Origin of the sequence: Virgibacillus alimentarius (genome assembly GCF_017874635.1) — a bacterium.
GTDB classification, from domain to species: domain Bacteria; phylum Bacillota; class Bacilli; order Bacillales; family Amphibacillaceae; genus Virgibacillus_B; species Virgibacillus_B alimentarius.
In genome coordinates, this window is record NZ_JAGIKX010000012.1 from 1 (window position 1) to 57,671 (window position 57,671).

General features: G+C 37.9%; 48 protein-coding genes and 2 riboswitches (1 of these 50 running past the window's edge). Of the genes, 11 read left to right on the forward strand and 37 right to left on the reverse strand.

All coding sequences use genetic code 11. The features are described 5' to 3' along the window. On the forward strand, nucleotides 1-885 hold an 885-nt coding region (locus J2Z81_RS08055; RefSeq protein WP_226981290.1), incomplete at its 5' end, for a peptide MFS transporter. Nucleotides 886-1,129: 244 nt separating this feature from the next. On the opposite strand, the gene J2Z81_RS08060 is transcribed toward J2Z81_RS08055, so the two are convergent. Then, nucleotides 1,130-2,236, reverse strand: coding sequence for a M24 family metallopeptidase (locus J2Z81_RS08060; protein WP_226371098.1), 1,107 nt, complete (start codon nucleotides 2,234-2,236; stop codon nucleotides 1,130-1,132). A 302-nt stretch (nucleotides 2,237-2,538) separates the two neighbouring features. Here J2Z81_RS08060 and J2Z81_RS08065 point away from each other — a divergent pair, with 302 nt between their 5' ends. From J2Z81_RS08065 to J2Z81_RS08075, 3 genes are all read left to right on the forward strand, one after another. After that, nucleotides 2,539-3,594: a M24 family metallopeptidase gene (locus J2Z81_RS08065; RefSeq protein ID WP_029270577.1), complete on the forward strand. Its 1,056-nt coding sequence runs from the start codon at nucleotides 2,539-2,541 to the stop codon at nucleotides 3,592-3,594. Between the two features lie 278 nt (nucleotides 3,595-3,872). Then, nucleotides 3,873-4,637, forward strand: coding sequence for a class I SAM-dependent methyltransferase (locus J2Z81_RS08070; RefSeq protein ID WP_226371099.1), 765 nt, complete (start codon nucleotides 3,873-3,875; stop codon nucleotides 4,635-4,637). Nucleotides 4,638-4,652: 15 nt separating this feature from the next. After that, nucleotides 4,653-5,057 (forward strand): GNAT family N-acetyltransferase, encoded by a 405-nt coding sequence (locus J2Z81_RS08075; RefSeq protein WP_226371100.1) that lies wholly within the window; start codon nucleotides 4,653-4,655, stop codon nucleotides 5,055-5,057. 79 nt (nucleotides 5,058-5,136) lie between these two features. On the opposite strand, the gene rlmD is transcribed toward J2Z81_RS08075, so the two are convergent. The 7 genes from rlmD to J2Z81_RS08110 all read right to left on the reverse strand — a co-directional run bounded on the left by rlmD (nucleotide 5,137) and on the right by J2Z81_RS08110 (nucleotide 14,183). Continuing rightward, complete coding sequence (gene rlmD / locus J2Z81_RS08080; protein ID WP_226371101.1) at nucleotides 5,137-6,519, reverse strand: 23S rRNA (uracil(1939)-C(5))-methyltransferase RlmD; 1,383 nt, start codon at nucleotides 6,517-6,519, stop codon at nucleotides 5,137-5,139. Between the two features lie 92 nt (nucleotides 6,520-6,611). Further along, entirely contained in the window at nucleotides 6,612-7,520 is a 909-nt protein-coding gene (locus J2Z81_RS08085; RefSeq protein ID WP_029267734.1) for a diacylglycerol kinase, read from the reverse strand. A 188-nt stretch (nucleotides 7,521-7,708) separates the two neighbouring features. Next, entirely contained in the window at nucleotides 7,709-9,139 is a 1,431-nt protein-coding gene (gatB, locus tag J2Z81_RS08090) for an Asp-tRNA(Asn)/Glu-tRNA(Gln) amidotransferase subunit GatB (RefSeq protein WP_029267736.1), read from the reverse strand. Beyond that, nucleotides 9,136-10,605 carry an Asp-tRNA(Asn)/Glu-tRNA(Gln) amidotransferase subunit GatA gene (gene gatA, locus J2Z81_RS08095; protein WP_226371102.1) on the reverse strand — a complete coding sequence of 490 codons (1,470 nt, stop codon included), beginning with the start codon at nucleotides 10,603-10,605 and terminating at the stop codon, nucleotides 9,136-9,138. The genes gatB and gatA overlap by 4 nt, the downstream gene beginning before the upstream one ends. A gap of 12 nt (nucleotides 10,606-10,617) precedes the next feature. After that, complete coding sequence (gene gatC, locus J2Z81_RS08100; RefSeq protein WP_029267741.1) at nucleotides 10,618-10,908, reverse strand: Asp-tRNA(Asn)/Glu-tRNA(Gln) amidotransferase subunit GatC; 291 nt, start codon at nucleotides 10,906-10,908, stop codon at nucleotides 10,618-10,620. Nucleotides 10,909-11,160: 252 nt separating this feature from the next. Beyond that, nucleotides 11,161-12,711, reverse strand: coding sequence for an L-glutamate gamma-semialdehyde dehydrogenase (pruA, locus tag J2Z81_RS08105; RefSeq protein ID WP_226371103.1), 1,551 nt, complete (start codon nucleotides 12,709-12,711; stop codon nucleotides 11,161-11,163). 92 nt (nucleotides 12,712-12,803) lie between these two features. Next, complete coding sequence (locus J2Z81_RS08110; protein ID WP_226371104.1) at nucleotides 12,804-14,183, reverse strand: sigma-54 interaction domain-containing protein; 1,380 nt, start codon at nucleotides 14,181-14,183, stop codon at nucleotides 12,804-12,806. A gap of 263 nt (nucleotides 14,184-14,446) precedes the next feature. Between J2Z81_RS08110 and J2Z81_RS08115 the strand changes: the two genes are divergently transcribed. After that, nucleotides 14,447-15,352, forward strand: coding sequence for a proline dehydrogenase family protein (locus tag J2Z81_RS08115; protein ID WP_029267747.1), 906 nt, complete (start codon nucleotides 14,447-14,449; stop codon nucleotides 15,350-15,352). Between the two features lie 58 nt (nucleotides 15,353-15,410). Here J2Z81_RS08115 and J2Z81_RS08120 read toward each other — a convergent pair whose 3' ends face one another. The 16 genes from J2Z81_RS08120 to purE form a co-directional block, all read right to left on the reverse strand. Next, nucleotides 15,411-16,634, reverse strand: coding sequence for a CamS family sex pheromone protein (locus tag J2Z81_RS08120; protein WP_226371105.1), 1,224 nt, complete (start codon nucleotides 16,632-16,634; stop codon nucleotides 15,411-15,413). Between the two features lie 6 nt (nucleotides 16,635-16,640). Next, the gene (ligA, locus tag J2Z81_RS08125; RefSeq protein WP_226371106.1) at nucleotides 16,641-18,644 is read right to left on the reverse strand and encodes an NAD-dependent DNA ligase LigA; all 2,004 of its coding nucleotides are present in this window, start codon (nucleotides 18,642-18,644) and stop codon (nucleotides 16,641-16,643) included. Between the two features lie 14 nt (nucleotides 18,645-18,658). Next, nucleotides 18,659-20,881: a DNA helicase PcrA gene (gene pcrA, locus J2Z81_RS08130; RefSeq protein WP_226371107.1), complete on the reverse strand. Its 2,223-nt coding sequence runs from the start codon at nucleotides 20,879-20,881 to the stop codon at nucleotides 18,659-18,661. Between the two features lie 13 nt (nucleotides 20,882-20,894). Next, nucleotides 20,895-21,575: a heptaprenylglyceryl phosphate synthase gene (locus J2Z81_RS08135; protein ID WP_038220997.1), complete on the reverse strand. Its 681-nt coding sequence runs from the start codon at nucleotides 21,573-21,575 to the stop codon at nucleotides 20,895-20,897. A gap of 1,089 nt (nucleotides 21,576-22,664) precedes the next feature. Continuing rightward, the gene (locus J2Z81_RS08140; protein ID WP_226374287.1) at nucleotides 22,665-22,886 is read right to left on the reverse strand and encodes a group II intron maturase-specific domain-containing protein; all 222 of its coding nucleotides are present in this window, start codon (nucleotides 22,884-22,886) and stop codon (nucleotides 22,665-22,667) included. Nucleotides 22,887-23,026: 140 nt separating this feature from the next. Then, entirely contained in the window at nucleotides 23,027-23,341 is a 315-nt protein-coding gene (locus J2Z81_RS08145) for a YerC/YecD family TrpR-related protein (protein WP_029265995.1), read from the reverse strand. A gap of 19 nt (nucleotides 23,342-23,360) precedes the next feature. After that, on the reverse strand, nucleotides 23,361-24,365 hold the full coding sequence (locus J2Z81_RS08150) for a DUF3048 domain-containing protein (RefSeq protein WP_051681344.1): 1,005 nt from the start codon (nucleotides 24,363-24,365) through the stop codon (nucleotides 23,361-23,363). A 72-nt stretch (nucleotides 24,366-24,437) separates the two neighbouring features. Then, a complete protein-coding gene (locus J2Z81_RS08155; protein WP_029265999.1) occupies nucleotides 24,438-26,183 on the reverse strand; it encodes an adenine deaminase C-terminal domain-containing protein in 1,746 nt (581 codons plus the stop codon). A gap of 264 nt (nucleotides 26,184-26,447) precedes the next feature. After that, nucleotides 26,448-27,701, reverse strand: coding sequence for a phosphoribosylamine--glycine ligase (gene purD, locus J2Z81_RS08160; RefSeq protein WP_029266001.1), 1,254 nt, complete (start codon nucleotides 27,699-27,701; stop codon nucleotides 26,448-26,450). Between the two features lie 21 nt (nucleotides 27,702-27,722). After that, nucleotides 27,723-29,255, reverse strand: a complete 1,533-nt coding sequence (purH, locus tag J2Z81_RS08165) for a bifunctional phosphoribosylaminoimidazolecarboxamide formyltransferase/IMP cyclohydrolase (RefSeq protein ID WP_029266003.1) — start codon at nucleotides 29,253-29,255, stop codon at nucleotides 27,723-27,725. Nucleotides 29,256-29,277: 22 nt separating this feature from the next. Beyond that, a complete protein-coding gene (gene purN / locus J2Z81_RS08170; RefSeq protein WP_029266005.1) occupies nucleotides 29,278-29,841 on the reverse strand; it encodes a phosphoribosylglycinamide formyltransferase in 564 nt (187 codons plus the stop codon). Continuing rightward, nucleotides 29,834-30,856, reverse strand: coding sequence for a phosphoribosylformylglycinamidine cyclo-ligase (gene purM, locus J2Z81_RS08175; protein WP_029266007.1), 1,023 nt, complete (start codon nucleotides 30,854-30,856; stop codon nucleotides 29,834-29,836). The genes purN and purM overlap by 8 nt, the downstream gene beginning before the upstream one ends. A 24-nt stretch (nucleotides 30,857-30,880) precedes the next feature. Continuing rightward, nucleotides 30,881-32,251, reverse strand: coding sequence for an amidophosphoribosyltransferase (gene purF / locus J2Z81_RS08180; RefSeq protein WP_051681345.1), 1,371 nt, complete (start codon nucleotides 32,249-32,251; stop codon nucleotides 30,881-30,883). A 14-nt stretch (nucleotides 32,252-32,265) separates the two neighbouring features. Continuing rightward, nucleotides 32,266-34,488 carry a phosphoribosylformylglycinamidine synthase subunit PurL gene (purL, locus tag J2Z81_RS08185; RefSeq protein WP_029266011.1) on the reverse strand — a complete coding sequence of 741 codons (2,223 nt, stop codon included), beginning with the start codon at nucleotides 34,486-34,488 and terminating at the stop codon, nucleotides 32,266-32,268. A 54-nt stretch (nucleotides 34,489-34,542) separates the two neighbouring features. After that, the gene (gene purK / locus J2Z81_RS08190) at nucleotides 34,543-35,685 is read right to left on the reverse strand and encodes a 5-(carboxyamino)imidazole ribonucleotide synthase (protein ID WP_226371108.1); all 1,143 of its coding nucleotides are present in this window, start codon (nucleotides 35,683-35,685) and stop codon (nucleotides 34,543-34,545) included. Next, complete coding sequence (purE, locus tag J2Z81_RS08195; RefSeq protein WP_029266012.1) at nucleotides 35,672-36,163, reverse strand: 5-(carboxyamino)imidazole ribonucleotide mutase; 492 nt, start codon at nucleotides 36,161-36,163, stop codon at nucleotides 35,672-35,674. The genes purK and purE overlap by 14 nt, the downstream gene beginning before the upstream one ends. Before the next feature lie 120 nt (nucleotides 36,164-36,283). Then, a riboswitch (purine riboswitch) is annotated at nucleotides 36,284-36,383 on the reverse strand. 188 nt (nucleotides 36,384-36,571) lie between these two features. Between purE and J2Z81_RS08200 the strand changes: the two genes are divergently transcribed. Next, complete coding sequence (locus J2Z81_RS08200; protein ID WP_226371109.1) at nucleotides 36,572-38,047, forward strand: BCCT family transporter; 1,476 nt, start codon at nucleotides 36,572-36,574, stop codon at nucleotides 38,045-38,047. Between the two features lie 59 nt (nucleotides 38,048-38,106). On the opposite strand, the gene J2Z81_RS08205 is transcribed toward J2Z81_RS08200, so the two are convergent. Next, nucleotides 38,107-38,682: a DUF2179 domain-containing protein gene (locus tag J2Z81_RS08205; protein WP_029266014.1), complete on the reverse strand. Its 576-nt coding sequence runs from the start codon at nucleotides 38,680-38,682 to the stop codon at nucleotides 38,107-38,109. Nucleotides 38,683-38,814: 132 nt separating this feature from the next. After that, nucleotides 38,815-39,528, reverse strand: a complete 714-nt coding sequence (locus J2Z81_RS08210) for an MOSC domain-containing protein (RefSeq protein ID WP_029266016.1) — start codon at nucleotides 39,526-39,528, stop codon at nucleotides 38,815-38,817. Nucleotides 39,529-39,634: 106 nt separating this feature from the next. Between J2Z81_RS08210 and msrA the strand changes: the two genes are divergently transcribed. Further along, entirely contained in the window at nucleotides 39,635-40,159 is a 525-nt protein-coding gene (gene msrA, locus J2Z81_RS08215) for a peptide-methionine (S)-S-oxide reductase MsrA (RefSeq protein ID WP_029266018.1), read from the forward strand. Nucleotides 40,160-40,199: 40 nt separating this feature from the next. Next, entirely contained in the window at nucleotides 40,200-41,372 is a 1,173-nt protein-coding gene (locus J2Z81_RS08220) for an MFS transporter (RefSeq protein WP_226371110.1), read from the forward strand. A 64-nt stretch (nucleotides 41,373-41,436) separates the two neighbouring features. Here the strand turns inward: J2Z81_RS08220 and J2Z81_RS08225 are convergent, their stop codons facing one another. The 5 genes from J2Z81_RS08225 to J2Z81_RS08245 all read right to left on the reverse strand — a co-directional run bounded on the left by J2Z81_RS08225 (nucleotide 41,437) and on the right by J2Z81_RS08245 (nucleotide 49,346). Beyond that, nucleotides 41,437-42,771: an NCS2 family permease gene (locus J2Z81_RS08225; protein ID WP_029266022.1), complete on the reverse strand. Its 1,335-nt coding sequence runs from the start codon at nucleotides 42,769-42,771 to the stop codon at nucleotides 41,437-41,439. A gap of 115 nt (nucleotides 42,772-42,886) precedes the next feature. After that, nucleotides 42,887-42,987: riboswitch (purine riboswitch) on the reverse strand. Between the two features lie 26 nt (nucleotides 42,988-43,013). Continuing rightward, entirely contained in the window at nucleotides 43,014-44,549 is a 1,536-nt protein-coding gene (guaA, locus tag J2Z81_RS08230; RefSeq protein ID WP_029266025.1) for a glutamine-hydrolyzing GMP synthase, read from the reverse strand. Between the two features lie 107 nt (nucleotides 44,550-44,656). Next, nucleotides 44,657-47,134 carry a transglutaminase TgpA family protein gene (locus J2Z81_RS08235; RefSeq protein WP_226371111.1) on the reverse strand — a complete coding sequence of 826 codons (2,478 nt, stop codon included), beginning with the start codon at nucleotides 47,132-47,134 and terminating at the stop codon, nucleotides 44,657-44,659. Beyond that, nucleotides 47,131-48,384, reverse strand: coding sequence for a DUF58 domain-containing protein (locus J2Z81_RS08240; protein WP_226371112.1), 1,254 nt, complete (start codon nucleotides 48,382-48,384; stop codon nucleotides 47,131-47,133). The genes J2Z81_RS08235 and J2Z81_RS08240 overlap by 4 nt, the downstream gene beginning before the upstream one ends. After that, nucleotides 48,381-49,346, reverse strand: coding sequence for an AAA family ATPase (locus J2Z81_RS08245; protein ID WP_226371113.1), 966 nt, complete (start codon nucleotides 49,344-49,346; stop codon nucleotides 48,381-48,383). The genes J2Z81_RS08240 and J2Z81_RS08245 overlap by 4 nt, the downstream gene beginning before the upstream one ends. A gap of 183 nt (nucleotides 49,347-49,529) precedes the next feature. Between J2Z81_RS08245 and J2Z81_RS08250 the strand changes: the two genes are divergently transcribed. Next, nucleotides 49,530-49,949, forward strand: coding sequence for a DUF948 domain-containing protein (locus tag J2Z81_RS08250; protein WP_226371114.1), 420 nt, complete (start codon nucleotides 49,530-49,532; stop codon nucleotides 49,947-49,949). A gap of 37 nt (nucleotides 49,950-49,986) precedes the next feature. Here the strand turns inward: J2Z81_RS08250 and J2Z81_RS08255 are convergent, their stop codons facing one another. Then, a complete protein-coding gene (locus J2Z81_RS08255; protein WP_038220826.1) occupies nucleotides 49,987-50,379 on the reverse strand; it encodes a DUF948 domain-containing protein in 393 nt (130 codons plus the stop codon). A 142-nt stretch (nucleotides 50,380-50,521) separates the two neighbouring features. Between J2Z81_RS08255 and J2Z81_RS08260 the strand changes: the two genes are divergently transcribed. Further along, nucleotides 50,522-51,346, forward strand: a complete 825-nt coding sequence (locus J2Z81_RS08260) for a YihY/virulence factor BrkB family protein (protein WP_029266036.1) — start codon at nucleotides 50,522-50,524, stop codon at nucleotides 51,344-51,346. 50 nt (nucleotides 51,347-51,396) lie between these two features. Here the strand turns inward: J2Z81_RS08260 and J2Z81_RS08265 are convergent, their stop codons facing one another. The 5 genes from J2Z81_RS08265 to J2Z81_RS08285 form a co-directional block, all read right to left on the reverse strand. Continuing rightward, nucleotides 51,397-52,920 carry an AbgT family transporter gene (locus J2Z81_RS08265; protein ID WP_029266038.1) on the reverse strand — a complete coding sequence of 508 codons (1,524 nt, stop codon included), beginning with the start codon at nucleotides 52,918-52,920 and terminating at the stop codon, nucleotides 51,397-51,399. Nucleotides 52,921-53,098: 178 nt separating this feature from the next. Further along, the gene (locus J2Z81_RS08270; RefSeq protein ID WP_038220829.1) at nucleotides 53,099-53,317 is read right to left on the reverse strand and encodes a hypothetical protein; all 219 of its coding nucleotides are present in this window, start codon (nucleotides 53,315-53,317) and stop codon (nucleotides 53,099-53,101) included. 40 nt (nucleotides 53,318-53,357) lie between these two features. Next, complete coding sequence (locus tag J2Z81_RS08275) at nucleotides 53,358-54,542, reverse strand: Ger(x)C family spore germination protein (protein WP_226371115.1); 1,185 nt, start codon at nucleotides 54,540-54,542, stop codon at nucleotides 53,358-53,360. Continuing rightward, on the reverse strand, nucleotides 54,535-55,641 hold the full coding sequence (locus J2Z81_RS08280) for a GerAB/ArcD/ProY family transporter (protein WP_226371116.1): 1,107 nt from the start codon (nucleotides 55,639-55,641) through the stop codon (nucleotides 54,535-54,537). Before J2Z81_RS08280 ends, J2Z81_RS08275 begins: the two co-directional genes overlap by 8 nt. Beyond that, nucleotides 55,638-57,206 (reverse strand): spore germination protein, encoded by a 1,569-nt coding sequence (locus J2Z81_RS08285; protein WP_319023830.1) that lies wholly within the window; start codon nucleotides 57,204-57,206, stop codon nucleotides 55,638-55,640. Before J2Z81_RS08285 ends, J2Z81_RS08280 begins: the two co-directional genes overlap by 4 nt. Before the next feature lie 183 nt (nucleotides 57,207-57,389). Between J2Z81_RS08285 and J2Z81_RS08290 the strand changes: the two genes are divergently transcribed. Further along, a protein-coding gene (locus tag J2Z81_RS08290; protein ID WP_029266046.1) for a DUF3231 family protein crosses the window boundary here: on the forward strand, nucleotides 57,390-57,671 show its start. It continues 732 nt past the right edge of the window; only the first 282 of its 1,014 coding nucleotides appear in the window; the start codon lies at nucleotides 57,390-57,392; its stop codon lies off the right edge, out of view.

The following is a 57,671-nucleotide window of genomic DNA, read 5'->3' on the forward strand; positions in this document are numbered from 1 at the left end:
CACTTTGGTTTTAAATGGGCTTTCCTAGCTTCTTCCATCGGGATGATTATTGGACAAGTTCTATTTAATAGTTTAAGTAATAGATATTTAGGTAATGTAGGATTACAACCAACCCAATTGAATGTAAAAGAAGTTCCGGAGAAAAAGAACCAAAAACAGCCACTTACAAAAAAAGAGAAAAAAAGAACATTGGCAATTATGATCCTTGCATGCTTTGTTGTTTTTTTCTGGGCCGGATTTGAACAAGCAGGAAGTTCATTTACGTTATACACTAAAAACTTTGTGGATCGGGAAGTATTTGGATACCTCGTACCTGTTTCTTGGTTCCAATCACTAAATCCATTATTCATCGTTAGCTTCGCACCAATTATTTCAATTTTATGGCTTAAGCTTTCTAAATCTAAAACTGGTGATCTAAAACCAATAACGAAAATGGGTTTAGGCATGATATTGCTCGGAGTAGGATTTATGATTCTTATCCCTGCTGTTTTGTACACAGGGAGTGATGAGCAAAATATAGTCACAAAGGCCCATATAGCCTTTATTATATTAACGTATTTATTGCATACATTGGGTGAATTGTGTTTATCTCCTGTTGGTTTATCATTGGTCAGTAAGGTAGCACCACTTAAAATTGCCTCTTTGCTTATGGGAGTATGGCTATCTGCTATAGGGATTGCCAATCTTATAGCTGGGCAACTGGCTGCTTTAACAGCCTCTTTAGGTTATATGGGGATATTTCTTACAATTGGCGGAGTAGCGATTGCACTAGGAGTCATCCTTCTTTTTGCTTCAAGAAAACTTACTTCGATGATGAGTGAATATGATGAAGTTGGCATGACTAAAGATACTCAATACAATACTATTGGGAATGTAAATAATTAATTATCATCAAATATCCAGTTCCATTTTGTAAGAAGATGGTTCCTGTATAGAATAGGAGTCATCTTCTTACATCTCATTGCTACCCATATTTATTGGTGTAGGTCATATACGCTGTTAATAAAATAGCGAGTTAAAACCTAATTCATATCAGCTACTTCTTCTATCTATCGCCTTTAAGAGATTACGTAATAGGATACATTTTAGACCCATCTATTGTTCTTTTTTAAGTTCCCGCCAGTTTGATTTACAACATATGTAACCCTCTCGGAAAGGAAGTCAATATTTCAGCCTCTCCAGCTTCATTAATATACACATTGTCTTCAATCCGTACACCGCCAAAATTAGGTATATAAATTCCAGGTTCGATCGTAAACAATAATCCTTTTTCTGCCATTTGCTCATTATTTTCATGGATAGATGGTTCCTCATGCACTTCAATACCAAGGCCATGACCAACCCGATTATTAAAATATTCTCCATAGCCATTGTTTGTTATCAAGTTTCTTGATTCCATATCAAATGTTTTAAGCGGTACACCGAATTTTACAGCATCAATACCTGCTTGATTAGACCTTCGCACAATATCATATATTTCTTTTTGTTTTTCTGTTGGTTCACCGATAATAAATGTTCGGGTAATATCGGAACAATACCCTTCTGTAATAATTACCCCCATATCAATTAGCAAAAAGTCCCCATTTTTAAAAGTTCTGCTTCCTGGTATCCCATGTGGTAATGCTGATTTTTCACCAGATAACACAATGGTTGAAAATGAAGGTCCCTCTGCACCAAACATCTTCATCAAAAATTCTAGCTCAGCCACTAATTCTAGTTCACTCATACCAACTGTTGCTTTTTTCATTCCCTCTTCCATTACTTTCTCAATAATATCTATTGCCTTTTGTGTATGCGCAATTTCATCTCTTGATTTTTTCATCCGTTGTTTGTTAATGAATGGTTGAATGTCTTCATATTTAGCCTCAGGGAAAACCGCTGTTAAATACTGGTGTTGAAACATACTCACTTTTTTCATTTCGAGTCCAAAACGAGTGATTCCCTTACCCAGATTTTCTTGAAGTATAGTGTACGGATCTTCCCCATCAGAGATTGGAATTATTTCTCTAATAATCGAGTCATTAGAAGCCAAATCCTTGTCTAAAGCGGGGACGAATAAGATATTTTGTTGATTGCGATTATCAACAACCAAAGCCATGAAACGCTCATGTGGTTCAGAATTAAATCCAGTATAATAGAATACATTTGCTGGTGTCATAATCATTGCAACATCAATATTATTTTCTTCTAAGTAGGTTTTTAATGCAGTTAATCTCGTTTGATAATTAATGGACATAATATATCCTCCTTCGTCTTTTTAATAAAGTATGCAAGATTTATACCACGATAAGATGCAAAATCCGGAATCCTTTTTTAGAAAAGATGATTTAAAGCACAAAAGATATAGAGAATTGGCATATAAGTTGCATTACTTATATTAAGTAATTTACAGTAAACAATCAATCACCATTTAAAAAGATTATCTACTCGGTAGGACAGAAGGAGATATTTTTATCATTCAATTGCTGGGTATGAATTTACGCAAAAATTGAATGATAAAAATTTAAACAATATGAAGTGTATAAGGGGGAATTTGTAATGGATAAACTAACCGTTCTAAGAGAGCAATTTGAGCAAAATAATATTGATGGTTTTTTGATTACTAATAGCTTTAATCGTAGGTATATCACAGGTTTTACCGGAACAACAGGCGTAGCAATTATTTCCAAAGAATGTGCTAAGTTCATTACTGATTTTAGATATGTTGAACAAGCTGTAAACCAGGTTAAGGGATTCCAAATTATTGAAAATAGATCCACCCTTCAAGAAGTTGCTAAACAAGCTGAGAAAATGGGAATTGAAAGATTAGGGTTCGAACAAGAGGATTTGAATTACAAACAATATAAAGACTTAAATAATTTAGTCCAAAAATGTATACCTGTTTCAGGCATTATCGAGGGACTTCGAGCGGTAAAAACGGATAACGAAGTTAAAAAAATAAATACTGCCGCTAACATTTCTGATAAAGCATTTGAGCATATTCTTAACTTTATTAGACCAGGAATAACTGAAATGGAAATAAACCATGAACTGGAGCATCATATGCGTAAAAATGGGGCAACTTCTTCTTCATTTGACATCATTATTGCCTCAGGAATTCGTTCAGCTTTACCGCATGGGGTTGCGAGTAATAAAAAAGTAGAAAAAGGAGATATGCTAACACTTGATTTTGGGGCTTATTACGAAGGTTATTGTTCTGATATGACTAGGACAATTGCTGTTGGCGAACCAAATGATGATTTAAAGCAAATATATTCCATTGTTTATGATGCACTTGAAATAGGAATTAATTCGATTAAAGCAGGATCTTTCTGTCAAGCAATCGACAAAAAAGTTCGAGATTTTATCACGGAGAAAGGCTTCGGTAAGCAATTTCGACATGGTACTGGACATGCAATTGGGCTTGAGGTACATGAATCGCCATATTTTTCCGTAAAGTCTGAAGATGTTTTAAAGGAAAACATGGTAATGACAGTAGAACCTGGCATTTATTTGCCTGGAATTGGCGGTGTTAGAATCGAGGATGATATTCTGGTGAAAAAGAATGGAAGCAAAGTATTAACACATGCAAACAAAGAATTGATTATTCTATAAAGGGGAGGAGAGAGCCACAAATATAATAGTGTGGCTTTCTCTATCTTCATTCTTCTTATTTTTCTAAAGTAAGATATCATGGGGACCATCAAGAGTTGAACGAGAAATTCTAACCTTCCATCACCTTTACACTTTTACTACCTAAAAGGATTGTATTTCACAATTGGGTATCATATTCTTGAATAAATAATGTTAGAATACCTCTTGAATATAGTACATTTAAATGGTAATAAGAATGGAAAATCAAAGATAATATGAATAAGTTAGGTGGTTTTAAAATGAAGAAAAATATTAGCACAGAAGAAGCGATTAAAAGGTGGGATAGATATGCCGAAACATTTTCAGCAGCTCATAATGAAAAAGGTGACATTCATAAAGAAGTTTTTTTAAACCCTACTTTATTATCACTTATGGGAACTGTAAAGAATAAAAAAGTTTTAGATGCTGGATGTGGTGAAGGATATTTCAGTAGAATTTTAGCTAAATCTGAAGCGAATGTAACAGCAATAGATTATTCAGAAAAAATGTTAGAAATTGCTAAAGAAAGAACTCCAATTGATTTGAGAATTGATTATAAGCATGGGAGTTGTGAGGATTTAAATTTTTTAGAGGATAACAGTTTTGATCTAATAGTATCGAATATGGTAATACAAGACTTTGCAAATTATGAAAAAGCATTTCAAGAAATGTATCGTCTATTAGTAAATGGAGGATATTTTATTTTTTCAATTTTACATCCCTGTTTTGTTACTCCAGAGAGTGGATGGGAGAAAACAAAAGATGGTGAAAAGTTACATTGGAACGTAGATAAATATTTTTATGAAGGTGTTTATGAACAAAGATTAGGCGATAAAGAAAAAATGCTATTATTCCATAGAACTTTAACGAGCTATGTTAATAATGTCATTAAAGCAGGTTTTATTTTAGAAGGCTTAGTTGAACCAAAGCCATCGGAGGATAAATTGAGTAAATATCCGTCATTTGAAGAAGATTTCAGATGTGCTGATTTTATAGTTTTTAAATTAAGAAAGAAAGTGACATAATTGGGGGTACTATGTATGAATAACTTGAAAGTAGAATATTTAAACTTCGCTGAAAGACCAATTACAGCTATTGAGCTTATGAAGCTTTATAAAGATGCAGGCTGGTGGAAGGAAAGGAGAGAGCAAGATATTGAAAAGATGTTGAAGTCTGTAATTTCAATTGGAGCATGGAAGGACGGTACTCTTATTGGGTTTGCCAGAGCTATATCGGATGGTAAATTTAGAGCATACGTAGAAGATGTGGTTATAGATAACGCTTTTCAAAATTCAGGCATTGGGACGAATCTCGTATCAAAATTGCTAGAGGAGCTTTCTGATATCGATGTTATAAGCTTGTTTTGTGAAGAACATTTAATCCCTTTTTATACAAAAACTCAATTTAAATTGAGTAAGTCACAATTTGTAATGCATAGAAAATGAGCATTTCTTGTTGAGTTAACTAGTGGTAAGCAAAAAGTCCCCCTTGACAAAAGAGGGCTTATGCTCATTGTTACATTCTTTATTTATCTTTCCTTACGAGTAGTGAACAGCACTCCACATGCCCTGTCTGCGGGAACATATCCACCGGCTGCACTTCTTGTGTAGCATATCCGCCATCTTCCAGGATGCATAAGTCGCGTGCTAGTGTGGATGGATTACAGGATACATAAACGATTCGCTTCGGCATCATGTTTATCATTGCCTTTAATAATTCCTCATCACAACCTTTTCGTGGTGGGTCAACAACGATCACATCTGGTTTTAACCCTTGTGCTGTCCACCAGGGCATCACTTTTTCTGCTTCGCCAACATAAAACGCTGCGTTTGTGATGCCGTTTATTTTTGCATTTTTCTTTGCATCGCTAATAGCTTCAGGAACGACTTCTACACCGTATACTTTCTTCGCTTTTTGTGCCAGAAATAGAGAAATGGTTCCAATCCCACAATATGCATCAATAACGACATCATTGTGATCTATATTGGCATACTCCAATGCTTGCTTATAGAGTTTTTCTGTTTGCGGAGGATTTACCTGATAAAATGATTTTGCAGATATTGCAAATTTAATATCGCCTATCATGTCGTAAATATACTCTTCTCCCCATAGGAGTTTCACTTTCTTGCCCAAAATAACATTGGTGCGTTCGTCATTAATATTTTGGATAATGGATTTCACGTGCGGATATGTCTCTGTAAGTTCCTTGATCAATTCCTTCTTATGCGGAAGTTCTTGTGTACGTGTTACTAAGACTATCATCGTTTCATTGGTTTTTTGTCCTGTTCTGACCATGACGTGCCGTAATACACCACGATGCGTTTTTTCATCATATGCTTTAATTCCAAGACTGCTTGCAATACGGCGAACCGCTTCAATTGATCGGTCATTCACCTCGTCTTGGACAACACAGGTTTCCATATCCTCAATAATGCGATGGCTTCGCTTTTGATAAAATCCGGTAATCAGTTCTCCGTCTTTCTCGCCAACAGGTATGGATACTTTATTACGATATCTCCATGGATCTTCCATACCGATGACCGGGTGAACGGGGATATGATCAAGATGAGCGATTTTGCGCATAACGTTTTTGACTTGATCTCGTTTCATTTTTAGCTGCTTATCATAACTCATATGCTGTAGTTGGCAGCCCCCGCATTTATGATATACATTGCACGGCGCTTTTACGCGATCTGGGCTTGGCTTGTGGACTTTAAGCAATTTGCCAAAAGCAAAGTTTTTATTCACCTTTACCACTTTGACAGATGCAGCTTCACCTGGTAAAGCATAGGGGACAAAAAGTGGATAGCCATTTATCTTGCCAACACCGTTTCCTTCGTGTGTAAGATCCTCAAATGTGAGTGTGATTGTTTCATTCTTTTTTACAGGTGCTGTTTGCTTAGCCATTTTTATCTTCCTTTTCGACTTATGTATATGGTATTATCTTACCATAATTCTTGGGATATACGCATGTACACACAAAAAAGATAGCCTCACGTTCAGCTATCTTCCTTATTTATAAAAATATCCGGTACACAAAATTCAATGTGCTGTCTGAGATTTTTAAATTCTCCTGGTAGCATACCACCGAATTCACCATCAATGTTTAATTGCATTTTATCTTTAGGTGTTACTCTTACTCTCTTTGCCTGAGCATAAATAACACTTTTATCATCTAAATGGGCACCTCTAAGTGCTAATGTAGCAATACGAATAAATTCAGCCAGATTTGTTTTGCGCAAAATGATTAAATCAAAGTAGCCATCATCAAATTTTGCATCTGGAGCTAGTTTTTCGAAACCTCCGACAGAGTTTGTGTTTGACACTAAAAATAACATGATATCTTCATTAATAATGTTGTCATCATATTCAATTCTCACTTCAGTTGGTTTTAAAGATGGCAACATCTCGATTCCCTTTATATAGTAAGCAAGCTGTCCGAGCATTGTTTTTAATTTGCTCGGTACTTCATAAGTTAACTCTGTAAGTTTACCTCCGCCTGCTATGTTCATAAAATAGTGTTCGTTTACTTTACCTATATCAAGAGGCATAGACTGTCCTTCAACAATAATATCAACAGCTTTTTTTATATCCCGAGGTATGAGCAGCGCTCTCGCGAAGTCATTCGTTGTACCTACTGGAATAATACCAAGCTTTGGTCTAACATCTTGTCCTGCGATTCCATTGATGACTTCATTAATTGTTCCATCACCACCAGCAGCAACCACCAGATCATAGCGACATTCTGCAGCCCACTTAGCTGCTTCAATTGCATCACCTTCACTTGTTGTTGCGTGTGTGGACGTTACATAGCCGGCTACCTCGAATCGTTCTAATACATTCGCCAAATCTTTTTTAAATATTTCCCGTCCAGATGTTGGGTTGTAAATAATTCGTGCTTTTTTCATCTTATTCCCTCCCCACTTCTTCAAGAACTACTTCAGGGTCGTTTGTTGTAGATACTACTCATAGATGACTCCACACAAAGACTATCATAGCCCGTTTCATACTATTGAAAAGCGGAGTTCTATTATTCAATATGAAGGCTACTACCTGATGCAGTAGTAGCCTTATATCTTCAAACTTGTTATGAATATTACCTTTTTTCTATTTCTTCTTTAAGGATTTTATTAACCATTGGCGGGTTTGCTTGTCCTTTGGTTGCTTTCATAACTTGTCCTACTAAGAATCCTAATGCACGGCCTTTACCATTCTTATAATCAGAAACGGATTGTTCATTGGCATCTAAGACTTCTGTAATAATTTCCTTTAATTGTCCTTCATCAGAAATTTGAACGAGACCTTTATCCTTCACTATTTTCTCAGGATCGCCGCCTGTTTCTACTAATTCAGCAAATACCTTTTTTGCAATTTTAGATGAAATCGTCCCGTCTTCAATAAGTTGTATCATTTTTGCCAGCGATTCTGGAGTAATAGCTAAATCATGTAACTCTTTTGTGTGTTTATTCATGTAACCTGAAATATCGCCCATTAACCAGTTTGATGCTTGTTTTTTATCTGCTCCAGCTTCAACGGTTTCTTCAAAGAAGTCAGCCATTTGTTTGGAACCAGTTAATACATTTGCGTCATATTCGGATAATCCAAAATCTTCCATGTACCTTTTCTTACGTGCATCCGGAAGCTCTGGGATTTGACTGCGGATGCGTTCTTTCCATGCATCATCAATGTATAATGGCACAATATCCGGATCCGGAAAAACGCGGTAATCATTTGCAACATCTTTATAGCGCATTAAGAACGTCTCTTTCGTTTTTTCATCATAACGACGTGTTTGTAGAAAGTTTTCCTCACCAGCTAATAGCACTTTCTCTTGTCGTTTTTCTTCAAATTCCAGCCCTTTTTCTACAAAAGCAAAAGAGTTCAAGTTTTTTAATTCCGTTTTCGTGCCATATTCTTCTTGACCAATTGGCCGTAAAGAGATATTTGCATCACAACGAAGGGATCCTTCTTCCATTTTACAGTCTGAAACACCTGTATATTGGATAATGTTCTTCAGTTTATCCAGGTATGCATATGCCTCAGCAGGAGAACTGATATCTGGTTCTGAAACAATTTCAATCAATGGTGTACCTTGGCGATTAAAATCAACTAATGAATAACCATCATCACCATGTGTTAATTTCCCTGCATCTTCCTCCAGATGGATACGAGTAATGCCGATACGCTTTTGTTTTCCATTTACTTCTATGTCAATCCAGCCGTGCTGGCCAATTGGTTTATCATCTTGAGAGATTTGATAAGCTTTCGGCATATCTGGATAATAATAGTTTTTACGGTCAAAATTTGTATCTGTTGCAATCTCACAGTTCAGTGCCATTGCTGCTTTTATTGCGTAGTTAACAGCTTCCTCGTTTATTAAAGGAAGTGTTCCCGGATATGCTAAATCAATCGGGTTCATGTTAACGTTCGGTTCATCACCAAACGCATTTGGACTTGGACTGAATACTTTTGACTTCGTTTTAAGTTCAACGTGTACTTCAAGACCTATGACTGTTTCAAAATTCATTCCTTTTCACCTCCAAGTTCCGGACGTTTTGTATGGTGATCTGTAGCTTGCTCATAAGCATGTGCTGCGCGATAAACGGTGCTCTCATCAAAGTGCTTCCCGATAATTTGCAGACCAAGTGGAAGCCCTTCTTCTGAAAAACCACATGGCAGGGAAATACCAGGTACTCCTGCCAAGTTAACTGGAATGGTTAGCACATCATTCATATACATCGTTAGCGGGTTTTCTGTTTTTTCACCAAGTTTAAATGCTGGCGTTGGCGTTGTTGGTCCAATGATTACATCATAGTTTTCAAAAATATCCTCAAAGTCTCTTTTAATTAATGTTCGTACCTTTTGGGCTTTTTGAAAGTGGGTGTCATGATAACCAGCACTAAGTGTAATGGAACCAAGCATAATACGGCGTTTTACTTCTTCACCAAAACCTTCACTTCGGGATAGCTTGTACATATCGATCATATTATCTGCATTTTTTGAACGCTCTCCGTAGCGAACTCCGTCATAACGTGCTAGTGCTGTAGATCCTTCTGCAGAAGATAGCAAGTAATACGCAGCTACTGCATATTTTGAATGTGGTAGGGATACTTCTTCCCATGTTGCTCCAAGTGATTCGTATACCTTCAATGCGTCCATAACCGCATTTTTCACTTCCGGCGCGACACCTTCACCCAAGTATTCCTTTGGAACAGCAATTTTCAGACCTTTTATACCATCTGCTAATTTTTCTGTATACGCTGGCACCTCTTTATTCACCGTAGTCATGTCCATTTTATCGGACCCGGCAATCACTTCGAGTACACGTGCATTATCTTCGACTGTATTGGTAATTGGGCCGATTTGATCCATGGATGATGCGAACGCAACTAAACCGAAGCGTGACACAAGTCCATATGTAGGTTTCATCCCAACGACACCACAAAATGCTGCTGGCTGGCGTATCGATCCGCCTGTATCAGACCCTAAAGCAAATTTAATTTGACCAGATGCTACTGCTGCAGCTGGACCTCCGCTTGACCCACCAGGTACATAATCCGTATTCCATGGATTGCGCGTTGTTTGGAAGCTTGATTTTTCGTTTGAAGATCCCATGGCAAATTCATCCATGTTTAACTTTCCTATTATAACTGCTTTTTCTTCATTTAATTTTTCAACAACAGTCGCATTAAATAACGGCTCATCGAAGTTTTTTAACATTTGACTTCCTGCAGTAGTTCGTAAATTTTTGGTCATAATATTATCTTTCATACCGTTTGGAATTCCGAATAGACGCTTTGATTTATCTGCATCAGTGTCGAGTTCCTTTGCTTGCACTTGTGCATTCTCTTCATTTAGCGTTAAAAACGCTTGTATTTGATCATCAACCTCTTTAATACGATTATAGGAAGTATCAACCAAGTCCTGAACAGTAATTTCCTTATTATGTAACTTCTCTTCTAATTCTTTAATACTATGATCAAATAATGACATTGTTTTCCCTCCTTACTCTAAAATTGATGGTACTCGAACTTGTCCACTATCTTGATCAGGAGCATTTTTTAATGCTTCTTCTTGTGTTATCCATTTTGTCGGCTCATCTTTGCGCATGACATCTTTGACATCATTTCCATGTGTGGTTGGTTTAACATTTTCTGTATCTAATTCATTTAATTGATCTGCATATTTCATAAATTCATTTAATTGACTTGTTAAAAGCTCTGTTTCTTCCTCTGAAATCGTAAGTCTTATCAAATCGGCTGTACGTTCTACTTGCTCTTTCGTAATCTCTGCCATCACTTCCACACCTCCATCTATTTTGAAAAGCCTCATTTATAGTATCTTAAAAGATGTTTCTCAAATAGTTCATTTATTTCCTAATGACTTATCTATTATACCTTTTTTAGAAAGTAAAAAATACTTTCAGGCACTATTGATAATAGCAGAATTAGACTGTTCTAGGCAACTAATCAGAAAAATTTTTTGGGAAAATAAACAAGGACAGTCCCTCACCGCTTTAAAACGGTGAGGGACTGTCCTCCCAAAAATTTACAATATTTCTGAAACGGTTTTTGCTTCAAGGAAATTCAACAGGTAATCTGGTCCGCCTGCTTTAGCGTTTGTCCCGGACATTTTAAACCCGCCGAATGGATGATAGCCGACGATTGCTGCTGTACATCCACGGTTGAAATACAAATTCCCAACATGAAACGCATACCTTGCCTTATTTAGATGTGCTCGATTATTGGAAATGACAGCCCCTGTCAAGCCATAGTTCGTGTTGTTGGCAATTTCCAGCAATGCGTCGAAGTTTTTGGCTTTTGCAAATCCGACAACAGGGCCGAAGATTTCTTCTTGCATAATGGTTGCCTCAGGGTCAACATTTCCAAATATTGTCGGATAGATATAATATCCTTTAGAATCATCTGGATCTCCTCCAAATACGAGTTCACCTTCCTTTTTTCCGATTTCAATATAATTTTTGATTTTGTCGAATTGCTTCTGATTGATGACACCGCCAAGAAAATAATCCTCGGTTGCAACATCCCCAACTGTCATTTTCTCAGCATAAGCAACAGTCTTTTTCAACACCTCATCATACACATCTTCATGAATAATAGCCCTTGAACATGCGGAACATTTTTGACCTTGAAAAGCAAATGCAGAATTAGCAATCGATTCAGCAGCTAAGTCAAGATCTGCATCATCATCAACGATAATCGTATCTTTTCCACCCATTTCAGCAACGACACGTTTGAGGAAATTTTGACCTTCCTGAACTACTGCTGCCCGTTCAATTATTCGTGTACCAGTATCTCTTGAGCCAGTAAAGTTAATAAAATGGGTACGCGGGTGATCAACTAAGTAGTCACCAATCTCTCCTGGATCTCCCGGCAGAAAGTTGATTACTCCTTTTGGAAGACCAGCCTCTTCAAGCACTTCAATTAATTTGTATGCAATAACCGGTGTGTTTTCCGATGGTTTCAGGAGTACGGGATTTCCTGCGACAATCGGACCAACGGTCGTTCCACATACAATAGCGAACGCAAAGTTCCATGGCGGAATCGTCACACCTGGGCCTATTGGCTGATAAAAATAGGAATTATCTTCAAAGCTCCGTTCGTTTATTTTCTTTCCTTTGCCAAGTTCAATCATTTGCCGGCCGTAGTATTCAAGAAAGTCGATCGCTTCAGCTGTATCTGCATCAGACTGCCCCCATGGCTTTCCAGCTTCATACGACATCATGGCAGAGAATTCATGTTTTCTGCGCCGAACAATTGCAGCTGTTTTAAAAAGTACTCCTGCTCGTTCTTCAGCAGTCCACTCTCTCCATGTTTTAAATGCCTCATATGCCGCATCCATTGCCTGATCAACATGTTCTTTTTTCGCCTTGGAAACCCTTCCAATTAATTGTGATATATTCGAGGGGTTATAGGATTCTAGTTTGTCATCAGTATAAATGCGCTTACCACCTATTACAAGTGGATACTCTTTTCCTAAATCCACCCTGCGTATTCTACTTAAAGCATCTTTATATTGCTGATGATTTTCTGGATTAGTAAAATCTGTAAATGGTTCATGCTTATATGAAACTACCATGTTAAAAACCTCCCGAATCGTTTTATATTCTATAAAGCCATTCCCTCCATCTATATGCAATTAACATGCCAATTAATTAAAACTAAATTTTTCTATATTGGAATCTCATATTCTCTCATTTTTTTATACAAACTCACCCTTGAAATCCCTAATATTTTTGCTGCGGCACTCTTATTGCCATATGTTTCAACAAGTGCTTCTTTAATCTTAGTCTTTTCCATTGCCGCTTTATCTTGTTGCAATAAACCTACATTTTCCTTCCTTACTACATGTGTATTGCTTACTGGGAAAATATCTATAATATCCTGTGGTGCTATGATCTCTTTTTCATTGAATAATATAATTCTTTCAACGATGTTACGTAATTCGCGGATATTGCCAGGCCACCTGTAATCCTTAAACATGAGCAGCGTACTTTCTAAAAGCCTCGGAACCTGCTTTTGATGTTTGATGGAAAATTCCTGCATGAAATGATCTACTAAGATTGGGATATCACCTAATCGTTCACGCAGAGGCGGGGCAACGATTACTACTACACTTAATCGATAGTATAAATCATCCCTGAATTTCCCCTCTTTTACCATCTTTTTTAGATCACTATTTGTTGCAGCTACGATTCGCACGTTCACGTTACTTGGTTTATTGCTTCCTATTGGATAGACTTCTTTTTCCTGCAGGACACGCAGTAATTTTACTTGCATGTCAAGAGGAAGAGAACCGATTTCATCTAAAAATAAAGTACCGCCATCCGCAAGCTCAATCTTTCCTTTTTTCCCTTCCTTGGAAGCACCAGTAAAAGCACCTCTGGCATAACCAAATAATTCACTTTCAAAAAGTGACTCAGGAATGGCACCACAGTTGATGGGGATAAATGGTTTGTTGTTTCTTAAACTTGCTTCATGAATACCCTGGGAGAAAAGTTCTTTTCCTACTCCACTTTCCCCTTGTATTAAAACCGTTGCATTTGTGCGCGCTACCTTCAGAGCTAAATCTTTCGCTTTTTTAGTGGAAGCGCTTTCACCTTTGATATCAGAAAACGGACCTGTTTGATTTTGAATGTTTGCTTGTTGTTTTACTTTTTGTAATTCAATTGTTGTTGATGACAATTTTTCATTTAATTTAACTACATTGGTAACATCGTCTTCAATGGAAATAGCGCCGATTAATCCACCATGATCATTATAAATAGGAGAAGAATTAATTAATACATGTTTGTCAGGGAGGGGTTCATGATGAACATTGCAAACAGCTTCCTCTGTTTCTAATATTTCAAGTAACTTCAAATCTTGCTTTCTAAAGAAATCTTCAATATTTTTTCCGATGATTTCATCTTTAGAAATCCCATAAATCCGCTCTGCATGTGTATTCCAAAACATCACTTCCTTTTTTGAGCTGACAATCGCAATCGCATCCGAACTTGTTTCCAATAACGCGGTTAAATAATAGATCGCATCGCTTAATTTTGTATTCATTTCATCCCTCCTGTCTGTAAATTGTGTTCATTTTGTTTACAACTTTACAGAAGTGTACTTAAAGTAGACATTTTCTTCATTATAAACAATATACGGAATTGATTCAATTTTGTTTAATTTCCATCTTTATGAATTGAGCCAGCTACAATTGGCACGATTTTTGCATAATATACGATAAAAGGGTTATTTTTCTATAAATGAAAGCGCTTTTATAAGGCCATTTTATGATCGTTTAGGAAGTTTACCAAATAGGAGGGATATTCATGAGTTTGACCAGAGACTTTTTCATTTCGCTATCTCAAAATAGGCTATTAAATAAAGGAGCTAAGCGGTGGGGACTTAGACTTGGTGCCTCGAAGGTTGTTGCTGGAACAGATATGGACAGTGCGATGAAGACCATTCAAAAACTGAATGATTTAGGCATTGCTTGCACGTTAGATAACTTAGGTGAATTCGTCGTTCAAAAAGAGGAAGCATTGAAAGCAAAACAAAAGATTATCAAAACATTACATGCCATTAACGAAAATCAAGTAGATTCACATGTTTCTATAAAGTTAACGCAAATTGGACTGGACATCGAACGCAACTTTTGCTTGGAAAATATGAGGGATATCATGGATGTTGCCAAAGAACTTGATATTTTTATTAATATTGATATGGAAGATTATGCCCATTACGAGCAAACACTGGATATATTAAAAACGCTATTGAATGATTTTGATAATGTGGGTACAGTGATTCAATCCTATTTACACCAGGCTGAAAAGGACATTCTGGACTTCAAAGGTGTGCGTTTACGAATTGTAAAAGGAGCCTATAAAGAAAATGAAGATATAGCATTACAAGATAAAAATGCTATTGACAAAAATTTTTTAAAATTAATCAAAACCCATTTGCTTAATAATAGTTTTACTTCAATAGCAACGCATGATCACCATATTATTAAGGATATTAAAGAATTTGTGCAAGAAAACAATATATCGAAAGACTTGTTTGAGTTTCAAATGCTTTATGGATTTCGATCTGATTTACAGAAGCAACTGGTAAAAGAGGGTTATGCATTTTGTACGTATGTACCTTTTGGCGAAGATTGGTATGGGTACTTTATGAGAAGACTAGCAGAGCGGCCGCAAAACTTAAATCTCATATTTAAAGGAATCTTTTCTTAGCATAACGAAGGCTTTCTGCACGTATGCAGAAAGCCTTCATTACAAATGCTTGCCAATTTTAGTGAAAAATATGAACGATCGGTTCTTTTTTTCCAGACTCCCGATAAATAACGCTTTCTATTTGATCACTTGAGGTTATTTTAACCTCAAGATCATAATAATCAGGAAACATTTCCTTGATGAGTCCAAATGTATACTGTGTAAAACCGACAATTTCACTTTCTCCATTAAATTCGATTGGTATCTCAATACTCAGTTTTCTTAATTCTTTATCCACATATAGACCTTCACCAATAACGCCTACGTAGTTAGGAAAATATTCGGCAATATCTTTACCAAAACTGCTAACTATTTCAGCATCATCATAGTACGCTTCTTTTGCACGATCTGATGGGAATAAAACGTATTCTTCTTTTATAGACTTCCATTTACCAATCGAGTTTTCTCCTTCTGGAACAGTTGTTTTAGCCACAAAATTCCCTGGAACTGGAGAACCTTGTTTTGCCTCTCTATACAAGGAGATCATAATTGGCACATTTTCCAGCCCGTCAATTTTCCTGAGGCGTTTGAGCACACGTTCAGCAATTTTATTCCCTTGCTTTTCCATTTCCTCTTTTGATATGTCTTCATAATAATAGGGTCCACCTGTCTCGGTTTGATAGCGATAGACAGATTTCATGGAAAGACCTATTGATATACCCGCTAATTTAACGGAATTATCCTCTTTCTTCTTTAAGTAATTTTGTTCAACGATATGAGAGAGGTATTTCGGGTTATCCTGATGCGCGTTTTTATCAGAATCATCTTCTATAGAAGGGTTTAATCCTTGTTGTAAGTCTTTTTTTATTTTTTCCTCATCTACTTCTTTTCCGGCCTCTTCCAAATTTTCCTTCTGTTCTTTTACTTCCTTTTTTAGTTGATCCTTCGTCAGCGTTCTCCCGAGCCAATTATAAACCATTTCCTCTGTTAAATACTGACCTTCTTCATAGTAATATTTATCTGGATCAAAAACTTCTTTGGAATGACGCCTTAATCCATTCTCCACTTCATCAATATCAAGGCGATTTGCTACTTGATTTACAATAACTCCTCGTGCTTTACTCGGTCTAAAGGGCAGAACCATTCTATAATCATCTTTGGATAATTGATAACTTGGCACAATTGTTGAGGTTTTTTTCGATGATTTTTCATCCTTTTTAACAACTTCATCTTCTTTCTCATTTGGTGCACACCCTGAAAATAAAAGAAGGATACACATGAGATAGACGATTATTTTTTTCATGACTATTTACTCCTTCATATCAATGGCTTCCATTAGTTGTTGCTCATTCCATATTGAAATGCCTAACTCCAGGGCTTTTTTATGTTTTGAACCTGCATCTTCACCTGCAATAACGATGTCTGTTTTTTTGCTTACACTACCTGTAACAGAACCTCCCATTGCCTCAATCTTTTCTTTTGCCTCAGAGCGGGTTAACTTTTCCATTTTTCCTGTTAGTACAATTGTCTTCCCTGCAAAAACAGTACCTTCATTCGATTTCTGAGGTCCATTGTATTGCATATTGACGTTTAATTCCTTTAGGTCTTCCAGGAGTGCAATCACTTTTTCCTCTGAAAAGTACTGCACAATAGCGTCCGCCATTTTTTCACCAATTTCATCGATCACAATCAACTCATCATAGCTTGCACGCTGCAATCGACCCATTGTTTTGAAATGACTTGCTAATATTTTTGCTGCTTTACTTCCAATAAAACGAATACCTAATCCGAAAAGAAGTTTTTCCAGCGAATTTTCTTTCGATACCTCAATCGCACGTAATAAATTGCTTACAGATTTCTCTCCCATTCGTTCCAATTGAAGTAATTCTTCTCGTTCAAGACGATAAATATCTGCAATGGTGTGGATTAGATTTTCCCTGAAGAGTTGTATAATTACTTTTTCACCCAAGCCATCTATATTCATTGCGTCTCGGGAAACAAAATGGATGAGGCTTTCTTTCACCTGTGCCGGACAATTTGGGTTAATGCAACGTAATGCAACCTCTTCATCTAAGCGAACTAATTCATTGCCGCAGGCCGGACAGTGTTTTGGCATGAAGAATTGCTGTTCCTCCCCTGTTCGTTTTTCGTTAACTACACGAACAACTTTTGGAATGATATCCCCAGCTTTCTTTATGACAACAGTATCTCCTATCCGGATATCTTGTTCATGGATTAAGTCTTCATTATGCAAGGAGGCACGCTGAACAGTTGTTCCTGCGATTCTGACGGAATCTAAGATTGCAGTAGGTGTCACAACGCCTGTACGACCTACGCTTAATTCAATGTCTTGGAGCTTCGTTATCGCTTCTTCTGCAGGAAATTTATAAGCAATAGCCCACCTGGGATTCTTTGCAGTAAAACCTAATTCTTCCTGTTGCGTTAGATTATCAACCTTTACCACAATCCCATCTATTTCGTAGTCTAAATGAGGTCGTTCGTTTGTCCAGTAATTGACATATTCAATCACTTCTTCAATTGTTGCGCACTTTTTCCATTCTGGATTTGTTTTTAAACCAAGTTCTTTTAAATAGTGCAGACGTTCACTATGCGAACTTAGTGCCCCTGCTTCCCATTCGCCCACACCGTATAAAAAGGTATCCAAGTTACGGGTAGCTGCAATTTTTGGGTCTAATTGACGTAGTGATCCTGCTGCAGCATTTCTGGGATTAGCAAACGGTTCTTCGTTATTTGCTTGTTTCGCTTTGTTCAGCGCTAAAAATGATCGATGTGGCATAAATGCTTCTCCACGTACCTCGATTGTTTCTTTTTCCTTAATGGATAGTGGGATACTCCGAATCGTTCTTAAATTACTTGTAATATCCTCACCGGTTGTCCCATCACCACGTGTTGCACCTCGGGTAAATTTACCATTTTCATATGTCAGTGACACCGCCAAACCATCTATTTTCAGCTCACAAACATAGGACACGGGCTGATCCGTCTCACGTGTTACACGACGGTCAAAATCACGTAAATCCGCTTCATTAAATGCATTTCCTAAACTAAGCATTGGTATATGATGCTGCACCTTCTGAAATGCATCAAGTGGCTCTGCACCAACGCGCTGGGTTGGTGAATCAGAAGTAATAAGCTCAGGATGCGCCTTTTCCAACTTCTTTAGCTCTTGCAGCTTTTGGTCATATTCTGCGTCAGGTACACTCGGTCTATCAAGTACGTAATACTCATACCCATATTGATTTAATATTTCACGTAAAGCATTAATCCTATCTTGAACCTGTTGATTTCCCACTTGACAAAGGCCTCCTACTGTTTCGTAATTGGAGCAAATTTAGCTAGTACCCGCTTTATCCCTGTTGGTGCTGGAAATGCAATGTCCAGTTCCATTGATTCTCCTTCTCCTTGAGCCTTTACAACTGTTCCAACGCCCCATTTTTTATGCACTGCCTTATCGCCAGGCATCCATGTTTCTGAATCTGCTCCGGTTGTTTGCTGTATTTTCTGCGCTTTTCGTTTCTTCGCGAAAGAAGGCTTTTCTTGAGGCTGTGCGAATGAGCCAAATGTTGTCGCTTTCGCTTGCTCCATTCCTTCGATTAGATCTTCCGGTATTTCATGAATAAAACGGCTTATTGGGTTCATGTTTGTTTTTCCGTATAATGTGCGCATTTTTGCATGCGTTACATAAAGCTCACGTTCAGCTCTTGTTATTCCCACATATGCAAGCCTACGCTCTTCTTCCATTTCTTCTTCATCCATCATCGAACGGCTATGCGGGAAAACATTTTCTTCCATGCCGATTAAAAAGATGATAGGAAATTCTAGCCCTTTTGCAGCATGTAACGTCATAAGCGTAACCTTCTCTTCATTTTGCATAACCTCATCGTCCACACGATCAATATCTGCGATTAAGGCAAGGTCTGTCAAAAAAGCCATTAGTGTTTTATCGTCTTCATTTGCTGCCTCAAAATCTTGCGTAACAGTCATAAACTCTTCCAAGTTTTCCAAACGGCTTTGTGATTCAAGACTCTGTTCTCTTTTGAGCATCTCTTCATATCCAGTCCGCTTTAATACAGCTTCTACCATATCTGTAGCTGTTAAAAACTCTTGCTGCTGTGTTAATGTACGAATAAGCGTTTCAAATTCAACAAGAGCCATCGCTGCCTTTTTGGTTACGCCTGTGAAATCCACTTCCTTGACGGCATCATAAAATGAAATATCATGTTCCGTTGCATAGGCACGTAATCGATCGATCGATGTTTTTCCAATACCTCGCTTCGGTTCGTTAACAATCCGTTCAAAGCTTAAATCATCATGTGGATTCATAATGAGGCGAAGATATGCGATCATATCCTTTATTTCTTTACGCTCATAGAATTTCGTGCCCCCAACCATCTGATAAGCTATGGTAGATTTCATTAATTTATCCTCAATCGCCCGTGATTGAGCATTTGTTCGATATAATATTGCAATGTCATTCGGTGAATATCCTTCTTCACTTATAAGATGATGCAATTTATCTGTTACAAAAAGCGCCTCTTCTTGTTCTGTCGTTCCCTGGTAATATTTTATCTTTTTACCGTCTGTATTTTCCGTCCATAAATTCTTTGGTTTTCGACCTGTGTTACGTGCAATCACTTGGTTTGCAGCTTCTAGAATTGACTTGGTGGAACGATAGTTTTGTTCTAAGAAAACCGTTTTGGCACTAGAATAATCTTTTTCAAAAGAAAGAATGTTAGCAATATCCGCTCCACGCCAGCGATAAATAGACTGATCCGAGTCACCAACAACACAAAGGTTTTGATAGCGATTTGCCAATTGCTTGATGAGATAATACTGGGCATGATTTGTATCCTGATATTCATCAACATGAATATATTGAAACCTATGCTGGTAATATTTCAGTACTTCCGGAACACGCTTAAATAAATGGATCGTTTGCATGATTAAATCATCAAAATCAAGCGATTGATTTTTCCGGATTACCTTTTGATACGCTTCGTAAATTTGTCCAACTTGCCGTTCAAAAAAATTACCAACATTATTGTTATATTCCTCTGGCGTAATTAATTGATTTTTCGCCGCACTAATTTGTCCTAGCATTGCACGCGGGTCAAATTTTTTCGGATCGATATTTAAGCTTTTCAACACTTGTTTAACCACGGATAACTGATCACTGCTGTCTAAAATAGTGAAACTGCGATTATATCCGATGCGATCAATATCCCTTCTTAAAATACGCACACACATCGAGTGAAACGTGGACACCCAAATCTGATCGCTATTCGTTCCAACCAGCTTATGAACACGGTCCTTCATTTCTCGTGCAGCTTTATTTGTAAATGTAATCGCGAGGATATTTCTCGGCGCAATGTCCTTTTCACGAAGTAAATATGCAATCCGATGTGTAAGCACACGAGTTTTCCCACTGCCTGCTCCTGCCATTATTAGCAGAGGACCATCTGTATGTTTAACCGCCTGTTTTTGTTCTTTATTTAGTCCTTGCAATAAGTCACCCATTGTTTGACTCACAACACCCACCACCTTATTCAATATCTTTAACAGCTTTAACTGTTTTTAATGCATCTTTAAAATTAGTATAAATACTGTTACCAACAATAATAACGTCTGCATGTTCTTTCATTTCTCTTGCTTGGGATCGATGTTCAATGCCGCCTCCATAAAAAAGCAACGTATTTTCCAGTTCATTGCTCACTGTCTCTACCAAATTGACGTCGCCATAGGTACCACTGTACTCCATGTAGAAGATTGGTAAATGAAAGACATGTTCGGCCATATGGGCATAAGCGATAACATCATCATCGTCCGGTAGATAACTATCCGTATGTGAAAAAGCCTTTGCTTGTTCATTTAAAATACAATATCCTTCAATGAAAATTTCATCCCAATTCATCATATCTTTATATTGTTTAATAGCTTGGTGTTGAATGTCCATCATCCATTTTTTGTCTTTACTGTTCATAACCATTGGAATCAGATAGTAATCAAATCCAGGTGTGATTGCCTCCATCGTAGAAATTTCAAGGATACATGAAACCGTATATCGTCTAATTCGCGATAATAAGTCCAACACACCGTCTAATGTTACATTGTCTGTTCCACCAACAATGATAGCGTCTGTTCCTGATTCGCACAACTGCTCTAAATGCTCATCCGATATCTCTTTCGCCGGATCTAATTTAAATACATGTTTCCATTCTTTCATTGTATTGTACACAGTCTATAATCCTCCAATATCATTCTCCATTTGTTTATTATAGCAAATATTGTTCTATGAATTTAGGGTTAACTGAGATTTAATTTGATAATGTACATTTATACCGTTTTCATGCACCAGCCAATGAATCGAGTAGGTGACTAGCCATTAATTGGATAGTCGACCTCTCACACCACCGTATGTGTTCCGTATACGGCGGTTCAGTAGTTTGAGTGTGCTTTCTCGAAGAGTATGGTTAAATCTTTGTAGCCTACTCTTTCGAGAATTTTATTTGTAATGGTTCTGTGAAGAATGTAACTGTTGGCTATTCTCCAATGTCCTTTACGAGTATTAGCCCACTCCCATGCTTTCTGGGGTGGGATTCCGAGTTTTATAAGGCTATGGTATTTGGTTTTCACTTTCTTCCCCCTCGTATAATATGTTTAGTCTTAAATATTTTCTTATTAATTATTTTCAATCTACCTAATAACACTTTGAGCGTAACTCCGTTACCCTTCACTGCTGGCGGACGCTTTCCGCGGGCATGGCTTGAGCCTCCTCGGAAGAAGTTCACTTCCTGCGGTCATGCTTTTCCCGCAGGAGTCGCCGCCATCCGTTCCAGGTAACTCATTTGGAGTTTAAATAATGAAATGATAAATATGTTAAATCTCTTGGACGTTGTGTGATGTTCCTAGATAATGGTCTTAGGATCATTTGGGACAATTCTTTTCCCCCTTGCGGATTGAACCGCATAAAAAGACTGTTTCCCAGTGTGCGCCTTGGTCTTCCTACACGCAGGCTGTGCACCTTGATTTTTGAACCTAGATGTTAGTAGCTCTAGGGCGGCTTTCAATGCAAGGTAAAATTCCTTCACCGTAAATAACGATTTACCTGGCGCCACCACATTAAGAGATGAAATCCTATATGTTTCTCAAGGGAAATCCGTGACTGAATTGCGAATTGGTCTTGAATCAACAAGTGTCTATAGTTTTCATCCATTAACAGATTACCAGTAAATTTTCTGTTTTTTGCTGGTTTAACTTCGTGTTGCTTTTTTTAAGTGAATTGCACCTTGATAATCAAATAGTTATTTATTTTTCATACTACCGCAGGTCTTTTCAACCAATGGTTGATTCGTTGAATGTATCCTTTCATAAATCCTATTCCAAAGAAGTTAATCCAACCAGTAGTGACCTCATTAATCTCCTGAATGATTTTACGAATATTGTGACCCCGGTTTCGTTTGGTAATCTGTTTTAGTTTCTTTTCAAAGCTTCTTTTAGATTTTATATGCGGACGAAAACCTGTTTCTTTATTCACCGTGTGCAAGCAGAAGCCTAAAAACTTACGTTTTGTAGGAGTACCTACTGCCAAGCCTGTAGTGGACTTTCACCACGAGGCTATAGCCCATGCCGGGCACACTTTAAAAAATACCGCTGCCATGTTTTGGCATGCGGTACTTATTTTTGATTTTGCGTATCATCATCGCCTGTTATACGATCCAACACCATTTGATATCCATCGCTCCCAAAGTTAATACACCTGCGAACGCGTGATATGGTGGCGGTGGAAGCTTTTGTTTCTTTCTCGATGACACTATATGTGTCACCTTCCATTAACATTTTCGCAACCTGCAATCGCTGTGTAATGGAATGAATCTCCGACATGGTGGCAATGTCATCAAAAAATCGGTAACATTCCTCTCGGTTCTTTAGAGACAGAATGGCATCAAACAATTGATCTAACTGTTTACCGCGTAATTTATCAATTTGCATGAAGAAATCCACCTTCTTTCTAATCCTTTGATATATTCACGGATTGATGTATTCCCGGATCTGAGGGAACAATATTTACCCATGTTTTCCCAGGTATGAATCCTATATCTTGTCCATCCTGCTCTGGAATAATTCTGCCTCGTTGGTTTATCCATTTAATATTCTTAACTTTCCCTTTTTGAAGGAGGTATGCATTTCCGCCGGATTCAAGGTCTATCGCACGACGGCCTTCTTCATCAATCACCTCATGATCTGCTTCAACAATAAAAATATTAGTTGTTTTGATAGGTTTTTCAGAGTGAAGATCAATCATTTGTTCCTGACCGTTAAACCTTGTATATATTTCTTCCTCTGAATTATAGTGATATGTCACTTTATCCTGTGTATTTGTTCCATACGTAATTTCCACATCTTGAGCAGGTTCTCCTGTTATTTTTTTACTTTTTTCAAGGAATGGTAATGGCTTATAATCACATGTTATATCATATCCTTTTACTTCCGCTTCCTCGTAGACAGCATCAAATTGTAAATAGGAATTATGAGGAGCTTTTCGAAAATCCTCCCGTTTAAACAAATGTTTATCGTTATCATAATAACCGCCATCCAGATGTTCTATTCCTCGAGCTTGAATCATTTTATCTATACTTTTTGCTGCACCATGATGGATGTACAATGTACCATAACGGTCAGCAAGTTCAAAGTAATATTCCCTTGCACTGCGGACTGGCCCAACTACTTCCGGCTTTTCACTCTGAAATAAAGCTAGAAACCTGGTAATGTCCCCTTCTGCTAGAATTTCAAATACAATGTCCGCTTTGGACAGTCCAGATTGAGGGCGTGCATGGAGATGATTGTTCACCATTACACTTACAATTCGGTCGTTTGCCCCTTCTTTGGTTTCAAGGCCAGTGAGTGGATAAAAACCGTGGTCATAATCATCCGTTTCTTCTTTTTCTCCTGAACAAGCTGATAATAGTATAATAAATCCAAATAGAAAAATCCAAATAATTCTTTTGTTCATCATTCTGCACCTCTAGTAAAAAAGAATAGCTATTAAACAGGGTTGCCAAAAAATAGAATGATAATAAAAAATAGATTATCGCATAATTGCAGGAACAAGTAATTCTCTTTTCTTTACATCAATAATCCCTTGCTGTGTTATGCGAATGTAAGGTAAGTGTGTTGCTGCCAAAAATAGTATACTATAAACTGGATCATCATACTTATAACCGTATTCTTTTAATAACTTCTTCAACTGTTTTTCTTTGGAGATTAATGCAGTCATATCCCCTCTAAACATCATGCCACCCAGCCTCAAAGGAAGCTCAAAAACTATTTTTCCTTCATGGGCAAGGACAATCCCTCCACCAAGTTCCTTCATACGCTTCCAAGCTATTTTCATATCATATTTACTTTTTCCTATAAACACGATATCACCAGTTGTTGAATAAGAACTTACAAGTGCACCTAAGCGATCCGTAAAACCTCGGAGTGTTGTATTCACTCTCCATTTTCCTTCTCTATCCATTAAAATTAAAAATGCGTCACTTCTATTTCCAGGGAGTACATCCAACGTTACATCTGTTTCAATCGCATACGGTCTAATAATGACGTTGCTCATCATGTCCAGACCAATCGGAATAGAAAATTGCAAGTCGCTATCAGTGAGATCCCAGTCAAATTCCAGTTCATTGATACCGGATTTTTCCCAATCGATTACTGGTTCTCTTTCCCACTCCTTTTCTTCTCTTAGAATCCATTTTCCTTTCGCAAGCACTCCTACCGGATGTGGATTGTCCTTTGCTTTTAAAATATTAATGTGAGCAATACGACCCGGTGTAATACTTCCGATCTGTTCCTCTAGATTAAAATGTCTGGCAACATTGTATGTAGCCATTTGATATGCCTCTGATAGTGGAACACCTTTTTCGATTGCGATTTCGATACATAAGTTCATCATACCATGTTCGTAAAAAGCTGGTGTTGCACCATCCGTAGTCATCGTAAAGTTTTCAAATGATGTAATTCCTTCTGCAAGAATTTCCTCTAACAAAAGTGGAAGATCTGGACGAATAGACGAATGCCTAAGTCCTACCTGATAACCTAAGCGAAGACGTCTAAGCACTTCTTCTCCGGTAATGGATTCATGATCAGCTGAAACGCCAAATAATTTCATCTTTGTTAATGTTGATTCAGATGCACCAGGCAGGTGACCCTCTACTGGTTTGCCGAGTCTCTTTGATTCCTGCATCCAATATAGTAGTCGGTCATCACCTGCAAGCAATTTCGGCCACGATGTAAGCTCCCCGCTCTGGATTACAGAAGGATTGGAGATCCATGACAGTATATCTTCACTATCCAAAAATTCATCCTCGTTTTGCAAGGCAGATTGGGAATCCATCCGAGCCCACCAAAACATAGATATAGGTAATTGATTAAAGTTTTCTATCAAGGAAAACGCTTTCTTTCTCTCTAATAAAAAAAGCCATGTTAAATTGTCGTTAATCAGTGTTGTTGTCCCGAACTTCGCTACATGGTTTGCTAGGTTTTCTGGATTATATAACTGGCTTGGATGTGCATGTGGTTCAATGTAGCCAGGGACCAAAAATTGTCCGGTACAATCCACTATTTCTGTTTCCTCATTGTATTGTTCTGGTAACTTATCTCCAACATAAACAATTCGATCGTTCAAAATCCATATATTTTTATTTAGCCATTCTTTTGTATAACCATTAAAATATGTGCCATTTTTTAGTACCAATGTTGGTGAAACTTCTCCTTCAATAACGGCTACATGTTCTCGTCTTTCGCGGTTTCTCCAGTAATGTCCATTTTCTAACATAAAAACAACTCTCCATTTATTTAACTACTATTTCCTTCATCTTATCATATTTTACTTTCACACACTAAAGTTTCCTTTTAAAAAAGATGAATTTTTTGTGACACACCTTTTTACACTGCTCTTTTCCTAAAGTTTGTTTTGTTCTAATGACACAGTAGAAGTATTTGCTTTGTCAAGAAGCGACATGTTTCATGAAACAGTTTTAACAAAGAAAAAAAGCATGCCCTTTTTCTAGCATGCCTCGATTGATCCTACGTATTGAGTTTAATTTTTGCCTATATCTTTTCGATAATAAAATCCTTCCGCTTGTTCCAGTGGCTGTAGTGTTTCGTACACTGCAGCGGTAGCAGTTTGCAGGGAACCTCCATTTGCGCCAACTAATAGAACTCTTCCACCATTGGACCGGTAACTTCCTTCCACTTGTTTTGTCCCTGCGTGAATAACAAAGGAGTCTTTACATACATTGATTTCCGGAAGTAAAACATCTTTCTCACAAGCTTGTGGGTAACCCTTCGAGGCGACAACAACTCCTGCACAAACCCCGTCTTTCCATTCTAAGCTTGGATCTTTTCCGGCCAAAACATCGAGAAATACCTGCAAGAGGTCATTTTCTAATAAAGGTAATACGACTTGTGTTTCGGGATCACCAAAACGTGTATTAAATTCAATTACCTTTGGCCCATCTTCCGTCATAATCAAGCCTGCATAAAGGATTCCTGTAAAATTCCGCCCTTCTTCCATCATCCCATTAGCTGTTTTCTGCATAATTGCTTCACAAGTAAATGCTAAATCTCTCGTAGATACATCAGAAACCGGAGCATAGGCGCCCATGCCTCCAGTATTTGGACCCTGGTCGTTATCATAAGCGCGTTTATGGTCTCTTGCTGTTACCATTGGATAAACATTATATTCATGAACAAATGCCATTAACGAAAATTCTTTTCCTTCCAAAAATTCTTCTATAACGACCTTTGGTGTTTCACCTTTCTGGGAAAAGACTTTTGCAATGAGCATATCATCGATCGCCTTTAATGCTTCCTCAATTGTTTCAGCCACAACAACGCCTTTACCTGCTGCTAATCCATCCGCTTTAATAACGATAGGTGCACCTTTTTTCTCAATATATGCTTTTGCCTCATTTGGATCAGTGAAGGTTGTATGTTCTGCTGTTGGGATATTATATTTTTTCATAAACTTTTTAGCGAAGTCTTTACTTCCTTCAAGCAAAGCAGCTTCTTTTGTTGGGGCAAAAATAGCTAGCCTGTTTTCTTGAAATCGGTTTGCTATACCAGCATTTAAAGGTGCTTCAGGTCCAACGATGGTTAAATCTATCTGACTTTCTTTAGCGAATGCTATTAATCCATCAAAATCCATTTCATCGATAGGTACACATGTAGCTTGTTTAGCGATACCTCCATTCCCCGGGGCAGCATATAAACCGGTAATCTCCTCGCTCTCCTTGAGCTTCATGATTATGCTATGTTCACGTCCGCCACGTCCCACAACTAATACATTCATTTGAATAAACACCCTTTATTTTTAATGTTTGAAATGACGCATACCTGTATAAACCATCGCTATTCCATGCTTATCACATACATCAATTGAATCTTGATCCCGTTTTGATCCACCAGGCTGAATGATTGCCGTAATACCAGCTTCAGCAGCAGCTTCGACCGTATCCGGCATTGGGAAGAATGCATCAGATGCAAGTACAGATCCTTGTGCTTTTTGTTTCGCTTGTTCAATGGCAATATTTGCCGCACCAATTCGGTTCATCTGGCCTGCGCCAACACCAATTGTTTGCTTATCCTTTGCTAGAACAATCGCATTGGATTTCACGTGTTTTACTGCTTTCCAAGCAAAAAATAGGTCGTTTAACTCTTTTTCTGTTGGCTGACGTTTTGTAGGATAAGATAATTGATCAGTCGTCAATTCTCCGGTATCCCTATCTTGCAGCAAAATTCCGCCTTTTACCGTAGAAATGCGCTTTGATTTTTTTTCCGTATGATCCATTGGCAGTTTTAACAAGCGAATATTTTTCTTTTTCGTTAAAATTTCTAATGCGTCATCCGTAAAACTTGGTGCAATCACGATTTCTAGAAAGATTTCACTTAACTGCTGTGCTGTTTCCACATCTATTTCTCTATTACAAGTGACAATCCCGCCAAAAATCGATGTAGAATCTGCTTCATAGGCTTTAGCAAATGCACTCGATATATTTGTTGACACACCAATACCACACGGATTCATATGCTTAACTGCTACAGCAGCAGGCTCATTATACTCAGCTATCATTTCAAGTGCTGCACTTGCGTCTTGAATATTATTAAAGGAGAGTTCTTTTCCATGGAGTTGCTCCGCTGTCGCCAGGCTCATCCCTGAACTTTTCACGTCCCGGTAGAAAGCTGCCTCCTGATGTGGATTCTCTCCGTAGCGAAGTGTTTGAACTCTTTCAAATGTAGGTGTATACGTTTTAGGGAAGGTCATCCCAGAGTCTTCTGTAAAGTATCCCGCGATCATGGCATCATAGTTTGCCGTATGTCTGAATACCTTTGATGCTAGCTCCTTGCGTTTTTCAACAGTTAATTCATTTTTCTCGATACCTTTTAATACTTGCTCATAGTCAGACGGATCAACAACTACAGTAATATTTTTAAAGTTTTTCGCAGCTGCACGTAACATCGTCGGACCGCCAATATCAATATTTTCAATAATTTCCGCTTCAGAAACACCTTCTTTAGCTAGTGTTTGCTTAAATGGATATAAATTGACAACTACTATTTCGATCGGATCAATTTTATGATTTTTCAGTTGTTCTTTATGGGACGGATTCTCCATGTCAGCTAATAAAGCCCCGTGAATAAACGGATGTAAAGTCTTCACTCGCCCATCCAGTATCTCAGGAAAATCTGTTACTGCCTCTACTGCTTTAACTGGGATATTTGCCTGTTGTATCTTTTTTAGTGTACCGCCAGTTGAAATAATTTCATATCCTAAATCAACAAGACCTTTAGCAAACGTTTCGATGTTTTCTTTATTAGACACACTAATTAGTGCTCGCTTTGTCATGAAAAAACTCCTCACTATTTGATTACTTTTTTAAAATAAGCTGCTTAACTACTTCCGGATATAATTGATGCTCTGTTTGCTGGATTCTTTGTTTTAATGTCTCTTTTGTATCACCCTGTAAAACTGGTACTTCTCGCTGAGCGATAATCGGTCCGGTGTCAACACCTTTATCTACAAAATGAACAGTGACACCCGTCTTGTCTACTCCGGCTTGATACGCGCGTTCGATTGCATCTTTACCTGGAAATTTCGGAAGTAGGGATGGATGAATGTTGATCATTCTACCTTCAAAAACATTTAAAAGGGTTGGCCCTACAATGCGCATATAACCAGCCAAAAAGATCCATTCAACCTTTGCTTCTTGCAGTTTTTCTACTATTTGTTTTTCATAAGCTTCTTTCGAATGAAATTCCTTTGGCTGACATACAAATGTCGAAATCCCTCTAAGATTTGCTTTGTCCACAACAACTGCACCAGGTTTATCACAAACTAATAGAACAATATCGCAAGCAAGATCTGCTTTATTTATGATTGCTTCGAAATTACTTCCCGTGCCAGAAGCAAATACAGCTGCTTTTTTACGCATGAGTAAAATGCACTCCTTCATTTGCTGTCACTGTTCCAATAACCGCTGCTTCTTCTCCTTTTTTCTTTAAAATGGACAGGGCGCTTGCCACATTGGACTCTGCCACAACAATTGCCATACCAATTCCCATGTTAAAAACGCCATACATATCTTGATCTGAAATATTCCCCTTTCCCTGTAAGAAGGTGAAAATTTCAGGAACATTCCAGCTAGTTCTATCTAGTTCCACTCCTAATCCTTCCGGAAGCATGCGTGGGAAATTTTCATAAAAGCCCCCTCCAGTTATATGAGAAATCCCTTTGACCGTTATTTTTTCTGTAACAGATTGTATTTGCTTTGCATATATTTTGGTCGGGGTTAACAGAATCTCGCCTAACGTCTTTGTAAATCCATCATAAACTTTAGATAAATCGAGATCCTCTATTATTTTCCGTACTAGTGAATAACCATTGGAGTGGATACCACTGGAAGGAAGGCCAATGATCACGTCACCTGCTTCGATAGATTCACCTGTTATCAGCTTCGATTTTTCAGCAATACCGACTGTAAATCCTGCTAAATCATATTCATTATCCGCGTACATGCTAGGCATTTCTGCGGTTTCTCCACCGATTAAAGCTGCTCCGGCTTCTATACACCCTTCAGAAACACCAGCAACGATTTGTTCAATGACAGCAGGATCATTTTGTCCACAGCCGATATAATCAAGGAAAAATAAAGGCTTAGCTCCTTGAGCAACAACATCATTTACACACATAGCCACTAAATCAATTCCAATTGTATGATGGCGATTTAATTGAAAAGCAAGCTTTAACTTCGTTCCCACGCCATCTGTTCCCGAAACGAGGACTGGTTCCTCATATTTCAAAGATGTTAATTCAAATAATCCGCCAAAGGCGCCAATTCCTCCAAGTACTTCTGAACGTGTTGTTTTGGCAATATGCTTTTTCATCCTCTCAACAGCTTCATAACCTTTTTCGACATCGACACCTGCATTTTTATAAACATCTGACATTTCAGCACATCCTCCAGCATTTTGTTAAGATTGCATACATGACTTATTTTTTTCTTTTTGATGAAGAACAGGGTAATTTCCTGTCATGCATGCATTGCAAATTCCTTGACTTGCAGTGCGTTTTTTAATAATTGCTTTTTCTAACCCTTTGGTAGATAAGTAAGCTACACTATCTGCTCCGATCTGTTTGCATATCTCATCAACGGAATAATTCGCAGCAATGAGTTCTTCTCTTGTTGACATATCAATGCCATAATAGCATGGGCTTTCGATAGGCGGTGAAGCAATACGTACATGAACTTCTTTCGCACCCGCATCTTTGATCATTTTGACAATCCTTCTTGAAGTTGTCCCTCTGACAATAGAATCATCAATCATGACAACCCGTTTCCCTTCCACAATCCCTCTTACAGGGGAAAGTTTCATCTTTACACCCTGCTCACGCAATTCCTGGGAAGGTTGAATAAACGTTCTGCCTATATATCTATTTTTAATGACACCCATTTCATAAGGTATCCCGCTTTGTTCAGCATAGCCGATTGCAGCTGATATACTGGAATCTGGTACACCTGTAACCACATCTGCTTCGGCAGGTGCTTCTTTTGCCAGTTCTATTCCCATTTCTTTCCTGGAAGTATGAACATTTACATAATTTAGATCACTATCGGGTCTCGATAAATAAACATATTCCATCCCACATATTCTGCGGGTTTCCCCTGAAGAAAAATAGGTGGATGTTACCCCAGTATTATTTATTGTTAAGAGTTCACCGGGTGAAACTTCTCGTTCGAAACTGGCACCTATAAGATCAAATGCACAAGTTTCTGATGCAATAACATACCCGCTGCCTAATTTGCCGATGGATAACGGACGGATCCCTTTTGGATCAAGTGCTACATACATTCGGTCTTCTTTTAACATTAAAAAGGCATAAGCACCAGTTACTTTCTGTAAAGCTTCGATAATAGCTTCCTCTGTTGTTTCTTTTTTGCTCCTTTTAATGAGATGAGCAAGTATTTCTGTATCCGATGAGGTTTGTAAAATACTCCCATCTTCCTCCAGCTCTCCCTTTAGTTCATACGCATTCATGATGCTTCCAACAAGCGCTAATGCCATGCTTCCTGTTTGGGAGCGAAATAGAAGTGGTTGCACACTATCTATTTCGTCTTCCGCCTTTTTGCCATAGCGAACATGCCCAATTGCTGCATGTCCGTTTAGTTCAGGAAACGATGCATCTTTAAACACATCATTAACTAAATCTAATCCTCTATGAAGTTTCAAAGTACTTCCATCGCTTACTGCAACACCAGCTCCATCCTGCCCACGGTGCTGTAATGCATGCAGTCCATAATACGTAATTTCCGCCGCCTTATGATGCCCCCAAATTCCAAACATTCCGCACTCTCCATTTATTCGTTAGATTTCAGCAAATTCGGGATAGACGCTTTCCAAATTTTGCTGAGTTCTTTTACTTCTTCCTGAATAACGTTCGCGTTGTTTGCTTTTATTACATATTGATTATCCTTTGTTACATAGCCAATCCGTTGTGCATGGTTTATCCTTTCTTCAAACTTTTGGGTATCTTCCTGTTTGACGGTTATGATAAACCGTGACTGTGACTCACTAAACATGGCGATAGTTAAATCCATACCTATTTCTACTTCAAATCCTAATTCTTTTTTGTTAAACACACTTTCTGCAAGTGCAATCGCTAGCCCGCCTTCAGCTATATCATGTGCAGATTGAATGATTCCTTCTTGAATTGCCCTGAGTAATTGGTTTTGAATTTTCGCCTCTGTTTGCAGATCAATGGTCGGAGCTTTCCCCTTATAAGAACCATCGATTAAATTTTGGAGTTCACTGCCTCCGAATTCTGCCCTCGTCTCACCAATTAAATAAATGACATCTCCAGCTTCTTGAAAAGAACTTGGTGTAATATGTTCCAAAGACGCATGCAATCCCACCATTCCAATAATTGGTGTTGGGAAGATTGCTTTTCCTTTGGACTGATTATACATCGAAACATTCCCGCTGATAACAGGTGTATCCAGTGCTAAGCATGCATCGCTAATACCTTCTATACTTTTTTCCATTTGCCAAAATACTTCTGGATTCGTTGGATTTCCGTAATTTAATCCATCTGTTAAAGCTAAAGGCTTTGCACCAGAGCAAACAAGATTACGAGCCGCTTCTGCAACAGCAATTTTTCCACCTGTTTCAGGATCCAGATAAATATAGCGAGAATTACAGTCTGTAGTGATCGCAATCGATTTGTCCGCTCCATCGATGCGCACAACTGCTGCATCTGAACCTGGAGACTTAATTGTATTCCCTTGCGCAGTTGAATCAAATTGGTTATACACCCACTCTTTGCTTGCAATCGTTGGCTGTTTAAGCATTTGTTTTAAAACTTCCGCATGATTTTCTACTAGGGGTATGTCCGTTTCCAACTCTTGAAACTGGCTGTAATAATCAGCTACTTTCGAAGGCATGTGGTAAACTGGTGCCTCTTCAGCTAGTGCATCAACCGGTACATCAGCTACTACCTGATCATGGTGCTTAATCCGAAATCTTTTCTCTTCAATTACTTCACCAATTGCTGCCGCTTCGATATCATGCTTCGTAAAAAGGTCTATAACCTCTTGTTCGCGTCCTTTAGCTACCACAAGCAACATACGCTCTTGTGATTCCGATAACATAATTTCGTAAGCATCCATATTCTTTTTTCGCAATGGAACTAAATCAAGATCCATTTCAATGCCTGTCCCTGCTGCACTTGCCATTTCACTAGCAGAAGAAGTTAGTCCTGCTGCGCCCATGTCTTGCATACCCACTAATGCATCGGATTGAATCACTTCTAAACAAGCATCAATTAGTCTTTTCTCTATATGCGGATCCCCTAGTGCTACTGCTGATTTATTCTCTTCAGATTCTTCACGTTCACCTGAAGAAAATGTTGCCCCATGAATCCCATCTCTGCCAGTATCTCTTCCGGCATAAATCACCGTATTTCCAACTCCAGATGCAACACCTTTTTGAATATCTTGATGGTTAATGAGTCCAATACACATCGCATTCACAAGCGGATTTTCCTCATAACAATCATCGAATTGTACTTCTCCGCCAACGGTAGGAACTTCTAATGTATTTCCATAGTGAGCAATTCCACGTGCCACCTCTGTTACTAAATGGCGTGTCCGCTCCGTCGTTAAATTGCCAAATCTTAGTGAATTCATTAATGCAATAGGCTTTGCTCCCATTGAAAAAACGTCGCGCACAATGCCTCCGACACCGGTCGCAGCACCTTCGAACGGTTCAACAGCAGAAGGGCTGTTATGACTTTCGAGTTTAAAAACAACAGCTTGATTATCGCCAATATCAACAACCCCTGCACCTTCACCAGGGCCTTGGATAACATGAGTTCCTTTTGTAGGAAACTTTTTTAATAAAGGTTTTGATGTTTTATAACTGCAATGTTCCGACCACATCGCTGAAAAGATACCTGTTTCCGTATAGTTCGGACGGCGTTTTAAAATGTTTTTAATCATTTGATATTCTTTTTCACTTAAGCCCATGTTCTTATATAATTGTTCATTTTCAATTTGCTCAGGTTTCATATTGTGCGCTGTCATTATAAACACATCTCCTTCATTTTTCACCGTTTTCAAATTCTGCTTTTGTATCAATCACTGCACCATTTCTTCAAAATTGCTTATTACTTGCTGTAATTTTTTTGTGGTTTCTGCAATAAATGTGACATGCCCCATTTTACGTTTTTCTTTCGCTTCATCTTTACCGTACAAATGAATGAAACCTTCAGGAGATTTTCGCATTGCTTGTAAAATTGCTTGTAAATCCTCTCCTAAAATATTGATCATGGAAGCGGGTTGTAAGAGTTTTACTGACATTAGTGGTAATCCGCAAATTGCACGAATATGCTGGGTGAATTGCGAAATATTACACGCTTCTATCGAATAATGGCCTGAGTTATGAGGGCGTGGTGCCATCTCATTTAGATACACTGTTTCATCCTTTACAAACATCTCAATTGCAAATGTACCAACGATATTCATTTGATTTGCTAAGACACCTGCAGCATGAATTGCTTTTTCTTTCACTATCTCGCTAACAGACGCCGGTACTGTAGTTTGATAAAGAATATGTTCCTTATGGTCATTCTCTGCAATAGGGAAAAATGTTATTTCTCCAGATTGTGATCGGGTAAATATAACGGATATCTCTTTATCAAACGAAACCCATTCTTCGATAATGCAGTGTTCATTTTGCTCCGCAAAGTGGATGGCTTCTTTTGCATCTTCTTCTGCCCGTATCTTTATTTGTCCTTTTCCGTCATAACCGCCGCTGCATGTTTTAATGACCGATGGAAAAGAAATGTGTTTTAATGCATCTTCACAAGCTCTGCCATTTGTTACGATAGAAAAGTTCGGAATAGGTAAATCTGCTTCTCTCATTATCTTTTTTTCTCTTTCACGATTCTGTGTTACTTCTAGAGCAAAAGCACCTTGAGGCAGTTTTCCTTGTTGTTCCATGTAAGCTGCTGCCTCAAGATCAACATTTTCAAATTCATACGTCACAACATCACTACATTCTGCTAACTGCTTGATCGCATCCATATCGTCATATGCTGCAGTTATTTGCTGATCTGCTAGTTGAGCGGTTGGGCAATTTGGAGTTGGATCAAGTACAACAATTTGATAGCCCATTTGCTTTGCAGCTACGGCCATCATCCGGCCGAGCTGTCCACCGCCAATAATACCGATTGTACCTGGCGGAAGGATAACTTTTGATCCTTGGTTATTCTTTTGCAAGGTCCTCCCTCATTTCTTCTACTTTGATTTGCATCTTTTTTCGATATTCCGTTAATCTTTCTGCAGCATCTTTATCAAAGGCGCTAATGATTTGTGCAGCAAATATTCCTGCATTTGTAGCACCGGCTTTTCCAATTGCCATTGTTGCGGTCGGTACACCACCTGGCATTTGTACGATGGAAAGCAAAGAATCCATTCCGTTTAATGCTTTACTTTGTATTGGAACACCAATAACAGGAAGTGTTGTCTGTGAAGCAACCATACCTGGCAAATGCGCTGCACCACCGGCACCTGCAATAATCACTTTAAATCCACGTTCACGCGCTGACTTTGCATACTTAAACATCTCATCAGGTGTGCGATGTGCTGAGATTACATCTTTTTCAAATGGAATCTCTAACTCTTCAAGGACTGCACAAGTATGTTGCATCGTCTCCCAGTCTGAAATACTGCCCATAATCACACCAACCGCTGTCATAAAATCCCTCTTTCTTTTTAGTTGATTAACCTATCTAAATAAAAAATCTATCCATTTTCTCCATTTCAAATGAGAGAAGATGAATAGATACGCGCACAACGATTAGATCATTGCATAAGGCAATGACTCACCTTCCCTCATAGTTCAGCATTTACGGTGCTGAGTAGAAACATTTGGGCCTTATTCCCAAAAATATATGAGGAACCGTATTTAATTCTACGTTAAGAATAGCAAAAAACAAAGGGGCTTGTCAATTAAATATCGAACATTTATTTAACGTTAATACTAAATGTTCGGTTTTTACTCATGTACACGACACGCTGCGGCATCTACTTTCATTTTCACGGAATAAAACGCTTTATTTAAGTCAAACTAACAATACGCTGAGAATATAGAAAGGGGAATGAAATGAAAAAAGCAACTTCCGTTTTTTGGATCACACTAAGCATTACATTTATCATTTCTTTATGGGGAGCACTTTCGCCCGTAGGCTTTGAAAACATTACAAATACGGTGATGAATTATATTTCAGTTCGTTTCGGCTGGTATTATTTATTACTTGTTACATTTTTTGTGGTGTTTTGTATCTTTTTAATTTTTAGCCCATATGGAAAAATAAAACTTGGTAAACCTCGTGACAAACCAGAGTTCAGCTATCCGACTTGGATTGCCATGCTCTTTAGCGCTGGTATGGGAATTGGACTAGTGTTTTATGGGGTAGCCTCCCCAGTCTCTCACTATATAAAAACACCTCCCATGGCCGAACCTGGCACAAAAGAGGCGCTAGAGGATGCACTAAGGGTTACTTTCTTCCATTATGGCATTCATGCATGGGCAATATATGGTTCGATTGCCCTGGTACTTGCTTATTTTACATTTCGACATGGAAAACCAGGGTTAATCAGTAAAACACTCGAACCTCTATTTGGTGACAAAATGAATACATTCTGGGGATTACTCGTTGACATTATTGCCGTAATGGCAACGATTGTTGGTGTAGCTACTACACTCGGATTCGGAGCTACACAAATTAATGGCGGTCTCTCTTATTTGCTGGGAATTGGCAATGAATTTTGGGTCCAGCTACTCATCATCCTTGCTGTAACTGTTTTATTCATGATCTCTGCCTATACAGGTCTTGGTAAAGGAATAAAATATTTAAGCAATACGAATATGTCATTAGCGGGGCTCTTATTTATCGCTACATTAATTTTAGGGCCAACCCAATATATTTTGAACTCCTTTACTAACTCGATGGGGGAATACATTCAAAAACTTCCAGTCGAAAGTTTTCGAATCGCACCAAATGATAGCGAAGGGATCCAGTGGGTTAGAGACTGGACCATTTTCTTTTGGGCCTGGTGGATTGCATGGGCTCCATTTGTTGGTATATTTATAGCCCGGGTATCAAAGGGGAGAACGATTAGAGAATTTTTATCTGGAATCCTTATCGTTCCAACGGTTGTTAGTCTTTTGTGGTTCTCAACGTTTGGAATGTCGGGGGTTAAGGCGCAAAATAGTGGTGCAGATATTGCAGGCCTACCGGATGAACAGGCACTATTTGGTATGTTTGATCATTTTCCGTTTGGTGTCGTTTTATCGATACTCGGTCTCATGTTAATTGGAACGTTTTTTATTACGTCGGCAGATTCTGCTACTTTCGTGTTAGGTATGCAAACGACAAACGGTTCCTTATCTCCCTCAACAACAATCAAATTCGTATGGGGCTTTGCCCAGTCTACAATAGCTGCCGTTCTACTTTATACAGGTGGTTTGCAAGCTTTACAAAATGCTTTGATATCTGCTGCATTTCCATTTTCAATCATCATGTTTCTAATGATAATTTCTTTTTATAAAGCATTGAGTAAAGAGCAAAAAAAGTGAAATAGACTGTCGAGGATGACAGCTTATTTCACTTTTTCTAAACATTTTCATGTACCAAACTATTTTTTATCACTGGATTTGCTAGTTCCTTTATTATTCAATAATTTTCCCTTTCGCACTTGCTTTACCCAAAATCCCCCATGAATTTGCTTCGGTTCATAAGAAATAATGAAAGCTTTCGGATCCAAATGTTTTATTGTCTCATAAAGTTTCAATTCATATTTTCTTGGTGTTAAAATTTGCATGGATAATCTGTCGCCTTCCATTCCATAAGCATACCAGCTTGTTACTCCGTAGCCTTTATCGCGCAATTTTCGTGTGAATTCAATATCTGGGTAAGAGGATATAACATTTACCGTTATGTACCCAAGTGCGAGCTTTTCTTCAATTTTTGTCCCTACAATTACACCAATAGCAAAGCCGACTGCATATGCAATGATGTTTTGAATTTCATTTAAGTTATCAAGCACCAGACCAAGTCCTAGTACATACATTACAATTTCAAACATACTCACAAATGCAGCCAAGTAGCGCCGGCCTTTCAATGTTAAAATCATACGCATCGTTGAAAATGTTACATATACGATATTAATTATTAAAATAATGGCGACCATTACATATGCATTGCTAAGCAAAACAATACCACCTTTTTTCTTATAACTTCTTTCTCATTTATGTGCAGAGGACAAAATTTTAATTCACACGTTAATGTTTCCACATATGGGTTACATTCATAACCCTTTTTTGCTTGAATCATTCCAAAGTATTTATTCGTTATTTGGTCCATATACCCGTCTACGCACAGAGGACTCCTGACCACGCAACCTTTTCCGCAAGGTTTTTTTCCAGTTTTCAGCAAGCAGTTCACAGGATGCTAATTCATCGGCTAGGCGAAGATCTTTTTTATATACATGCATCACTTCATTAGCAGCGGCTATCGACCATTGCGGGTATGGGCGTTCGATTAATTCTAGATCCAATTCCGGCTGGACATACCCCTCTTGTAGGACTCGATAATACCAACCGGTTTTTCCGGTTTTTTGAATATCGAGTGCAAAATCTTTTTTACGGTATCTGCGTGCTGGTCTCCAACACGGTTGACGCGGCTGTGAAACCTGGATTACAGCATCACCAAACTTATACGTATCACCAATGTATACCGTATATTCATCCATTTCAAGTACAGCAAGGTTTTCTCCCATTCCTCCGATATCGATCGATGCTAATGCGAGGTCTTCTCTCCAGAATGTATAATGTTTAATAGGGTAAGCAAATAAAGCCTTTTCAGGACCTCCATGGCGTTTTTTGTCGCCTACTTCATCATTAGACAATCCTGTTTTTCCTAGCCAAAGTTGTCTAGTGGTTTCTGTTTTAAATATTCCTGTTTCCCATGGTTTATCCATTGGGTCACTTGCATTTGGATCCCCCAGTTTTTTTGCTTTACCAGTAAAAATTTTGTGTACAAATGGCTCTTCGTTCATGTCATCAACCCCCTGTCTATGATATAGTTAATTGGATAATTAACTATATTTTACTCGATTTAGCACATTTTTGTAAGCAGTATCGATTCGCTGGAGGTTAAGAGATATGAAATTACATAAAGCGATATTCGCTGGAGGCTGTTTCTGGTGTATGGTCAAACCGTTTGATCAATGGAATGGGATTCATCATGTTATATCCGGCTATACAAACGGACATGTCGAGCATCCTTCCTACGAGGATGTCAAAAGTGGGAGAACAGGACATTATGAAGCAGTAGAAATAACGTATGACCCTGCTATTATTTCTTATAAAGAAATTCTTCAAGTGTATTGGCGTCAGATCGATCCTACAGATGACGGCGGACAATTTCATGATCGCGGGGATTCGTATCGGACAGCAATATTTTATCATAATGAAGAAATGAGAAAAATAGCAGAAGCATCCAAAAAAGAATTAGAACAAAGCGGGAAATTTTCAAAACCAATCGTCACTAAAATTTTACCTGAAAAGATATTTTATCCTGCAGAAGACGAACATCAGGATTTTTATAAAAAGAATGAGAAGGTCTATAAAGAGGACCGGGAAAAATCAGGCAGGGATAAGTTTATTCAAGATATATGGGGTAATTAATGTAGATACAGTTAGAACGTATGCGTAAGGAGCGAATTTTTTGTCAAAACATGAATCATTAGTACCATTAAAAATGTTATTGTTCAGTTTCCATGCAACAAACACGATTATACTTAGTTTCCTACCGTTATATTTACGTTATAAAGGCTTGAATGGAACAGAGATAGGCTGGGTACTGGCGGTTGGCCCGTTAGCCTCTATTTTTGCACAACCTTTTTGGGGCTATATGAGTGATAAACATAAAACAGTAAAGCGGGTTCTTTTAGTCTGTATTGGCGGTTTGCTAATTAGCAGCATTCTCTTTTTCCAAATGAATACATTGCTTTCGATTATCCTAATGGGAGCCATTTTTTATTTCTTTACAACACCAATAGGCGGTCTTGGAGATAGTTTAGCTCAACGACGAGCCAATGAATTACAAGTCTCCTTTGGAACGATACGAACGTGGGGATCAATTGGATTTGCCACCTCAGCCCTCATTATCGGGGAAATCCTCTCAAGAATTGGTGTGCAATACATGATTTACCCCTATTTATTCTTTGGAACGATTGCACTCATTGTTGCAATTAAGTTAAAAGATGTAAAAGTGGAATCAGATCCAATTCAATTAAAGGACGTTAATAAGCTATTTAAAAACAAATCATTCGTTATTTTCCTATTTCTTATGATCTTTTTAACGATTTCACATCGCGCAAATGATAGTTTTATTGGTCTATATATAACTGAACTTGGTGGAAGTGAAAGTTGGGTTGGGTTAGCCTGGTTTATTGGTGTTGCTAGTGAAGGGGCAGTTTTTGCCTTTGCCGGATTCTGGTTCCGGAAATATCACCCATTAATTTTCGTTATTGTGGCTGGAGTACTATACAGTATACGTTGGTTTCTTTATGCTGGTGCAGATGATCCAATGTATATCATTGCACTTCAAGTACTCCACGGGTTAACTTTTGGCACTTTCTATTTAGCAGCATTTGATTATGTCACTCGTCTTATCCCAAAAGATTTGACAGCAACTGGACACCTCGTCTTTTACGCTGTGTTTTTCGGGGTATCAGGCATTGTTGGATCCCTCGCTGGCGGAGCAATTATGGATATGTTTAGCGGAGGGACCTTATATTTCTATATGGGAGTCTTATCTTTAGTTGGAACAATATGTTTAATGGCTTATCATCTACTTCCTTATGGCAAAAGCAGCCCAGTCCGCAAGACTGAGTAAAATAAAATGGCTATAAAGAACTTCGAGCTTGCAGAAGTCTTTATAGCCACTTTTTTATTTTTAGTTAACTTAAGAAAATAAAATAAAGGAGAAAGATCAAAAATAATATATACATGATTCCATTAATTTCTTTCGAACGGCCTTTTAAAATCATTGTGATCGGATAAAAGATAAAGCCAATCGCAATCCCTGTCGCAATACTATACGTAAGCGGCATCGTAATAATTGTAAAAAAGGCTGGAACTGCAACTTCAAAATGATCCCACTCAATATTTTTTAAAGAGGAGGACATGAGAACTCCAACAATGATTAAGGCTGGTGCTGTTACTTCTGAAGTGATCACACTTAGTAAAGGAGAAAAGAATAAGGACAAGATAAAGAACCCTGCTGCAACAACCGCTGTAAAACCAGTACGGCCTCCTGCTCCAACCCCTGCAGTGGATTCAATATAGGAAGTAGTTGTTGACGTTCCTAAGATAGATCCCGCCACCGTTGCCGCAGAATCAGCGAATAAAGCCTTTCCTGCTCGAGGTAGTTTATTATCCTTCATCAAGCCCGCTTGTGTTGCTACAGCCACTAATGTTCCAGCAGTATCAAAGAAGTCAACAAATAAAAAAGTTAAAATAACAACTAGCATTTCAATTGTAAAAATATCACCGAAATGAACGAAAGCTTGTCCAAACGTTGGTGCTAAACTAGGTACTTCCCCTACAATTTCTCCGATTCCATTTGGGGCATCAATAAGTCCGACCATAATTCCGATAATCGCAGTCATGACCATGCCATAAAATATGCCCCCTTTTATATTTAAAGTCAGCAAAATGACAGAAACGATAATTCCGAAGATCGCTAGTAATACAGGCGGAGACGTTAAGTCACCTATGCCTACTAATGTTGCTTCATCGCCAACGATAATCCCAGCATTTTGGAATCCAATAAACGCAATATATAAACCTATCCCAGCTCCGACAGCCATTTTCAAATTTGCAGGGATTGCATTAATTATTTTTTCGCGGAGCCCGGTTAACGTTAAAACAATAAAAATTAGTCCTGATACTAGTGCACCGGATAAAGCTGTTTCCCACGGAATTTCATACCCCAGCATTACCGTATAGGCAAAAAAAGCATTCAACCCCATCCCGGGTGCTAAAACAATTGGATATTTTGCAATAAGCCCCATAAATAACGAACCAATTGCAGCTGCTATTGCTGTTGCAGTAAATACGGCACCTTGATCTATTCTTGTAACTCCTTCTGGTAGTTCCTCAACTCCTACCAGAGCTAACGTTGCTGGAATAACGAATAAAACATACGCCATAGCAAGAAACGTTGTTAAACCGGCAATAAATTCGGTTTTATAATTCGTTCCCAATTCTTCAAATTGAAAAAACTTTTTCATTGCATTGTTCCTCCTCGTATGACCCAATTTTTCCCACACAGGAAAAAAACACCCCTGGATAGTAACCAAGGGTGCTACCGTAAACAAGACAAGAAAAAGTAATTCAATAAATAGATGTAATTACATTTACCTGCGTAGTCAGACCATTTACGGTAGTCTGGTAGAAACTTTGGGCCTTATCCCCTAAATTATACGCAAACTGTTTTATTCATTTTTTTCATAAAGTTGATTTTAATCCAGTCTTATTCCCACTCAATTGTTGCTGGTGGCTTACTTGTAACATCATAAACAACACGATTAATATGTTCAACATCATTTACAAGACGTGTAGAAATCTTCTCTAAAACATCCCAAGGGATTCGCGCCCAATCAGAAGTCATTCCATCGACAGATGTAACTGCACGAATTCCAATTGTGTAATCATATGTTCTGGAATCCCCCATCACGCCCACACTTCGGATATTTGGAAGAACAGTAAAATACTGCCAGATATCACGTTCTAATCCAGCTTTTGCGATCTCTTCACGCAAAATAGCATCCGATTCACGAACAATTTTTAATTTTTCTTCTGTTACTTCACCGAGCACTCGGATAGCTAAACCTGGTCCAGGAAACGGCTGACGCCATACGATATGATCAGGAATACCTAATTGTGTACCTAGTTCACGTACTTCATCTTTAAATAAAGCATTAAGAGGTTCGATTAACTCGAATTCCATATCTTCAGGAAGACCGCCGACATTATGGTGTGACTTGATCGTTTGGGCTGTTTCCGTACCGCTTTCGATAATATCTGTATATAACGTACCTTGAGCAAGAAAATCGATCTCTTTTATCTTAGAAGCCTCATCATCAAAGACATAAATGAATTCATTCCCAATGATTTTTCGCTTCATTTCAGGATCGCTGACATTTTTCAACTTAGACAGAAAACGTTGCTGTGCATCAATTTTAATGATATTCATATGAAAGTCATCAGCAAAAGTCTTCATGACATCATCAGCCTCATTTTTGCGCAGTAATCCATGATCAACGAAAATACATGTGAGCTGATCTCCAATCGCTTTATGAATTAACGCTGCAACTACGGATGAATCGACACCGCCGCTTAAAGCGCACAATACTTTGCGATTTCCGACTTTATCTTGAATTTTCTTTACTTCCATTTCGATATAATTTCCAATTGTCCAATTTCCCTCACAGCCACATACATCGAATACAAATTGGTTCAGCAGGTTTGTTCCATATTCTGTATGACGAACTTCTGGGTGGAATTGAACACCAAAAAGTGATTTTTCTTGATGACTGAAAGCAGCTATTGGAGTAGATGGACTTGTAGCATCAATTTGGAAGGATGATGGCGTCTCCACCACTTTATCCCCATGGCTCATCCAAACGACTTGATTCTTTGGTGCATCTTTAAACAGAAGTGCATCATGACTAAGATTAATGTCTGCTTTTCCATACTCACGGTGTTTATCCTTTTCAACCTTTCCGCCAAAATGCAGTGCCATTAATTGCATACCATAGCAAATACCTAATATAGGAATGTCCAGATCAAAAATGCCTTCATCACAACGATAGCTGTTTTCATCATAAACACTATGAGGACCACCAGAGAAAATGATTCCTTTAGGGTTCATGCGCTTAATCGCTTCAGCTGTCAATTTATGTGAGTGTAATTCACTATATACACCAAGTTCCCTAATTCGTCTAGTAATTAATTGGTTGTATTGACTTCCAAAGTCGAGTACTAAAATCATTTCACTATTATCCATGTTTTCTCCCCTAACTGCCGTAAAATAGTATGCGATCTAATTAAAAGCAAAACTTCGTGCGTCTGCTTAATTTTATCTTCTTATTCTACTAAGCAACAAACACCTGGTCAACCCATAACACATTTAATTAAATCTTTCCATAATTTCGTTAGTTGTATTTCGTTTGTAACATACACTTCATCATTATATAAAATTCGTTCGTAACCGTATGTTAAGAGACGCATATTACTAAAGGCATAATAACGATCAATTCTGCTTGCGTATTCCCTTAGCGTCTCATCGGGATGTTTCCCCATCCCTTTTCGCTGCAAAATTTTTAATAAATGATGGTAAGCATCCTGATAATTATTAACACTCTGTTTTCGCTTCAATTTCATTGTGAAAAAAATGGTTAACCAACGATATCGCATTATATATAGTATAACAAATAAAAGGGCAAAACTAAGCATAAACAAAATGAAAGATTTTCCATTCTTTTGATTTTCACTCGATTCTCTTTTATTTGTCTTGTCATTTTCTCCACTCTTTGAATCAACTGGAACGGCTTGATTTTCCATTATTTCTTTATCTGACGTTTCCTTAATTTTCCCCTTATCTTCATTTGTCGTATGAAAATCAGATAAGTTAGAAAAACCTTGTGTCGGTTCAAATGGAACCCAGCCAATTTCTGGAAAATATACTTCCACCCAGGAGTGTGCATTTGCATTGGTAACTTCATAAACATTTTTACCATTTGATCCTTCTTTAATCCTTTCTCCACTCGTAAATCCTTTCACCCATCTAGATGGGATATCCAGTGTCCTGAGCATAACAATCATAGCAGTGGAATAATTATCACAATACCCCTCTTTCGAATCAAATAAGAATTGATCAACATAGTCCTGATCTTCCCCTGGTACAGGTACATTGCTTGTTTGATAAACGAAACCATTTTTCCCAAAATATTGCTCAATTGCACGCGTTTTATCATAGCGGTTGTGATAAGCAGCCGTTATTTCTTCCGCTAACGCTTCCACACGATCAGGTAATGAAGAAGGAAGCTGTGTATAAGTATCAGCAATAGCGGCCGGGTCTACTTCACTTGCATCCCTTAATGTCTCTACCGAAAAAGAGGGGTGATCATAGGTGATTTTATAGTTTTTCAGATTCGTATTTTTATTCATTTGTGATTGAATTTCTCCAGTTTTTTCATCTAATTGAAATTGCACATGTTTATCTGCATTCACCTCATTAACACCATACGGGTATACGAGTTTTCCGAGCATTGCATGGTCACTAAACTCAAGTGTTGCTTCCGATTGTTCGGTTTCCACTTTATCTGAAAAAGTACGTAAAGAAATCTGCCCTTCCCTTTGTGTTCGATAATTATGTGATGTAGACGTTTTCCATCCTTTTCCCGTATAAACATCCTTTGTTTCTATCCGCCAGTAGTGATCTTTCGTATCTGTTGCGGTGAAAACGGTACTGTAATCTTGGACAAACGAACCACCTAGTTGAGAATCGTTTTCCCCGTATCCAACCTTTTGTACGGTAGAACTTGGATCTTGCATCGTTTTAGCTGCAAATTCAATAAGTGGGGTAGGATTGGTCCACTTTGAATCAAAAACAGGTGTCACATATCCAATCAGAGCTGCCAGAAACACAACACTAACCAGTGGGACCGTCCAATTCTTCTTCCAAGACAACTGAGCAGATTCGCCCTCTACTTCTTTGACAAGATTAGCCATACCTAAAGTAATAAACGCAATCGTAAAAGTTCTGATAGCTGGTATCCCGGCATCATACACAGTGAAAGCGTTTAGAGCAATTAAATACAGATACGTCATGAAAACAAATAGGTATACCTGCTTCGTGGTTACAAACCAGTAATCTATTAAATAACTCATCAGCCAAATGAAAACGAGCAGCAATACATTCTGGAACAAGGGGGTTACATCGTACCACTGCTGGTCTAAAAGCATTCGGATATTAAAGATAATCTCCGAATATAATTGGTTAATCCATGAACTACCAAGAAACATTTGGTCTAAAAAGAATAACCAATGGATAATAAATAGAAAACCAAAACCTTTAAGTAAGAAAGAAAAGAGCCAACTTCCATTGCTCCAGTCGATCCTTCCGGCCCTTGATTGATGTGTACTCCGAACAGGTTGTTTCTCCGCTTCGGTTGATGTTTTGATTCTCCGGTAGATGCTCCCGCGCTCTGGTCGATATCCGTCTCGTTGCGGTCGATATTTCCCCTCTCCAGTTGATATTTCCGATCTCCGGTCAATATCTTCGCTTCCCGGTTGATATCCCCATCCTTCGGTCGATATTTTCTCCATCTGGTTGATATTTTCTTGTTCTAGTTGATATCCGCTACTTTCTGGTCGCCCTCCTCGCCTTATTTCTGCTCTCTGATCAATGTGCATTCGCAAAAAAGAAATACCAAAACAATACATCGTATACATTATAAATAAAGTTAGACTGCCTTTCCCACTAATTCTTTCGATTGGATACATCCATTCTAAAAACAGAAAAAAACCACTTACATACAAAATAGAGGTAGAGCCCCATAGCATTTTATGTTGCTTTTGAAACCTCATATTCCATTCACCTCGATTGGGTTTTTCACTAATTGTTTTTCAGAAATCAGTCTAACTTCAATCCCATACCCATGTAATCTATCAATGCGTTGGTAATCTCTTTGATAGATCATTGCAGAAGGTTGAACCAAAAAGAGAGCAATGCTTGTTGATCGCTGTTTTAATTCTTTTAGTGTCTGTCCTAATGCTTCATTCAAATTGTTCGTAACAATCCATAGACTAGGTGGACTTTTCATTGTCATTGATGCTTCTTTCAATAAATTGGCAAAAGGACGCTTTCCATTTGGGTGGATTTGTGCTAGATGATTGCGTACATCATGATGCTGTTTTGGAAAATAGTGTATTTCTTTATCAACAGTTAATAAACCCGCAGTAACCGACTGCCTGTGCAGTGTCTCTATAAGCGAAGTAGTCACCTCTACTGCTGCTTCGAAAGCTAAATGGTTCATTGCATGATCATAACAACTATCTAAAATGACTACAGTGTCTACACTTTTTTCTTGTTCAAATTCTTTTGTCATTATTTTGTTTTTGCTTGCAGTTTGTTTCCAGTCGATCCAAGAAAATTTATCTCCTGGAATATACTCCCTACTTCCTGAAGCTATATTGATGTTTTTAAAGTGTAAAGCATGCGAAGATAGTGACCCTTGTGCAATCGTATTATTCGGTTCTTGTAAACAGATAGGACGTTCATTTGGATAAACGATGAGGGAATCGGTCACTTGAAAAACATGCTCCTTTTTTATAAAACCAAACATATCCCCCGTTCTAATCCGAATTGCCTGTAGCTGATGTATTCCTCGCGGCAGTTTCTGTATATCATAAGGAATTTCAAATTCTCGCTTAAAACCCGGGAAAACAATTCGTTTTGACGTACGCTCCACATGTAACCGGTTGGGATTATTCAAGTAGTGATATTTCGCTTCACGCGTATCTATCTTTTGTAAGGAAAATGGAAATACCTCTTCTATCTTACAATAGGATAATGGGAAGCCTATTCTCCTTTGAATGTTTAGTTTTATTGAAATTGATTCACCTGCCCGTATACGATTTCGTGATAGTATTCGACGGACGTTCCATCCTCCCACTCGGTAAAAAAGCATTCCTAACTGGTAAAGGGCAATAGGAAGGAAACTAAACAATAAAAAGCCGCTCACAAAATCACTTTGAAACATAGCGCCTACAAAAAGGATAGAAAGAGGCAAAATAATAGATAGCAAGTTTCCCATAAGTCTAAATAATGCTTTCATCCGCTAAACTTCCTTCGGATCGGTATATTTGTATTTTTAATAATAGAGACAATAGTCTGCTCTCTGTCTACCCCATCATAAGTTGCCTCATGTGTTAGAGTGATTCGATGTGAAAGTACAAATGGCGTTAAATATTTCACATCATCAGGAAGTACATAATCACGGCCTTTGACAAATGCGAATGCCTGAGAAGCTTTCATTAATGCAATCGAAGCTCTTGGGCTGGCACCAAAATGAATGGCATGGTGATTTCTTGTGCTAGAGACCAATTTTAAAATGTACCATTGGATACTTTGATCGATGTATATTTCTTTTACCTCTTCCTGAAGCGTTATCAGTTCTGCTTTGGAAATTACTGATTGAACGGATTCAATTGGATGATTTTTTGTTGTTCGCTCAAGCATTTCCAATTCCTCTTCTAGCGTTGGATAGCCCAACTTCAATTTCAGGAGAAATCGGTCAAGCTGTGCTTCCGGAAGTGGGTACGTTCCTTCAAATTCAACTGGATTTTGGGTAGCCATGACAAAAAAAGGCCGCTGAAGCAAAACCGTATTCCCATCAACGGTAACTCTCTTTTCTTCCATTCCTTCTAGTAAGGATGACTGTGTTTTTGGAGAAGAACGATTGATTTCATCAGCAAGAACGACATTTCCAAGAAGTGGTCCTGGTCTATACTCGAATTCCATTTCTTTTGGGTTATAAATCGATATCCCCGTGATGTCAGAAGGCAATAAATCCGGGGTGAATTGAATTCTTCTAAAATCACAATCTAATGACTTTGCTAATGCGCGGACAAGCATTGTCTTCCCAACACCAGGAACATCTTCAAACAAAACATGTCCTTGTGCTAATAAGGCGACTAAACTCAATACTGTTTCGTCTTGCTTTCCAATCATTACTTTGTTTATATTTTCTAATACAATGTCTATTTTTTTATGATATTTCATCGTTTCTTTGATCATCTTATTCATCCTCCATCCCATACTACTAGGTGATTAATATTCATTCGTATGTAATGGAATCTAGTATTTGCAAAAAGGACGCATTTTATACTAGTATAGGAGAGATAAGTTTAATTGTTTGAATAAAGTGGAAATACATATGGAACAATAAGAATCGAAATATAAAGGAGGCTAGTAAATAATATGATGTGGGTAGGAATTGGATTATCTGTTATTGGAATTGCATTTTTCATTCTAGTCATTTTATTAATGGAACCTTTAAACAATTTAGCTGAAACGCTTAAAAGCTTAAAGGGAACGACTGACAAACTTCCTGAGAATGTTGATAAAGTATTCAGCGAAACAACCGATAGCTTTAAGACAGCAAAGGGAACATTAAGTGATGTTAATGAAAAACTAAACACATTAAATCCTATATTCAACATTGTGAATGACATTGGAGAAGCATCTCAAAAGCTATCATCCTCTCTTTCAAAAGCGAGTAAAGCCTTTAAGGAAAATACATCTGATCCAAACAACGTAATCCACCGCAATAATTTAGAAAGTTTATACGGCGGTGTAGCACTTGTCTACTATCTTCTTAAAGGAAAAAAGAAAAAATAACAAAAATCTTCCCCAACACAAATGTTGAGGAAGATTTTTATTTTTTCCGTCTTTTAAATAATCTTGAACGGAATGCGCTTTTTTCGGATTCTCCTGCGTCTTCTCCAGACGCTTGTTTTCTTTTGAAGATTGGGTTACTCGCTAGAGAAGAGGCGAAGCCGCGAGTTGCTTCAGTCACATCTTCTACAGCATAAAATAATGGACTCAATGTACGCATTTTTTCATTTAAATCCGTTAACGTCTGGTTACTTTCATGCAGTATATTCTCTGTTTCCTTGAAAATCGTATCCAGTTGATCCGGCAATTGTTCAACCGTATCACCTACACCATCAATCACCTTTGTCATTGCATACAGTGTATAGGAAAGGTAACCAACTAAAACCGCAAACGCAATACTAAAAATCAAGACGCCTATTCCGAGTACAACCACCTATATCCCTCTTTTCCTATGTATATTTTTATAATAGCATGATTCCACCAGTATTTGTCACCTGAAACTAATAATTAGAATACCATAAATAGATTAAATCATACAAATGAGGGGTATATCTAAATCGTTAGGAGGATTATCGATGTCTACTTTCATTAACTACATAAAAGATCTGCTTGCAGAATTTAAAAAAGATAATGTCCCTATTTTAGCAGCAGCGCAAGCCTATTACTATCTATTATCCATCTTTCCATTACTTATTGTGTGCTTCGCAATTATACCATATTTTAAAATTGAACCGAACGATGCCATCGATTTCATGAATAAAACATTGCCAAGTGAAATGGCATCTATCTTCGAAGAAAATATTATCAGCCTTATTCAAACACCTAAGGGCGGATTGCTTACTTTTGGTATTATTGCAGCACTATGGTCCGCTTCCGGTGGAATAAACGCTTTTATTAAGGCTGTCAATGAGGCATATGAAATCGATGAAACAAGATCTTTTATCCATGTCCGTTTACTCGCATTAACGTTAACGATTGGAATGATTATTTCATTAGTAGTTGCGATACTTCTGCTTGTTTTTGGCAATGTGATTTTAGGGTTTATAAAATCTTTTTTAGGTATTAGCGGTTCACTTGTTGTTTTACTCCAGATAGCAAGGTGGACAATTAGTATTCTTGTCATTACCGGGCTTTTAATATTGCTTTATCGCTTTGCTCCTAATAAAAAATTGCCATTGAAACATATTATGCCGGGCGCCTTAACTACAAGCATTTTATGGTTACTTATATCATTAGGGTTTTCCCTGTATGCAAGTAATTTCGGCAGTTACTCGGTTACCTATGGCAGCTTAGGTGGAATCATCGTCCTAATGATCTGGTTCTTCTTAACGGGATTAACCCTAATGATAGGTGCAGAAATTAATATTATCCACCAACGGAGAAACAAAGGTACAAATTAAATCAAAAAGAACCTTTACCCTAAAAAGACGATAAGGTAAAGGTTCTTTTTTTACTGATAAAGAATAGGTGATCCTGGACCAAGGTCAATTCCGAGTAGCATCCAAGCAACAAGGAAGATCGTCCAGCCAACTAAGAAGAAAATGGAATATGGGAACATCACTGAAATTAACGTACCAATTCCCATTTTCTTGTCATATTTTTGTGCGAAAGCAATAATGATTGCAAAATATGTCATTAATGGCGTAATAATGTTGGTCGTTGAATCGGCAACCCGATAAGCCATTTGCGTAAGCTCTGGTGAGTAACCAAGCTGCATCATGATCGGTACGAAGACCGGAGCCATCATTGCCCATTTTGCTGATGCACTACCCATAAATAAATTAATAAATGCTGCGATCACAATAAAGACCAAGATTAGCGGAATTCCGGTTAAATTAATACTTTCTAAAAACTCTGCTCCATATACACCAAGAACAAGTCCCATGTTTGTCTCATTGAAAAATGCAACAAATTGACCAGCAGTAAATGCAAGAACAATGAACATCCCCATTGACGCCATCGTATCAGACATTTGAGCTGCTACATCTTTGTCATTACGAATAACCTTTGTAACTTTACCGTAAACAAAGCCAGGTACCAAAAACACAATGGCAATAATTGGTACAAGTGAATCCATAAATGGCGATTGAATAATGGCTCCACCTTCTCCGCGCATCGGAGCACCTGTTGGAAGAATTAGCAATGCGACTAAGATAAGTGTAACAACTAATGAAACACTTGCCCAAATCAATCCTTTTTTCTCAATACTTTTAAGTCCTTCTAATTTTTCACGGTACTTTCCTTTATATTCACCTAATCGTGGTTCAACAATTCGTTCGGTTACCCACGCACCGATAAGCGTTAAGATAAAAACAGAAGCGATAATAAAATAATAATTCATCGCAATGTTCATTGTGTCTGCATACGACGAATCAATCATTGCTGCAGCATCAATGGTTAATTCCCCTAACATGGCATCTGTTCCGGATAAAAATAGGTTTGCACTAAATCCAGCAGATACCCCGGCAAATGCGGCAGCTAGTCCAGCTAACGGGTGACGTCCAAGCGCTGCAAATATAACCGCTCCTAGTGGCGGCAGAACAACATATCCTGCATCCGAAGCAACACTAGACATGATCCCCGCAAAAACTAAGCCTGCAGTAATCAATTTATTTGGTACGGCTAAAACGAAGCCACGCAATAAAGCACTGATTAAGCCCGTCCTCTCAGCAAGACCGATACCAAGCATTGTGACAAGTACAACGCCCAGCGGAGCAAATCCAATGAAATTATCTGTCAAATTGGTAAGTATATATTTAATTCCTTCACCACTTAATAAATTTTTAACTTCAATCATTTCGTTTTCTTCTCCAGGATGTTCCACACTAATCCCGAAAGCGGAAACAATTCCTGATAAAACAACTACTAATAACGCTAATATTGCGAATAGTGTAACAGGATGCGGCAATTTATTACCTACTATTTCGATCCTGTCGAGAAAACGCTGAAATATCCCCTTTCTTTGCTTCTCCATAAAGTACCCCTTCCTCGTAATATTCAGAAAATAATGTTATTTTTCTATATACCAACTTCTATTATAAAGAGGAATTAAAAAATGTAAATCACTTCTCAATAAGTACTAATAGTAACTTTTTTTTAAATTTTTAAAATAAAATAAAAGCAGTCTATAAAAAAACTGCTTTATCCTTGATTTATTGTTTGTTTGATTTATTTAGAGCAGGAGTTTTCTGTTTTGATTGCTGTTTCATTTTCTGCTTCTGTTTCTGTTCGTCTTCACGCTTCCATCCAGGATCTCCATATTCGTGTAATTTGGAGTTTATCTTATAGATGCCATACGGTATCAGAAAACTTAAAACTGTACAAATTAAAACCATTTTTTCAGGTAAAACGCCTATGATTTTATCCCACATATCAACACCTCATATCAATTAGAAATATCCAAACAATGATTTATTCATGCCGCTTGCCTTTGGCCCGATTTGTAGCTCCTGTTTCCCGTATTTGAACATCAGCTGAAACATCGATGCGGCTATTTGCAAAGTAATTCTCGCCGTCTTCCCAGTCCTTTTTTATTCTCTTCCAAATTGAATAATGTTTTTGTTTTAAAATCTTATCAAAGTCAAAAATATCAAGCTTCATTTCCTTCTGGGCTTTATCAATGGTTTGATTTGCAAGCTTTTCTATTTTTTTAGCAACCTTCTCCTCTATTTTTGATAAATAGGAAGGATCTAACAGTGTTTTACTTCCATACATTTCGGCAAGTCTTCCTTCTACCTCTACGTTTACAGATATATCCATATTTTTTGGGTCTTTTGGATCTATTTTTATCTTACTTTTCGCTCCCTCAAGTTCAAAAGTCATGACATGATCTTCTACCTTGAACTTGATCACTCCTCCATTCACATCCCCTTTTACTAAATTCATCCCTTTGGTTTCCTGAGCCGTTAACTCAGCGACCATATTATCATTCAAACCGTGAAAAACAGCTGCACCTTTATAGTCTACTTCATTTTCAGAGAGGGAAATTTTCGGAAGTACATAGCTCTTATTATTTAATAGAAAATCATGTACATTGCCTAGCGTAACAGGATCTATCATATCTATTGATTTATAGTTATTATCGGAAATCATATCAAGATACCTCACAGGAAGTTGTTCTGGTTCTGGCTTTATTTCAAGTAATTCTTTTGCCTTATTTTTCGCTATCATAATTTTAATGCCCCTGCGCATTTCCTGATCGCGTATAAATATATCCAGTATACTAGCAAATATTTCAGGTTCACGGGCTACTTCTTCGGAGACAATAAGAAGCCTTACATGTTCATAAAAGGGAGCGCGACTTATTTCTTGTACCATATTACGATTAATTGTAAATATACTTGTTCCGGTAGCTGTTACATTAACAAACGGGGATTTATTATTGCCGCCTCCTGCAGGAGTACCTAATCCGGCAGGAGAGACAATCTGATTTGTCAGCGATAAATTCATGTTTTCATCCGAATAATCATTGGCTTTATCAATGGCCGATCCAACCACAAAACCATGCTCCTCAATATTGATTTGATCCCAGCAGCCAGTTAGTAAAATAACCATAAGAAAATAGGTAGTTATTTGTATCAGTTTTTGCTTAACCAATGGGCTTCACTCCCCTTAGTTTTCCAACCACTAACAATAGAAGCGCTACAAATACGGTATACCCGAAAGTTATATAACCAACAATAGTTCCATACGTGTATACCTCAATTAAATCCTGTGGGTACATCGCATTGGCATATACTAATGGAGATAAAACAAATAAAATCTTATATTTCTGTACATTCTTGAATATAGAATTCAATGCGAAGACACAAATATCAAGTGCCATTGCAGTAGTATTAAAAATAGCCATGATCCATATCGTAAAAAAAACGGATTCAAATCGCTCAAAAATTTCCCCGGGTATTTCCACTCCTTTTGCTAATTCAATCGTCGGGAATAATAAATTACTTGTAACTGCATTTCCAAATACCCCAATAATAGACACATATATAAATAAATACAATCCAACAGGTATACACATTCCGATAACTGCTTTTTTTGGCACTTTTTTTGGCTTTTTAACAAGGACTGTATAAAACCATAAAATGCCAAATCCAACATAAGAAAAAATTGCTGAACGTAACCCTTTCATATATCCGGTGAAATCTGTTTCAAGCATCGGAAATAAGTGATTCCATTCAAAACGGTTCAGGCTAAATACAATAACTAACAATGAAATAACTAAAATAATCGGGAAAAACATCATATTTAAGCGAAGCAAGCCCACTCTTGATCCTGCAACAGCGTAAACAACAACAAGCAAAAAAGTTAATGCAATCACTTCCACTGGCGTACGATCAAATATATATTGTTTGGAGATATCAGCAATCTCCCGAATTTGAAGTACGGCTAATTGTGATGCAATCACTGCAAAAAGAAATGTTAAAACAAGCGCCACAGGTTTTGTGACAGTACAAGATGCATAGGATAAAAATGTCTGGTTTGGAAAGCTGGATGCTAGTTTTGCGACTATCCATGTTATCATTATAGCGATGATTCCCCCTATCAAAATAGGGATCCAACCATCAGCAGCTATCGTCACAGCAGCCATATCTTTTGAGAAGGTAAGGACACCTACTCCGATAACAAAGGAAGGTATCGCAATCATAATTTCCCGTTCACTAATCAACTCATCTGCATATTTGAAACGTTTCAAAGGTTTTTTCCTCCCGTATTACCAGATTTCTCGTCCTCAGCTTGCAAATACTTCGGTCGTCTCGAAATTAACGGAATGGGCGAACGGAAAATGAGATCATTCCAATCTCTTAAAAAGGTTGGTGCGAATGGAGTAGAATAAGGGACTCCAATACTTTTTAAATTAACAAGATGGATATTAATCATAATATAAGCAAGAATGATACCAAAAAGCCCAAATACTGCAGATGCGATCAGAAATCCAAAAAGAAGAATGCGAAAAGAGATCGCAACACTGTACGATGGAATAGCAAACGATGCGATGGCGTTTAGGGCAACAACGATGACCATGATTGGACTTACAATACCCGCTTGAACTGCTGCCTCTCCGATTACTAGTCCACCGACAATACCTATCGTCTGCCCAATTGTTGAAGGCAATCTTGCCCCTGCCTCCCGTAATAATTCCATTGTAATGGTCATTAATAACGCTTCGATAAAAGGAGGAAAAGGAACTCCTTCCCTTGTCGCTGCAATTGAAAAGGCCAGCTTTTGAGGAATCATCCCAGGGTGGTAGGAAACTAACGCTACATATAAAGCGGGTAAAAATACAGATATAAATGCAGCAAGATATCGAAGCCCTCGTATCAAGGTCCCTATCGTCCAGCGTTCATAATAATCTTCGGGCGATTGCAATGCATTTCCAAATGTTGCAGGAAGCACTAAAACTAACGGTGTTCCATCCAAAAAGATGGCTAGTTTCCCCTGCAAAAGGGCAGCTGACACCTTATCGGGCCTTTCTGTATTTATTAATTGCGGAAATGGTGATAAGAAGCTATCTTCAATCCACTGTTCTATATAACCTACACCAGGTGCATCATCCATATCAATGGCCCTTAGTCTTCGATCCACTTCTTTCACGATATCTGGATTAATAATCCCGTCTACATAGGTTACAGCGATCGTCTTTTTAGATCGCCTCCCTATATAATGCTTTTTTAAGCGGAGATTGGGATCTCGTATATGGCGACGAAGGAGAACCAGGTTTGTTTGTATATTTTCAACAAAACCCTCTCTAGGGCCTCGAATGACTGTTTCTGAATCTGGTTCTTCAATTGCACGACTTTCCCAACCTCTTGTATCTATTAATAATACTTTATCAATGCCATCTAAATAGAATATTGTATCCCCGTTCAAAAGTGCATTGGATAAATCATCAAGCGTATATCCTTTTTCCGTAGACGCGGAAATAATTTCATTATTAATTACTTCAAATAGTTTTACTTTCTCATCTGGTAATTGCTTTCGTTCCGTTTCCAGCTGTACGTTTTTCATAATATGACTATGTATTAAATCATCATTTACTAATCCGTCTATATAAGCAATCGCGCATTTATGCTCTGTTCCGCGAACGGTAAATGGACGAACCACAAGGTCAATCGGCTCACCAAGCATCTTTTTTAAATTGGTTATATTTTTATCTAATTCTTTATAGATAGTGATCGAAAAGTTTTCTTTTTGTTTGTTTTCTTCTTGTTTGTTTGAATTTTGTATTACATTTTGTTTCCTTTTGACGCGTCGAGCCACAACACTCACCCCTTACATCCAACCTGTCATTTTCTTCTTTTTCCCATGATTCATTCCTTTTATTCATTTCGTATGTGCAAACGTTTTATTCAGATGAATAGAAAAATTAATTTCTGATCACTCTAATAAAGAATGTTGTGCGATTTTTTAACTAGCTAAACAAAGAAGGGATGAGAAAGTAGAATGTCAACGGAAAATACTCCAAATCATATAGAACTTACAGCAGCGGAAATTTCGAGTCTTTGGTCTTCCTATCAAGAACATACGCTTAATTTATGTGGGATAAACTTTTTTTTGGTACATGTGAATGATTCACAAATTCGCCAAATTCTTGAGAAAGCTTTAACCATTGAAAAAAATAACAAAGCTAAATTAGAGCAATTTTTTAACAACGAAAATTACCCTGTCCCACAAGGCTTCACAGAACAAGATGTAAACCTAAATGCACCACGGCTTCTCTCGGAT

Bases quoted from the DNA above. Each gene is read 5' to 3' on its own strand.
- J2Z81_RS08060 (WP_226371098.1), bottom strand. From the start codon at position 2,236: ATGTCCATTAATTATCAAACGAGATTAACTGCATTAAAAACCTACTTA.
- J2Z81_RS08065 (WP_029270577.1), top strand. From the start codon at position 2,539: ATGGATAAACTAACCGTTCTAAGAGAGCAATTTGAGCAAAATAATATT.
- J2Z81_RS08070 (WP_226371099.1), top strand. From the start codon at position 3,873: ATGAAGAAAAATATTAGCACAGAAGAAGCGATTAAAAGGTGGGATAGA.
- J2Z81_RS08075 (WP_226371100.1), top strand. From the start codon at position 4,653: ATGAATAACTTGAAAGTAGAATATTTAAACTTCGCTGAAAGACCAATT.
- rlmD (WP_226371101.1), bottom strand. From the start codon at position 6,519: ATGGCTAAGCAAACAGCACCTGTAAAAAAGAATGAAACAATCACACTC.
- J2Z81_RS08085 (WP_029267734.1), bottom strand. From the start codon at position 7,520: ATGAAAAAAGCACGAATTATTTACAACCCAACATCTGGACGGGAAATA.
- gatB (WP_029267736.1), bottom strand. From the start codon at position 9,139: ATGAATTTTGAAACAGTCATAGGTCTTGAAGTACACGTTGAACTTAAA.
- gatA (WP_226371102.1), bottom strand. From the start codon at position 10,605: ATGTCATTATTTGATCATAGTATTAAAGAATTAGAAGAGAAGTTACAT.
- gatC (WP_029267741.1), bottom strand. From the start codon at position 10,908: ATGGCAGAGATTACGAAAGAGCAAGTAGAACGTACAGCCGATTTGATA.
- pruA (WP_226371103.1), bottom strand. From the start codon at position 12,711: ATGGTAGTTTCATATAAGCATGAACCATTTACAGATTTTACTAATCCA.
- J2Z81_RS08110 (WP_226371104.1), bottom strand. From the start codon at position 14,183: ATGAATACAAAATTAAGCGATGCGATCTATTATTTAACCGCGTTATTG.
- J2Z81_RS08115 (WP_029267747.1), top strand. From the start codon at position 14,447: ATGAGTTTGACCAGAGACTTTTTCATTTCGCTATCTCAAAATAGGCTA.
- J2Z81_RS08120 (WP_226371105.1), bottom strand. From the start codon at position 16,634: ATGAAAAAAATAATCGTCTATCTCATGTGTATCCTTCTTTTATTTTCA.
- J2Z81_RS08135 (WP_038220997.1), bottom strand. From the start codon at position 21,575: ATGAAAGAATGGAAACATGTATTTAAATTAGATCCGGCGAAAGAGATA.
- J2Z81_RS08145 (WP_029265995.1), bottom strand. From the start codon at position 23,341: ATGCAAATTGATAAATTACGCGGTAAACAGTTAGATCAATTGTTTGAT.
- J2Z81_RS08150 (WP_051681344.1), bottom strand. From the start codon at position 24,365: ATGATGAACAAAAGAATTATTTGGATTTTTCTATTTGGATTTATTATA.
- J2Z81_RS08155 (WP_029265999.1), bottom strand. From the start codon at position 26,183: ATGTTAGAAAATGGACATTACTGGAGAAACCGCGAAAGACGAGAACAT.
- purD (WP_029266001.1), bottom strand. From the start codon at position 27,701: ATGAATGTATTAGTTGTGGGACGTGGCGGACGTGAACATAGCATAATC.
- purH (WP_029266003.1), bottom strand. From the start codon at position 29,255: ATGACAAAGCGAGCACTAATTAGTGTGTCTAATAAAGAAAACATCGAA.
- purN (WP_029266005.1), bottom strand. From the start codon at position 29,841: ATGCGTAAAAAAGCAGCTGTATTTGCTTCTGGCACGGGAAGTAATTTC.
- purM (WP_029266007.1), bottom strand. From the start codon at position 30,856: ATGTCAGATGTTTATAAAAATGCAGGTGTCGATGTCGAAAAAGGTTAT.
- purF (WP_051681345.1), bottom strand. From the start codon at position 32,251: ATGTTTGGAATTTGGGGGCATCATAAGGCGGCGGAAATTACGTATTAT.
- purL (WP_029266011.1), bottom strand. From the start codon at position 34,488: ATGACAGCGCACAATATGAAACCTGAGCAAATTGAAAATGAACAATTA.
- purE (WP_029266012.1), bottom strand. From the start codon at position 36,163: ATGACAGCGGTTGGTGTGATTATGGGCAGTATTTCAGACTGGGAGACG.
- J2Z81_RS08200 (WP_226371109.1), top strand. From the start codon at position 36,572: ATGAAAAAAGCAACTTCCGTTTTTTGGATCACACTAAGCATTACATTT.
- J2Z81_RS08210 (WP_029266016.1), bottom strand. From the start codon at position 39,528: ATGAACGAAGAGCCATTTGTACACAAAATTTTTACTGGTAAAGCAAAA.
- msrA (WP_029266018.1), top strand. From the start codon at position 39,635: ATGAAATTACATAAAGCGATATTCGCTGGAGGCTGTTTCTGGTGTATG.
- J2Z81_RS08225 (WP_029266022.1), bottom strand. From the start codon at position 42,771: ATGAAAAAGTTTTTTCAATTTGAAGAATTGGGAACGAATTATAAAACC.
- guaA (WP_029266025.1), bottom strand. From the start codon at position 44,549: ATGGATAATAGTGAAATGATTTTAGTACTCGACTTTGGAAGTCAATAC.
- J2Z81_RS08235 (WP_226371111.1), bottom strand. From the start codon at position 47,134: ATGAGGTTTCAAAAGCAACATAAAATGCTATGGGGCTCTACCTCTATT.
- J2Z81_RS08240 (WP_226371112.1), bottom strand. From the start codon at position 48,384: ATGAAAGCATTATTTAGACTTATGGGAAACTTGCTATCTATTATTTTG.
- J2Z81_RS08245 (WP_226371113.1), bottom strand. From the start codon at position 49,346: ATGATCAAAGAAACGATGAAATATCATAAAAAAATAGACATTGTATTA.
- J2Z81_RS08250 (WP_226371114.1), top strand. From the start codon at position 49,530: ATGATGTGGGTAGGAATTGGATTATCTGTTATTGGAATTGCATTTTTC.
- J2Z81_RS08260 (WP_029266036.1), top strand. From the start codon at position 50,522: ATGTCTACTTTCATTAACTACATAAAAGATCTGCTTGCAGAATTTAAA.
- J2Z81_RS08265 (WP_029266038.1), bottom strand. From the start codon at position 52,920: ATGGAGAAGCAAAGAAAGGGGATATTTCAGCGTTTTCTCGACAGGATC.
- J2Z81_RS08270 (WP_038220829.1), bottom strand. From the start codon at position 53,317: ATGTGGGATAAAATCATAGGCGTTTTACCTGAAAAAATGGTTTTAATT.